Source organism: Collinsella sp. OM06-18AC (genome assembly GCF_003438785.1).
Taxonomy (GTDB): domain Bacteria; phylum Actinomycetota; class Coriobacteriia; order Coriobacteriales; family Coriobacteriaceae; genus Collinsella.
In genome coordinates this window covers 114,698-156,762 of sequence record NZ_QSTX01000001.1, presented here as the reverse complement: position 1 = coordinate 156,762, position 42,065 = coordinate 114,698, and the positions used below count along the sequence as shown (strand labels likewise).

Genomic DNA, 42,065 nt, shown 5'->3' with positions numbered 1-42,065 from the left:
GGATGTCGCCCGGGGGAAGTCCCCGCAGCACCCGGTCCCCGGGGTCGCACCCGCGTACCTTGAGAGCCGCATAGCGATAGGAGAGAGATGGAAGATCATTCTTCCAGACTCGATTCTTTTCTGCGATTTAAAGACAGAATGATAGCAATCATTCATCCGATCCAAACAAGAAGAATTCACTTATATATGAGTGAGGAGCATCTGATCGCGAGCACAGTCAACTACTGTGCCGCGGTATGAGATACCCGAATTGCGACATACGAGCGCTATTCATGATATCGATTAATTGACTTAATTAGCGACACGTGGATATCCCGCGGGCCCGAGAGCGGTCCCGCAAGATACCACGGGCGCACGGCGGATGCCTTGGCACAGGGAGCCGATGAAGGACGCGGCAAGCTGCGATAATCCCCGGCGAGGAGCACACATCCTTCGACCCGGGGGTCTCCGAATGGGCGAACCCATCCGTAGAGGTACGGATATCCCCACCCCGAACACATAGGGGTGGGGAGGACAACCCGGGGAACTGAAACATCTAAGTACCCGGAGGAGAGGAAATCAATCTCGAGACTCCCCGAGTAGCGGCGAGCGAAAGGGGACCGATGGCCAAACCGTCGAGCGGGCATACCCGGCAGGGGTTCCGCCGGCGGGGTTGCAGGGCCGCGCATCCGGGGGCTGCCGCCCCCGGGCGCAGGTCCGGCTGGGGAGCGGAACGGCATGGGAGGGCCGGCCGCAGCGGGTGACAGCCCCGTACGCGAACCCAGACCGGACGGCGCGACGCGGTCCCTGAGTAGGGCCGGGCACGTGAAACCCGGTCCGAACCTGGGTGGACCACCATCCAAGCCTGAGTACTACCCTGTGACCGATAGCGCACCAGTACCGTGAGGGAAAGGTGAAAAGCACCCCGGGAGGGGAGTGAAACAGTACCTGAAACCGTGCGCCCACGAGCAGTCGGAGCACCCTTGTGGTGTGACGGCGTGCCTTTTGTAGAATGAGCCAGCGAGTCGCTGGCGCGGGGCGAGGTTAACCGAAAGGGAGCCGGAGCGAAAGCGAGCCTTAACAGGGCGACTTGAGTCCCGCGCCGCGGACGCGAAGCCGGGTGAGCTATCCGTGGGCAGGCTGAAGCGGGGGTAAGACCCCGTGGAGGGCCGAACGCACGTCGGTTGAAAACGGCGGCGATGACCTGCGGATAGGGGTGAAAGGCCAATCAAACCCGGAGATATCTCGTTCTCCCCGAAATAGCTTTAGGGCTAGCGTCGCGCGTTCACCGCCGGAGGTAGAGCACCGGATGGACTAGGGGGCTTCGCCGCCTACCGAATCCAACCGAACTCCGAATGCCGGCGGCCCAGAGCGCGGCAGTCAGAGCATGTGGGCTAAGCTGTGTGCTCGAGAGGGAAACAGCCCGGACCGCCCGCTAAGGTCCCCAAGTTCCAGCCGAGTGGCAAAGGATGTGCGTCCGCCCAGACAACCAGGATGTTGGCTTAGAAGCAGCCATGCATTCAAAGAGTGCGTAACAGCTCACTGGTCGAGTGGACATGCGCCGACAATACACGGGGCTAAGCTGGACACCGAAGCGGCGGGATTTTATCTATATAGAATCGGTAGGGGAGCTTCCCATGGGCGGTGAAGCCGCCGGGCGACCGGCGGTGGAGCGCATGGGAGTGAGAATGCTGGCATGAGTAGCGAGAGACGAGAGAGTAACTCGTCCGCCGTGAACCCGAGGTTTCCTGGGCAAGGCTAATCCTCCCAGGGTCAGTCGGGGGCTAAGGCGAGGCCGGGAGGCGTAGCCGACGCGCAGCAGGCAGACATTCCTGCACCGCGCACGCGGCGCTACGACCGACGGGGCGACGGATGGGGGTGGCTCGGCGGGGTTCTGGACGTCCCCGTGATGGAGCGCGGCCCGCGGACCAGGGAAATCCGGTCCGCACGAGGGCGAGGCTCCGGACGAAGCGATCAAGCGAAGCGAGTGAGCCCGAGGTCCCTAGAAAAACCCCTAGGCAGGCGCGTGCGCGCCCGTACCGCAAACCGACACAGGTGGGTGGGTAGAACATACCGAGGCGATCGGGTCAACCATGGTCAAGGAACTCGGCACAATGGCCCCGTAACTTCGGGAGAAGGGGTGCCCGCGCGTACGTGAACGGACTTGCTCCGGGAGCGGAGGCGGGCCGCAGTGGAGAGGCCCAAGCGACTGTTTACCAAAAACACAGGACTCTGCAGAAGCCGCAAGGCGACGTATAGGGTCTGACGCCTGCCCGGTGCCGGAAGGTCACGCGGAGGAGTTAGCGCATCGCGCGAAGCCCCGAAGCCAAGCCCCGGTAAACGGCGGCCGTAACTATAACGGTCCTAAGGTAGCGAAATTCCTTGTCGGGTAAGTTCCGACCTGCACGAAAGGCGCAACGACTTGGGCGCTGTCTCGACCATGGACCCGGTGAAATTGCACTGGTCGTGAAGATGCGACTTACCCGCGGAAGGACGGAAAGACCCCGTGAACCTTCACTGCAGCTTGGCATTGGCCGCTGGTCCCGCGTGTAGAGGATAGGCAGGAGGCATCGATCCGGAGGCGCCAGCCCCCGGGGAGCCGCCCTTGGAATACTGCCCTCGCGCGACCGGCGTCCTAACCCGAGGCCGTCAACCGGCTCGGGGACCGTGCCAGGCGGGCAGTTTGACTGGGGCGGTCGCCTCCTAAAGGGTAACGGAGGCGCGCGAAGGTCCGCTCGGGACGGTCGGCAACCGTCCTTTTGAATGCAAGAGTACAAGCGGGCTTGACTGCGAGGCCCACAAGCCGAGCAGGTGCGAAAGCAGGCTCTAGTGATCCGGCGGCCCCGAGTGGGTGGGCCGTCGCTCAACGGATAAAAGGTACTCCGGGGATAACAGGCTGATCTTGCCCAAGAGTCCACATCGACGGCAAGGTTTGGCACCTCGATGTCGGCTCATCGCATCCTGGGGCTGGAGCAGGTCCCAAGGGTACGGCTGTTCGCCGTTTAAAGCGGTACGCGAGCTGGGTTCAGAACGTCGTGAGACAGTTCGGTCCCTATCCTCCGTGGGCGCAGGAGAATCGATGGAGGCTGCCCCCAGTACGAGAGGACCGGGGTGGACGCACCTCCGGTGAACCGGTTGTCGACCAACGGCACGGCCGGGTAGCCGCGTGCGGCGCGGATAACCGCTGAAGGCATCTAAGCGGGAAGCCGTTCCAGGGATTAGTTCTCCTTCCGGTAAGGGCCCAGGTAGACTACCTGGTCGATAGACGGCAGGTGCAAGGGCGGCGACGTCCTCAGCCGAGCCGCACTAATCGCCCGAGCTCTTCCGGAACCGCACCTCGCGGCCCGCGGGACCCAGCGCCCATGCGCGCGGTCCGGGCACGAGGATGCCCCCGAGTCGTCTCCCCTATGCGCCATGCGGCCCCCAGGGCACGTAGATGAGACCCAGGACACCGTAACGGTGGGCGCCGCCCACCGGTCAGCGGCCAGAGCATGGGGGGCACGCCCGGTCCCGTTCCGAACCCGGAAGCTAAGCCCCATCGCGCCGAGAGTACTGCGGGGCCAGCCCGTGGGAGGCCAGGGCGCCGCTGACCGGTGGACGGCACCGAGCCGTCGGATGACTTGAAGAAGGGGGAGGCCTCGCGGCCTCCCCCTTTTTTACGTTTGATGGAGAGCCGTAATACAAGCACTCGCCTTCGTTTGGCTTGTCTTACTGTTTGGCTGTATTTTGAGTCCTTCTTTTGTATTTGCGCGATAATAACTCCCATTGGCGTTAGGGAGGACTTGATGTTTACCGTTTTTGTCTTGGGCAATATTGCTTCGGGTAAGTCGACTGCCTGCCGCTATCTCGAATCTCATGGCGCCATGCTTATCGATCTGGACGAGCTTGCCAAATCGCTGTATGTGCCAGGCTCCGATATCGTCAATGCCCTCGCGGAAGAATTTGGCTGGGATATTTTGGACGAGGAGGGCGGCGTTCGCCGTAACATCCTCGCTTCTCGAGCTTTCGCTTCTCCTGATTCGGTCGCACGGCTCAATGGCCTTGTGCACCCCGTTCTCATTGAACAGCTTTCGCTTAGGATTCTCGATCCGGTTTGTTGTACGGTTTCGTCCCCCCGTTATCCCTTTGCGGTTGTCGAGGTTTCTGCCCCGACTGGTTTTGAGGATGCTTTTGGCCTGGCTGATGAAATTCTGGTTATCAGTGCTCCTTTGGCAGTTCGTCGCGAGCGTGCCATTCATCGTGGTATGGAGTCCTCTGATTTTGATGCTCGCTCTGCATGCCAACCTGATGAGGCTTCGCTTTGCAATCTCGCTACGACGGTAATCGATAATGCGGGAGGCGATAATTCGCTCTTTGAACAACTGGACGCATGGCTTGTGCGCCATGGCTTCGGGGATGTAACGGATAAGGAGGAGGCCGATGCCTAAGACACGTTTCTTTACGTGGTATCGCGTTGCGCCACTTGCCGTTGTGCTCGTCTTCGGCTTTATTTCGCTCGTCTACTCGTATGCTCCTGCCGCCTTCTTTAAGCCTTTGTATCCAATTGACTACGAGGCGTATGTAAAGCAATCGAGCATTTCGCACAATCTTGATCCATATCTGGTGTGTGCTGTCATAAAGTCGGAATCGAATTGGGATCCCGAGGCTGAGTCGAATCAAGGCGCTCGGGGATTGATGCAGCTGATGCCCGAGACTGCCCAGGATATGATTGCCAAGGGTCTTGTCGATGGTAGCGAGTATTCCGCCGACAACCTTAACGATCCCGCTACGAACATCGAGTTTGGCTGTGCGTATCTTTCGTATCTTCTAACGTATTTTAACGGGTCGACTGACAGCGCCATTGCCGCCTATAACGCCGGCATGGGCAATGTCGACGGATGGGCGCAGCAGAGCACGTCGCTTCATAATGCAATCACCTTTCCCGAGACGCAGGCGTATCTGATTCGTGTCAATAATGCCTGGGTTCGCTACAAGACCCTCTATCCCGATCGGTTCGTATAGGACTATGCCTGCCGCCTGCGTATACTGCAGATATATGAGTTAGGAGTATCCATGGCGGAATTTGAAGTTGAGCGTGTTGGAGGAGAGCTCAAACGTTTTGGCGTTGAGGGCTCTGAGGTGCCGTTTGAGGTCGTGTCTCCATACGAGCCCGCTGGTTCCCAGCCTAAGGCCATTGAGTCGCTTGTGCAGGGTGTGAGGGACGGAGATCGCTATCAGGTTTTGCTGGGCGTGACTGGTTCGGGCAAGACCTTCACGATGGCTAAGACTATTGAGGCCCTGGGGAAGCCGACGCTGGTCATGGCTCCCAATAAAACGCTCGCCGCTCAGCTTGCGAGCGAGCTCAAAGAGTTCTTTCCCAACAACGCTGTGGTCTACTTTGTCTCGTACTACGACTACTATCAGCCCGAGGCGTATGTGCCGCAAAGCGATACATATATCGAGAAAGACTCCTCGATTAACGAAGAGGTCGAGATGCTGCGCCATCAGGCGACCGCGTCACTGCTCTCTCGACGCGATGTGATCGTTGTCGCATCGGTCTCGTGTATCTATGGCATTGGCTCTCCTGAGGACTATGCGGGTCTGGCTCCAAACGTCGACAAGAAGGTGCCGCTCGAGCGCGATGACTTTATCCATGCACTTATCGACATTCAATATGATCGCAATGACTATGACCTGGCGCGCGGCACGTTCCGCGTGCGCGGCGATGTTGTCGACGTGTATCCGCCTTATGCCGAGCATCCGTTGCGGTTTGAGTTCTTTGGCGACGAGGTCGAGCTGATTGCCGAGATCGATGAGGTTACCGGTGATATGCTTCGTGAGTACGAGGCCATCCCCGTATGGCCGGCATCGCACTACGTGACCGAGAAGCCGAAGGTCAAGGCGGCTCTGAAATCGATCAGCGAAGAGTGCGAGAAGCGCGTGGCGGAGCTCAAGGCGACTGATAAGTTGCTCGAGGCGCAGCGTCTGCAGCAGCGCACCGATTATGATCTTGAGATGCTCGAGACGATGGGTTTTTGCAACGGCATCGAGAACTACTCGCGTCATCTGGACGGTCGCAAGCCGGGTGAGCCGCCGTTTACCCTAATCGATTACTTTCCCAAGGATATGCTCTGCATCATCGATGAGAGCCATGTGACGGTGCCGCAGATTCGCGGCATGCACGAAGGTGACCGCTCGCGTAAGGTGACGCTGGTGGAGCATGGTTTTCGCCTGCCCTCGGCACTCGATAACCGCCCGCTTCGTTTCGATGAGTTTGAGGCAAGGATACCCCAGTTTATCTATGTTTCGGCCACACCGGGCGACTACGAGCTGCGGGTGAGCCAAAACGACGTTGAGCAGATTATTCGTCCAACCGGTCTGCTCGACCCCAAGATCGATGTGCGTCCGGTTCGTGGGCAGATTGACGATCTTGAGGACGAGATTCGCGAGCGCGTTGCCCGCAAGGAGCGCGTGCTGGTGACCACGCTCACCAAGCGCATGGCCGAGGACCTGACCGACCATCTGCTTGATGCCGGCATTAAGGTCAATTACATGCACTCCGATACAGCGACGATGGACCGTGTCGAGATCCTGCGAACGCTGCGCGAGGGCAAGATCGATGTTCTCGTTGGCATCAACCTGCTTCGCGAGGGCCTAGACCTTCCCGAGGTCTCACTGGTGGCAATTCTCGATGCCGATAAGGAAGGCTTCTTGCGCAACCGCCGCTCGCTGATTCAGACGATTGGCCGCGCGGCCCGTAACGCCGATGGCGAAGTCATCATGTATGCGGACGTTGTGACCGATTCGATGAAAGAGGCCATCGAGGAGACGCAGCGCCGTCGCGAGATTCAGATGGCATATAACGAAGAGCATGGCATTGTGCCCAAGACGGTGCGCAAGGCCATCAACGACATCTCAAGTTTTATTGCCGAGGCCGAAAAAACCGTGGGTTCCAAGGGGCGCTCGAAGGGCGACTCTCTTGGACATGGCGCATTCTATACGCCCGATGAGTCGGGCGAGGGTGGCGTGCCGGAAACGGTGGCGCCCGAGCAGACACTTGCGGAGCAGTTGGAAGAACTGCCGCATGACGAGCTTGTGCGGATCGTCGAAACCATGGAAGAGGATATGCGTAACGCTTCTGCCGCCATGGACTTTGAGGAGGCGGCGCGCCTGCGCGATGCCGTCGTTCAGATTCGGGCGATGCTCGAGGGTGCGTCTGAGGACGAGACGATTGAGCGCTTACGTTCGCAGGCCCGCAAGGGTTCCACGTTCGCATCGGGCAGAAGACGCCAGGGTGCACGGTTTAAGAAATAGTGAACAGGCCCCGAGTTCCCTGTGGAGCTTGGGGCCTGTGTCTTTTGCGCGCTGGAATTCGTGCGTTAGAGGTCTGCGATCAGGGCTTCGGCACAACGGATGCCGTCGGTGGCCGCGCTCATGATGCCGCCGGCATATCCAGCTCCCTCACCACAAGGATAGAGGCCCGGGGTCGACACGGCATGGCACGTTCGGTCTCGGGTGACAGTGACCGGTGAGCTCGAACGAGTCTCCACGCCGGTAAGAACGGCGTCGGGGCGGTCGTAGCCTCGTAGCTTTTTTCCGAGTAGGGGAATTCCCAAACGAAGCGATTCGACGATATGCTGCGGGAGGGCATCGTCGATCGCCGTCCAGGTCACGCCAAGTGGATAGGTTGGTTTTACCTTTCCGGGTGCCGTGCTGGCGCGTCTAGCAAGGAAATCTCCGACGAGCTGAGCCGGCGCGTTCCAGTTGGAGCCGCCCAGGCGATAGGCGGCTCGCTCGCAGGCGCGCTGGAGTTCAATGCCTGCGAGCGGGTCATCGCCGGGAAGGTCGTCAGGTGTGACGTTAACGAGTAGGGCGGCATTCGCGTTGTGCCCGTCGCGGGCATTGAGGCTGGCGCCGTTGACGCACAGATGGCCCTGCTCGGAAGAAGCCGCGACAACCTGTCCGCCGGGGCACATGCAAAACGAGAACACGCTGCGGCCGTTGGGGAGATGGGCGACAAGCTTGTAGGGGGCTGCTCCGAGTGCCGGGTGCCCCGCCGAAGGGCCATATTGGGCACGGTCGATGTCGCGCTGTGGATGCTCGATGCGCACACCCATGGCAAAGGTCTTTTGCGCGAGGGCAACGTTATGTTCCTTGAGAAGCTCGAATACGTCGCGGGCGGAATGGCCGCAGGCGAGAATGAGGCGCTTTGTGGCGATTGTCTCGCTTGCGGTTTCTTGGGGCGGTTGGACATCTACGCCGGTGATGGCGCCAGATCCATCGGTTCGAATATTGACGAGCTTTGTTCGATAGCGGACGGTTCCGCCGAGTTGCTCGATGCGCCGAGAAATGTTGGTGACGACGGTGGGGAGGATGTCGGAGCCAATGTGCGGCTTGGCATCCCACAGGATGTCGCGAGGTGAGCCCGCTTCGACGAAGGTCTCAAGAATCAGTCGATGGGCGGGATTCTTGGTTCCCGTGTTGAGCTTGCCGTCCGAGAAGGTCCCTGCGCCGCCCAGGCCAAATTGAATATTGCATTCGGGGTCGAGGGTGCGCTCCTTAAGAAAGAGGTCAATCGCTTCCGAGCGGCGAAGTGCGGGGTCGCCGCGCTCGATGAGCAAGGGCTTCAGACCCGCTTCGGCAAGGGTGAGTGCGGCGAAAAGGCCAGCGCATCCGGCGCCGACGACAACAGGGCGCTCTTTGGGTGCGCCGGAAACGGGGGAGGGGAATGAAGGCTCACTGTCGTCTATCGTGCGCACGCGTGAGCGGTCGCGCTCGGCCACGCTGCCGAGCACTGTCTGCTCGATGTCTGGGCTCGTCAGCTCAACACGAAAGCTCAGGATGAAATGAACGTCTCGTTTTTTGCGGGCATCGATGGACTTGCGGTGGAGCTCGATGGACTTGATCTCGGAGTCTTTGCAACGTAGGACGCGTTTGACGACTCGCTTGCCAACGATGAGGCAAGCTTTTTCATCGCCGGCCTCATCGAGCGACGCAGTGACTTGGGTGATTTCGATCATCGAGGTCTCCTTAGATGCAAGAAAGAGGCCGCCCGGTATCCCAGACGGCCCGAATGCGTTTTGATTATAGACTGCGCGGCTATAGGCTGCTTGCAGCGCGAATGCCCGAGATCCAGGCCCACGCAAGGTTAAAGCCTCCGCAATCGGCGTCGATGTCGAGCGCTTCACCGCAGACGTAAAGCGGGGCGTCGACAACGCTGCGCGCGCGTAGGCTGGGTGTTGAGATGCTCTCGACAGATACGCCACCACGCGTGACCTGCGCTGAGCGCTCCTCGGCTGTTCCCTTGACGAGCAACTTAAAGTGCTTGAGGATCGAGACCAGGTGGATGACATCGTTGGAGCCTGGATGGCACTGCTCGAACGCTGTGCAGACGACGCGGGAGAGTTGCGGGGCGAGCATGCCGTCGAGCCAACGGGGATCGCGGGGCGAAAAGCCGCCGAGCAGCTCAACGCGCCGGTTGAGCGTATCGAGCAACTCGTCTTTGGAGAGGTCGGGGAAAACGTCGAGCAGGATCGTATCGCCGTGCTGGATACGACGAGAGAGGTTGAAGACAGCGACGCCCGAGATACCGAAGGTTCGAAACAGCACTTCACCGTCTTCGTGCCAGAGCTCATTATGATTGCGGGCGAGCGTCAAGCGGGCGCGGACGCGCAGGCCATCCAACGTCTTGAGCGCCGCCCGATCGCCAAAGACCGTTGCCGATACGGGGCAGAGGATGGGGCGCAGCGAAGTGAGGGGGAGGCGAAACGTATCGGCGATACCGGTGGGGTTGCCGCCCGTGGCGATAATTACGGCATGTGCCTGCAGGGCCACGTTCTTGCGAGGGACATCAGCGAGCGCTTTCCGAAGCGAGCGGAGCTCCGATTTTCGGTCGTCGTGCTTTTTTGCCTTGAGCGCCCGCGCTGGACGGTCTATTTGGAGTGCCCAGCCTTCGGAAGCTTTGTGCGCCGAGGCAACGTAGGCTCCGCAGATTAAGGTGATACCTAGGCGGTCGCAAACGTTGAGAAGCGCGTCGCGCACCGATTCGGCGCGAAGGGAGCGCGGGTACAGCCGGCCTTCCTCGGAGGTTGTCATGATACCCAGCGAGGAGAAGAAACCCATAAGCTCTTGTTCGGGCTGGGGGCCCATGACGGATGTGACGAATGCTGGGTGGTTATACCGCTGAGGATCGATCGATTCGTTGGAGAGGTTGCAGCGGCCGTTACCGGTCGCAAGGAGCTTGAGGCCGCAGGCGACATCGCGCTCAACGATGCAGACGCTTTTGCCAACGCGTGCGGCCGTAATGGCGGCGGCGAGGCCTGAAGCCCCGCCGCCGATTACCAGGACGTCATAGAAGGCGCTCGCGTTCACTTAGGCCTCGTCGGTCTCGTGCGGGGTAATAGCCTCGACGGCAGAGACTGCCTTGGGCAACATGCCATCGGGCAGCGCGGTCTCGACCTCGCCCTTATCGCAGGCCTCGGCGAGTGCCGGATTAATGGGAAGCTGCCCCAAGATGTCGAGGTTATAGCGCTCTGCGACCTCGGGGAGCTTGCTCTTGCCAAAGACCTCGATCTTCTTGCCGCAGTCGGGGCACTCAATATAGCTCATGTTCTCGACAATGCCCAGAATGGGGACGTTCATCTTCTCGGCCATGTTGACCGCCTTGGCGACGATCATCGAGACCAGATCCTGCGGGCTCGTGACGATGACGATGCCGTCGACGGGCAGCGACTGGAAGACGGTGAGCGCGACGTCGCCTGTTCCCGGAGGCATGTCGACCAGCAGGTAGTCGATGGGGCCCCACGAGGTCTCGCTCCAGAACTGCCTAATGGCGCCTGCGATGACCGGACCGCGCCAAAGGACGGGGTCGGTCTCGTTTTGGAGCAGCAGGTTGGAGCTCATGACCTTGACGCCGTGCTCGGAGATTTCGGGCAGCATAAGGTTGCCAAGGGCATGGACGTGGCAACCACTCATACCGAACATCTTGGGGATAGAGGGACCGGTGATGTCGGCATCGAGGACGCCGACCTTGTGGCCGTGACGGGCAAGCTCGGTGGCGATGGCACCGGTGACAAATGACTTGCCGACACCGCCCTTGTCGGAAAGCACGGCGATGACGCGCTTGACCTCGGACAGCGTGTTCTCCTCAAATTGCGACGGCGACGTTTGTCCGCCGGCGGCCTGTGCGTGTTCGCAACCCATGTATGACTCCTTTGTATATGCTGGGGCCGGGGCCCCGCGATGTGACACGAGCGTCATTGTACCCTCGTTTGCGAGCGGGAGTCATTTGCGATGCGTTTGGGCCGAGCGTGCTTGCAATACGATGGGCCCAAGCGAATGGGCGGGCTTACTGAACTTTGCTGGCGAACTCGAGGTATTGCATGCGCTGCAGCTTGTCGATCGTCGAGGCGTAGGGGCTGTCTTCCGATTCCAAGTCGTAGCGCAGCCCGTCGGCACCGAGATAGCCGGCGACATTGATGGTGGGCACATCTGACCTTGTCGCAAGCAGGGCCTTTTGGTAATTGGTGAGCGGGGCGCCGATCTTATTAAGGGTAATGGCTGCAATCTCGTTTGCCCCGACGGTGTCGTAGACGTTGAGCTCGGTATTGCCGGCGATCTCATAGTTAGCCCAGACGAGATATGTCGACTGATAGATACGGAAAGCGTGGCTTGCCGTATCTTCCTGAGGGTACAGCTCGTCGTTGAGAGTCGTTGCGGCGCTCGGCTGATGGTCGCCAAAAAAGACAAGAACAACCGGTCTGCCGATGTTGCGGAGCTCGTTGATAAAGTACTCGAGGTCCCGGTCGGATGCGTTGATGCAGGTGAGATAGGTGTTGAGCGCGCTGTTGGCGCCTTCGCTGGCTCCCTCGACCCAATAGTTTGTCAGCTCTTCGGCGGGAACGGTGCCATAGTCGTAGCCGCCGTGATTTTGCATCGTGACGTCAAAGATGAACTGCGGCGCTTCGTCGGTTCTAAGCAGGTCGAGTATCTTGTCGTAGGTGGCGTAGTCGCATACGCCGGCATGGTAATAGGGCGCACCTTCGAAATCGCCGATTGAAAGAAAGTCTCCAAAGCCCAGCTGCTGATAGATTTTATCTCGATGGTAGTTGACGGGGTTTTGCGGGTGCATAGCGGTAGTGGTATACCCAAGCTCTTTAAGGTCCTTTGCCAGGCTGTTTACGCCATTCATCTGATACAGCTGATAGGGGATCTTGCCTAATCCGACAAAGGCCGTTGTCGCTCCGGTCAAAAATTCGAATTCGGAGTTCGCCGTTCCGCCACCGGCGACCGAAGCGAGCATGGTGCCGCGAACAAGTGTGTCGGGAAGCGAGTTGTAGAATGCGGGGCCGGAGTACCCGGCCGCCTGGAGCTGCTCAAAGCACGAAAGGTCGCTAAAACTCTCGTTCATGATGGCAACAATCGTCGGCTTGATTTCATTGAACTGGGCAACGGCCGCCGCGCGCTGTTCGCTCGAGCCATATGTGCTGTCGTAGACGGCGGCGAGCTCCTGCTCGATGCTCTGCGCCTCATCGGGCGTATAGTCTTCGGGCTTCTCAATGGGCAACTCGTTGACCATTTCGGTGAACGAAGTGATAAAACCCTGAGACGCATACGTGGTGATGGGCTGCCAACGGTCAAATCCAAAATCCAGCGCCTGCTCCAAGTCGATGTTGGAAAAGCCTGAGAGCCCCACAACGGTCACTAGCAGAAAAGCACAGAGGTTAGCGGCGATAGCGGGGAAGACATGGGTGGGCGTACGGAGCTTTCGCGGTCGGATGAGCGAAAGAAGCCCCAGGGAAATCTCCAGCAGGGCGAGAGAGGTTACGATTCCGGCGGTAAAGGTAAACTCGTATCCCTCGCTCACTTCCATTGCGGTGCCAAGGGCCAAGATATCGCTTGGCAGGATGGCTTCGCCTTTAAACGTTATGACGAAGTGCTCGGCAATGCCAAGGACGCAACAGACGACGGGCACGAGGACCATGACGCCTCCATGACGCTGTCCCAGCAAATAAAGGGAGAGCAGAACCGTCGCGAGCAACCCGACGGAAAACCCGAATGAGTTGGCGGGAATGCGATAGAACGTTTCGTTGCAGGCAATTTCGATTGAAACGAACGAGAGCGCTGAAACAGCGGCGATGACAAGGATGTCGCGGCAAATACAGGCAACCGTTCCCGTCGCAAGGTCGGTTTGGTCGATAAGTCCCGAAACCAAGGGCTCGACAAGAAGCATGACGGCGGCAGCACCGAGCGCCGAATAAGAAAGGACCCATAGGGAGCTGCCCTCATTTACGAGCGATTGATTCGTAATCCATGCAGCTACCACGCCGAGCGGGATGAGGAGCGTCGCGCACCAAAAGACGCGGGCAATGGGTGGCTTTTCGTTGCGTTTGATTGAAAAATACACGCGCACGACGACGGCGGCCACGATAAGGACGGCGATGAATATGGGCAGATTGGCCATGTCGCTCGAAGTGATTTCAAGGGGGATATCTTCGGTCATGGACGTTCCTCTGGTACAGCAAATTAAGTTCAGTATTAGATTACTGTAACCTTTCCACGGCATTTCGAGAAACAAAGCGCCCGATACGCAAAGCTAAAGGTCTGCGAATCTTGTATTACGAACATCTGTGCGCGTCGAGTGCGCTAAACTCATCGGCAGTATGATTCGATGCAATAGGAGGCAAGGAGCTTCCATGTCTGATTCCTCTATCGTTATTCGCGGCGCTCGTGAGCACAACCTCCGTGATATCGATGTTTCCATTCCGCGTGACCAACTCGTGGTCATTACCGGTCTTTCTGGCTCGGGCAAGAGTTCGCTGGCATTCGACACTATCTATGCCGAGGGCCAGCGTCGATACGTCGAGAGCCTTTCGAGTTATGCGCGCCAGTTCTTGGGCCAGATGGACAAACCCGACTTGGATTCAATCGACGGCCTTTCGCCGGCGGTGTCGATCGACCAAAAGACGACATCTAAAAACCCTCGCTCGACGGTTGGCACCGTAACCGAGATTTATGACTATCTGCGTCTGCTGTTCGCCCGTGTGGGCACCCCGCACTGTCCCGAATGCGGCCGCGTCATTGAGCGCCAGACGACCGACCAGGTCGCCGATAAGGTCCTGGCGGCGGGGGAGGGCCGCCGCGCGTTTGTGCTGGCACCGGTGGTGCGCGGGCGAAAAGGCGAGTACACCAAGCTGTTTGAGGACCTTCGCGCCGAGGGCTTTAGCCGCGTGCGTGTCGACGGCGAGGTTCGCTCGCTTGATGACCCTATCGATTTGGATAAGAAATTCAAGCACGATATCGAGGTCGTGGTCGACCGCATCGTGATTCGCGAGAACTCGCTGGGCCGTATTGCCGAGTCCGTTGAACAGGCGACTGCGCTGGCGCACGGCAATGTGAACGTATACTTGCTGCCCGACCGCGACGCTCCCGAGGGGACCGAAGGCGAGTTGCTGGAGTATTCGCTGGCGTTAGCGTGCCCGGAGCATGGACACTCCATCGATGACCTGCAGCCGCGTGATTTCTCGTTCAACGCGCCCTATGGCGCGTGCCCCGAGTGCGATGGCCTGGGCTTTAAGAAGACGGTCGATGCCGAGGCCCTAATCGAAGACCCCTCGAAGTCGATCGCCGACGGGGTCTTTGGCAGCCTGTTTGGCAACTCTAACTACTATCCGCAGATTTTCGCTGCGGTCTGCAAACACTTTAAGGTGAGCGTCGATACGCCGTGGGAGGATCTGCCTCCGCGGGTGTGTCGTGCGTTTTTAGACGGCATGGGCGACCAGAAGATTTCGGTCGACTATCAAAAGCTCGATGGGCGCCGCAGCCAGTGGGACACCAAGTTCTCGGGTGTGCGCAATATCCTGTACGAGCGCTATACCGAGACGACGAATGAGAACACCAAGGCGCGCTTGGAGAAGTACATCCGCGAGGAGCCGTGCTCGAGCTGCCACGGCGCTCGTTTGCGCCCCGAGATGCTCGCCGTCACCGTGGGCGGCAAGTCCATTTACGAGGTCTGTTGTCTGTCGTGCCGTGAGTCGCTCGAGTTTTTTGAGGGCCTGGAACTCACCGAGCGCCAACAGTTTATCGGCGGACGCATCGTCAAGGAAATCCTGGAGCGCCTGCGTTTTCTGGTCGATGTCGGACTCGACTATCTGACCCTCGATCGTGCCTCGGCGACGCTTTCCGGAGGCGAGGCCCAGCGTATTCGCCTGGCAACGCAGATCGGCGCCGGCCTCATGGGTGTCCTGTACATTTTGGACGAGCCATCGATTGGCCTCCATCAGCGCGATAACGAGCGCCTGATCAAGACGCTTGAGCGCCTACGCGATATCGGCAATACCGTCATCGTCGTCGAGCATGATGAGGATACGATTCGTGCTGCCGACTATGTGATCGACATGGGCCCCGGCGCGGGCGTGAACGGCGGACACGTAGTCGCGGCGGGAACGCCTGCCGATATCATGGCGTGTCCCGAGTCGATGACGGGCGCTTATCTGACCGGCAAACGAATGATCCGGGTTCCCGATGAGCGCCGCAAGCCCGGTCGCGGCTGCCTTAAGATCACGGGCGCCCGCGCCAACAACCTCAAAAACGTTACCGCCAAGATCGAGTTTGGTACGCTTACGGTCGTTACCGGCGTGTCGGGATCGGGTAAGAGCTCCCTGGTTACCGACACTATCGCACCTGCCCTTACGAATGCCATTCACCGTTCGACGCGCCCTGTGGGTCCGTATAAGAAAATCGAGGGCATCGAGTGTATCGATAAGGTTATCGATATCGACCAGTCGCCGATTGGCCGCACGCCGCGTTCCAACCCTGCTACGTACATTGGCCTGTGGGATGATCTTCGCGCGCTGTTTGCGAGTACGCCGGAGTCGAAGGCGCGCGGCTACTCGCCGGGACGTTTCTCCTTTAACGTGAGCGGCGGTCGCTGCGAAGCATGCAAGGGCGACGGACAAATTAAGATCGAGATGCACTTCCTTCCCGATATCTATGTCCCCTGTGAGGTCTGCGGCGGCAAACGCTATAACCGCGAGACGCTTGAGGTCACCTACCGTGGTAAGACCATCTCGGACGTGCTCGACATGAGCGTCACCGAGGCACTGGCCTTCTTTGGGAATATCCCGCAGATTAAGCGCAAGCTCCAGACGCTGTACGATGTAGGCTTGGGCTACGTGAGCCTGGGCCAGCCCGCTACGACGCTCTCGGGCGGCGAGGCGCAGCGTGTGAAGCTCGCCAAGGAGCTTCATCGACGCCAGACGGGCAAGACGTTCTATATTTTGGATGAGCCGACGACCGGCCTTCATTTTGAGGACGTCCGCCAGCTGCTCGATGTGCTGCAGCGCTTGGTCGATGCGGGCAACACGGTGCTGGTGATTGAACACAACCTTGATGTCATCAAGGTTGCCGACCGCCTGATCGATATGGGCCCCGAGGGCGGTAACGGCGGCGGAACCGTCGTGGTTTCGGGCACACCGGAGCAGGTTGCGGACTGTCCGCAGAGTTATACGGGCAAGTTTTTGGCGCCGTTGCTCAGGCGTGACCGGGAGCGTCAGGCTCAACTTGATGCTCAATAAATAGGCGATTCAGTTTATGGGCGCCATCGACTCCTTGTGATTCGATGGCGCTTGCTGTGTCGAAGTGACGTATGCAGCCGAATTGGACATATACTTAATCCTTGCGTCCGAATGCGAGGGAAAGGATATGCCATGGCAAAGGCTGTAAAGACGCCAAAAACCAATGCGATGCGCGAGCTGGAAAGCGCCGGCATTTCCTATGTTCTACATACGTACGAAGACGATGGTGATGAGTCGGCGGGCCTGGGGGTCGCGATTTCGGAGCAGCTTGGCGAGGAGCCCGGACAAGGATTTAAGACCTTGGTCTGCGTGACGCCGTCCAACGACCACGTCGTGTGCTGCATCCCTGTTGCCGACGAGCTCGATCTAAAGTCCGCCGCGCGTGCCGCGGGGGAGAAGTCCTTGGCCATGATGCATGTGAAGGATTTGCTTGCGGCGACTGGCTACGTTCGCGGCGGCTGCAGTCCGGTCGGTATGAAAAAACGCTACCGGACGCTCATTGATGAGACATGTGTCCTTTGGGATACCATTTTTATTTCGGGAGGCAAGCGTGGTTATCAGCTTGAGCTTGCACCCGATGATTTAATTGCATTTTGCGGGGCGACGGTCGCCCCGATTACGAGAGAGGACTGAGCGATGCCGCAGGAAGAATTGAAGTGCGGAGCTCATTTTGCAAAAGAATCTGCGCCTCAGACACCCTCATCCGAAGCTTCTTCGTCGCGAGACGACACTGACGACATGGGCTCGTCGGACTACTCCACGGTTGGTCGTTCCGCCGGGCTTATGACCATCCTGACCATCGTGTCTCGCGTCACCGGTTTTATCCGCACGTGGGCAATGGCGGCCGCTATCGGCATGTCACTGCTCTCGTCTTCCTATCAGGTCGCCAACAACCTGCCCAATATGCTCTACGAACTCGTGATGGGCGGCATGCTCGTGACGGCGTTTTTGCCCGTGTACATGGGCGTGAGGCGTGAGCAGGGTCGCGAGGCCTCTAACGAGTACGTGGGCAACCTGCTCGGTATTCTGCTATTGGTGCTGGGTGGCATTTCGTTGCTGGGGACCGTGTTCGCCCCGGGCTTTATCTGGACGCAATCGTTCCTTTCGGGTGACGGCGGCAGCATGGATACCGCTGCGTTCATGTTCCGTTTCTTTGCCATCCAGATTCTGTTTTATGGTTTGGGCTCGGTGTTTTCGGGCGTCCTCAACGCACACCGCGACTACTTCTGGTCGACGTTTGCCCCGGTCCTCAACAATGTGATCGTCATTGCGAGCTTTATGGGCTTTGCGCCCGTGTCCGCACAGTTTGGCGAACGTGCCGGCATCATCTTGATTGCGGCCGGTACGACCCTCGGTGTCTTTGTTCAGATGGCATGTCAGATCCCCGCGCTTGGCAAGCACGGCGTGCATCCCCATATCCATATCGACTTTAAGGACCCCGCACTGCGCCAGACGATTGCGCTCGGTATCCCGACGCTGCTCGCCACGGTGTGCATGTTTGTCTCGACTTCTATCACCAACGCTGCTGCGCTGGTGGTCCAGCCCGAGACCGGTCCTTCCGTCATCGCCTATGCGCGCCTGTGGTACACGCTGCCCTACGCGCTGATTGCCGCCTCGCTTTCGACGGCGCTCTATACCGAGCTCTCTCACGACGCACAGGAGAAGGATTACGACAGCGTCCGCACGGGCATTTCGCGTGGCGTCGCCCAGATGCTGTTCTTCCTGATTCCATTCGCGCTGTACTTGATTGTCTTCGCGCGTCCGCTCAACATGATCTACTGCGCTGGCAAGTTCGATGAGTCCGGTGTGGCGCTGGTGTCGGAGTTCCTTATCTACCTGGCACTTTCCCTGCCGCTCTACGGCGTGGTCGTGCTGATGCAGAAGAGCTTCTCTGCCTTGCTCGACATGAAGCCCTATAGCCGCTATTGTCTGTATTCCGCCATCGGCCAGGCCGGCTCGGTTCTGCTGTTTGGCGTTGTGCTGGGCTTCGGTATGCCCGCAATCGCGCTTTCGTATGTCGTCGACTACGTGATCTTGGTCGGTTGCTCGCTGTGGTGGCTGCGTCGTCGTCTGCGTGGTCTTCAGGTTAAATCTATCCTGCATGGCGGTTTCTTTGGCCTTTTGCTCGGTGGCCTGGGTGCTGCCGCAGGCGCCGGCGTCATGTGGGCGCTTGAGCACTTTGTCGGGGCACTTGGCGGCTCGATTCTGATTACTCTTGGCTACGTTTGCGTTGCGGGTGTCGTCTCGCTTGCTGTTACCTTTGGCCTTGCCGTCGTCCTTAAGATGCCCGAGGTCTCGGCGCTGATTCGTCGCAAGTAGGTGCGCGTGACCGGTCACGACAACATTCCAACGCTTGCCGAGCAGGTTTCGCGCGTTCCCACGCAGCCCGGCTGCTACCTTTGGAAAGACGCCAAGGGCGATGTCATCTACGTGGGCAAGGCGAAAAACCTGCGCGCCCGTATGCGTCAGTACGTGACGCTGCAGGACGAGCGCCAGAAGATCCCGCTGATGATGCAGCTGGTGGCGAGTTTTGACTATATCGTGGTGGAGACCGAGCACGAGGCGTTGGTGCTCGAGCGCAATTTGATTGGTCAGTACCATCCGTACTTTAACGTCGACCTCAAGGATGACAAGAGCTACCCCTTTATCGCCATTACAAAGGGCGACCTGTATCCCGCTATCAAATACACGCGTGAGCGTCATAAGCCGGGAACGCGCTATTTTGGACCTTATACCGATAGCCGCGCGGCACGTGAGACGATAGATACGCTGCGCAAGGTTATCCCCATCTGCTCCGCATCCTGTGCGGAGTGGCGTCGTTGTCGCCGTATCGTCGAGTCCCACAAGGGCGAGGAAGACATCGTCAATATGATTTGCGCGCAAAACGGGCGCCCCTGCTTCGACTATCATGTCGGGCGCGGCCCGGGTGCGTGTGTCGGCGCGATTTCCCCGGCAGACTATGCCAAGAACGTCAAGCGTGTCGAACGTTTTTTGTCGGGCCATCGCAAGGACGTCGTCGACGAGCTGACATCCGAGATGACGGAGGCCGCCGAGGCGCTCGATTTTGAGCGCGCCGCCCGCGTCAAACGTCGTTTGGAGGTCATCAGGGGTCTGGACGATCGTCAGCAAGTCGTTTTTCCCTCCAGTGTCGATATCGATGTCATCGGTTTCTATCGCGAGGAGACCATCTCCGCCGCTTGCGTCTTCGTCGTTCGCGAGGGCCGAACAGTTCGCACCTGCGAGTTCATTCTCGACAAGGGTCTTGATGTTGACGAGGAAGAGCTCCAGTCGGGCTTTCTTAAGCGCTATTACGACGAGACGGCTGATATTCCAGCTGAGGTCAACCTTTCCGTCGAGCTTGAGGATGCGGAGGCGCTGGGGGAGTGGCTTGCGGGCAAGCGTGAGCGTTCCTGCCATCTCCATAGGCCGCAGCGTGGCGAAAAGCACCGTCTGCTCGATATGGCATCCAAAAATGCGCGCCATGCCCTCATGCGCTACATGATGCGAACGGGGTACGCTGACGACCGCACCAATCAAGCGCTCCTGGAGCTCGAAAGTGCGTTGGCGCTGCCATCGCCGCCGTTGCGTATCGAGTGCTTCGATATCTCGACGCTGCATGGCACCTTTACGGTCGCCTCGATGGTGGTGTTTACCAACGGGCGCGCCGACAAGAGCCAGTATCGTCGTTTTAAAATCCAGGCCGAATTGGACGAGGCAAACGACTTCGTGTCGATGTCCGAGGTTTTGGGACGACGCTATGCTCCCGAGCGCATGGCCGACGAGCGCTTTGGCTCGCGCCCCGATTTGCTCGTTGTCGATGGCGGTAAGCCGCAATTGACCGCTGCGATCAAGCAACTTGAGGCTCTTGGGCTCGATATACCAGTTTGTGGCTTGGCGAAGGCCGATGAGGAAGTTTTTGTGCCTTGGGACGAGACTCCCGTCGTGCTGCCGACCGGGTCCGCGTCGCTCTATCTAATTAAACAGGTGCGCGATGAATCGCACCGTTTTGCCATCACGTTCCATCGCGAATTGCGCGATAAAGCCATGACGGTTTCGGTACTCGATGACGTTCCAGGCGTGGGACCCACCAGAAAACGTGCCCTTATGCGCCATTTTGGCTCGATGAAGCGTTTGCGCGCGGCGAGCGAGCAAGAGATCGCGGAAGTTCGAGGCATTCCTGCCGATGTCGCCAAAGCGGTTCACGAGGCGCTCGTTGCATGGAATGCCGAGCGCGCCGAGGCGGCGGCAAAGCAATCCGAAAACTAAACACGCCTCTAAACCACTGATATACATGATTGCGTGATTTTCAATCATGTATTTCGCGGCGATTACCTGCAGATTTCGGGTTTTATTAACGCTAAAACGTTTGACTAACCATGGTGAATAACACTGCTATCCTGCGGGTTGACGAAGACTGATATCTCACCTCGTCGATACATACTGTCTGTCGAATCGTTTGTCAATGAATTCGGCGAACGGTAGTAAATACCGTTCAAGCGGATGTATGTATCGGTCGCCGAGCGCGGCACCTCACTTGGGTTCGTCGGTAGGTAAGGTATATATCGTCCGCAAGTTGCGCGGGGGCACGTCTAGGTGCTCCCGGGTAAGATTCTCTATTGATAGGAGAAGACATGGCCATCATCAACAAGGGTATGTCCAGGCGTTCGTTCCTCGGCCTCACCGGCAGCGTCGCTGCTGTCGCAGGGCTTGGTCTCACCGGCTGCGGTGGCAGCTCTAGCGACGAGGGTTCCGCTTTCGGTTCCACCGATTCCGCCAACCGTGGCGGCGGCGTGATCACCGCTGGTTCCGCTTACGCTCCGTCCAGCTTCGATCCCGCCAGCACCGGCTCCGCTGTGGGCCTGGGTGCTAACTGGCACGTCGTCGAGGGCCTCTATGGCATCGATTACCACGACTACAGCACCTTCAACGAGCTCGCCACCGACGATCCCAAGTCTGTGGACGACACCACTTTCGAGGTCACCATCCGCAAGGGCGCCAAGTTCTCCGATGGCACCGAGGTCACCGCTGACGATGTCGTCGCTTCCTACACCGCTTGCGCCGCTTCTGCTACGTATGCTCCGTTCTTCCAGCCCTTCGAGTCCATCGAGGCCAAGGACGCCAGCACCGTGACGGTCAAGACCAAGGTCCCCAACTTCTCCCTGCTCAAGGATCGTCTGGCCATCGTCCGCGTTACCCCGGCCACCCAGACCGAGGAGGATCGCGCCAAGCAGCCGATCGGCTCCGGCCCCTGGATGTACGACTCTATCTCCGATACCGAGATCACCCTGGTTCCCAACCCCGAGTACAACGGTGAGTATGCTGCCGAGGATAAGAAGATCCAGTACAGCATCCTGACCGACCCCACCGCTCGCGTTACCGCTCAGCAGGAGGGCTCCACGCTCGTTATGGAGCTCGTTACCGCTGACGCCGTCGACCAGCTCGAGAGCGCCGGCTGCAAGATCGATAACGTTCAGGGTTTCGGCACCCGCTTCATCATGTTCAACGTCGCCAAGGGGCCTTGGAACAACGTCAAGGTCCGTCAGGCTGTCATGTATGCACTCGACACCGAGAAGATGGTCAGCAACACCTTCGCCGGCCTTGCCACCGCTGCCAGCTGCTACCTGCCCAAGAGCTTCACCAACTATCATGAGGCTTCCACGGTGTATAAGACCGACGCCAAGAAGGCCAAGAAGCTCATCGAGGAGTCTGGCATCACCCCGGGTGCCATCACCCTGCGCACCACCGACAACGAGCAGATCAAGGGCATGGCCGCCCAGGTCAAGAACGACCTCGACGCTCTCGGCTTCGATGTGACCATCCAGACCGATACCTCGCCGGCCACCTACGCTGCCATCGACGGCGGCGAGGCCTACGATATCCTCCTTGCCCCTGGCGATCCTTCCTGCTTCGGCGCCGACCCCGACCTGCTGCTTAACTGGTGGTACGGCGACAACGTCTGGATGCAGACCCGTTGCCCGTGGAAGGAGTCCGCTGAGTGGCAGAAGCTCCACAGTCTCATGGACGAGGCTCTTGCCGCCGAGGGCGACGAGCAGCAGAAGAAGTGGAACGAGTGCTTCGACATCATTGCCGACAACGCTGTTCTGTACCCCGTTGTCCACGTCAAGACCGTCTCCGCTTCCTGGGACGATCCGTCCACTGCGCCCAACGGCGAGGCCCTCGATGGCTTCAAGGGCATCGGCACGACGAGCATGTCCTTCAGGGGCGTCGCGACCGTCAAGGCGTAAGGCTCGCTTGAGTCTGTATGCAGGATGTCGGTCGTTGGGACCGTATCCTCATAGTTGAAACAAAGACCCGGGCGGCAACGATGTCGCTCGGGTCTTGTAATGAGTATCCGTACTCATATACCAGTTGGTCCTACCGACAAAAGAAAGGGGAGAGAACGTGAACAACTTGCTACGTTTGATTGGAAGGCGTCTCGTGGCGCTGCCGATCATGGCATTGGGCGTCACCGTCCTGGTGTTCTTCCTTATGTCGTTCTCCAAGACCGACCCCGCCTATACGGCGTTGGGTGACGGTGCCTCGCCCGAGGCGGTTGCCGAGTACCATGAGAAGTATGGTCTGGACGACCCCTGGCCCGTGCGCTACGTGCGCTACATGGGCGATCTGATCCATGGCGACATGGGCACCTATGGTGCTGCTCGCAACTCCGTTGCCAAGCGCATCTCCACTGCCCTGCCCGTCACGATGCAGCTGACCTTCATCGGTCTTGCCATCGGCGCGGTCGTTTCGTTTTTACTCGGCGTCATCGCGGCACTGTATCGCGACAGATGGCCGGACCAAGTGATCCGCGTCTTCTCCATCGCCGGCTTGGCAACCCCGTCGTTCTGGCTTGCCGTTCTGTTGATTCTGCTGTTCTCTTCCTACCTTAAGGTGCTTCCGGCGTCCGGTGCTCTGCCTCACTTCACCACCAACCCGGCTGGCTATCTGGGACGTATGATCATGCCCGCCATTGCTCTTGCCTTCCCGCTGACGGGTCAGATGACTCGTATCGTGCGTACGGCCATGGTCGAGGAGCTCGACAAGGACTATGTCCGTATGGCTCGCGGCGCCGGCGTTCCCGAGAAGGTCGTCGTCGGCATCAACGTACTTCGCAATGCGCTGATCACCCCGGTCACCACCCTCGGTCTTAAGATCGGTTACCTCATGGGCGGCGCCGTCGTCATCGAGGTTATCTTCAACCTCCCCGGCATGGGCACCGCGATCCTGCAGGGCGTTCAGGGCAACGAGGCGAACCTGGTTCAGGGCGTCGTCATCGTCGTTGCTCTTGCCTTCATCATCATCAACATCGTGGTTGACATGCTCTACCTGCTCATCAACCCGCGCATCAGGACGGTGTAGATTATGGTAAAGATTCGAGAGAAGCAAACCGAGCAGCTCGAGAAGGCTGCCTCCAAGGGGCTCAAGCTCGGTGGCTGGAAGAAGATGACGCTGTCTTCTAAGATTGCCGCCGTCGTGCTGGCGCTGGTCGCCCTGACCGCGATTCTGGCGCCCCTTCTTGCCCCCTATAGCCCGGTCGAGATCTTTACGGCTCGCCAGGCTCCCGGCAACGGATTTATCTTCGGTACCGACGATAAGGGTCGCGACATTCTGTCGCGCATGCTCTACGGTGGTCGTTACTCGCTGATTATCGGCTTTGGCGCCACTGCCATGGCTCTGGTCTGCGGCTCGGTCGTGGGCGCCCTTGCGGCGGTTTCGCGCAAGGCCGTTTCCGAGACGATCATGCGTATCCTGGACATCATCATGTCTATCCCGGGCATCGCCCTCGCGGCCGTCTTCGTCTCCATCCTGGGCAACTCCGTGCCGTCGATCATCTTCGCCATCGGCTTTATGTACACTCCGCAGATTGCCCGTATCGTGCGCGCCAACATCGTGTCCGAGTACGGAGAGGACTATGTCCGCGCGGTCATCGTTTCCGGCGCCAAGGCTCCGTGGATTTTGATCAAGCATGTTCTGCGTAACTGCATCGCCCCGATCATGGTCTTCACCGTTACCCTGGTCGCCGACGCCATCATCTTCGAGGCCTCGCTGACCTTCATCGGCGCTGGTATCCAGGAGCCCACCGCTACCTGGGGCAACATCCTCGCCGACGCCCGCGGCGGCGTGCTCGCCGGCCGTTGGTGGCAGGCACTGTTCCCGGGCCTGGCCATCATGATCACCTGCCTGGCGCTCAACATCCTCTCCGAGGGCATTACCGACGCCATGGCCGCTGCTCCCTCCGCCGCCCTGGATCCGACCGACTCCTCCAAGCGTCGCGAGGCCGACCTGCTGGTCTCCGACCCCGTTCGCGCCTACAAGGAGCAGGCCCAGTCCCTCTCCGCTCGCCTTGGCGCCCTGCGCGATGTCGAGCTCAAGCGTGACGATCGCCATGTGCCTGACGAGTCTGTCGAACCGATTCTCTCGGTCCGTGACTTCTGCATTCAGTTTGAGCACCACGGCGATATCAACGTCGTCGACCATGTCAACTTTGACGTCCGTCCTGGTCAGACCATGGGCCTGGTGGGCGAGTCCGGTTGCGGCAAGTCCATCACCACGCTGGCCATCATGGGCCTGACCGACGACGATGAGCACCTTTCCGGCGAGGTCCTCTGGGAGGGCCGAGACCTGCTCAAGATGAGCAAGAAGGAGTGGTTCGGCCTGCGCGGTACCGATATCGCTATGGTCTATCAGGACGCCCTGTCCTCGCTCAACCCCTCCATGCTCATCTCTGCCCAGATGAAGCAGCTCACCAAGCGCGGCGGCACCCGCAGCGCCGAGGAGCTCCTGGAGCTCGTGGGCCTCGACCCCAAGCGTACGCTCGAGAGCTACCCGCATGAGCTTTCTGGTGGCCAGCGTCAGCGTGTTCTGATTGCTATGGCCCTTACCCGCGACCCCAAGCTGGTCATCTGCGACGAGCCCACGACCGCTCTGGACGTTACCGTCCAGAAGCAGGTCATCAAGCTGCTCAACGACCTTCAGGCCAAGCTCGGCTTTGCCATGATCTTCGTCTCGCATGACCTGGCGCTGGTCGCCGAGGTCGCCCATAACATCACGGTTATGTACGCCGGTCAGGTCATCGAGCAGGCACCCACCAAGGAGCTGCTCACTAACCCGATCCACGAGTACACCCGCGGTCTTCTGGGCTCCGTTCTGTCCATCGAGAGCGGTTCGGGCCGTCTGCACCAGGTGCCCGGCGCCGTTCCGAGCCCGCGCGATTTCCCCAAGGGCGATCGCTTCGCGCCCCGCTCGAGCCATCCGCGCATTGGCCTGGACACCCGTCCGGTCTTCAAGCGCGTGCCCGGCACCGAGCACTTCTATTCCGAGCTCCCCGACGAGGTGCTCAAGGCAAATGGTTTGACCCCTCACGCGGAGGTGATGTAGATGAGCGAGACCGCAGTCAACGGCGTCGAGCCGATCATCTTCCTTGATGACGTCCACGTCACCTTTAGGACCCGTACCGGCTCGATTCTGCACCCCAACCTGGTTCACGCCGTCCAGGGTGTAACGATTAAGCTCATGCCCGGCCAGACGATCGGCATCGTTGGCGAGTCCGGTTGCGGTAAGTCCACCACCGCCAACGTCATGTGCGGCCTGCAGGCCCCCACGAGCGGCAAGGTCTACTTTAAGGGCAAGGACGTTACCAAACGTACCGCCGAGGACCGTCGCCACATGGGTCGCGTCATCTCGGTCGTGTTCCAGAACCCGGCCACGGCGCTCAACCCCCGCATGGTCGTTCGCGAGCAGCTGCTCGACCCCATGCGCGTCCACAACTTGGGCACCGAAGCCGAGCAGGAGAAGCGCGTCAAGGAACTCCTGGAGCTCACCGGTCTGCCCAGCTCCGCCGCCGAGGTTCTTCCCGGCCAGCTTTCGGGCGGCCAGCGCCAGCGCGTCGCAATTGCCCGTGCCCTGTCGCTGAACCCCGATGCCATCATCGCCGACGAGCCCACCTCGGCTCTGGACGTTTCGGTCCGCGCGCAGATTCTGAACCTGCTGACCGACCTTAAGAAGGAGCTCGGCCTGGCCATGGTGTTCATCAGCCATGACATCCAGACGGTCCGCTATATCTCTGACGACATCATCGTTATGAATGGCGGCAAGATCGTCGAGCAGGGCGAGGCCAAGCAGGTCTTCCAGCACCCCCAGGACCCCTACACCAAGATGCTGCTCGGCGCTGCGCCGTCGCTGCTGCATCCCAAGCTCGGCGAGTAGTCTCGCTTTCCCTCCCGTGCGCCCGGTTCCCTTGCCGGGCGCACCTCCGTTGCGATTTCGAAAGGTTGGGTTCACGAGCCATGCCAAGTGCTCAGGAGCTACAACATCAATTTGGTGAATATCGAGGCGCCATGCCCCGTCCATCAGATTTCGATCTCTTTTGGAAGGACCGCATGGCCGAGGCCGACGCCGTCGAGCTCGACTACGCGATTGAGGCGGCTTCGGTCACCGATGCTGTGACCTGCCAGCTTTTCGACCTCTGGTATACCGGCATGTGTGGCGCCCGCCTGCATGCCAAGTATCTCAAGCCGGTTTCGGACGAGCCCGTGCCATTGGTACTTCAGTTCCATGGATATCCGGGTGCAAGCCGCAGCTGGTTTGAGCAGGCGTCGTTTGCGGGCATGGGCATGGCACTCATCGCCCTCGACTGCCCCGGTCAAGGAGGTCCCTCCGAGGACATTGGTGGATTTGAGGGCACAACGGTCGCGGGCCATATCGTCGCCGGTATCGACGGCGACCCGGCCAACCTCTACTATGTCCGCTTGCACCAAGATATTCGCATCCTGTGCCGCATCGTTCGCGAGCTCGAGGGCATCGATCTTGCCCGTGTGTTTGTGAACGGCGCGTCGCAGGGCGGCGGTTTGGGCATTGCGACCTGTGCACTTAACAGCGAGCTTATCAATCGCGCCGCCATCCTCTATCCCTTCCTGTCAGATTTCCGCCTGGTCTGGGATTTGGATGCCGACGACATCGCCTACGAGGGCCTGCGCTATTGGTCTCGCTGGTTTGACGAGGACTCGACTCGTATTGACGAAGCCTATGCCAAGCTGGCGTACTTCGATTCCAAGAACTTTGCCCCCATGGTCAAATGCCCCGTGCTGTTTGGCACCGGCACAGCCGATACCGTCTGTCCGCCAGCGACGCAGTTTGCGGTCTATAACAACCTGACCTGTGAAAAGCGTCATGAGTTCTTTGAAGGCTTTGGCCACGAGGAGATTCAGGATTTTGACGATCTGATCATTCCGTTTTTCTGCAAGGGAGGGGAGGCTCATGTCTAAGTGCGAGAGCAATGTCGGCGAGCTGATTGTCTCCGACCTTGTGGGGATTCCCGGGACGGTTTCGTCAAGGCTCTCTGAATATCGGGACTGGCACGGTGATGTTCAGGCAGATGTTTCTGATTTGGAGACATGTGCTTCGAATCTTGAGATTCAAGGCCTGGCCATTACGGCGATTGACTTTGTTAACCCCTGCGCCCGTTACTCGGAGGTCTCCTTTGAGCTCGGTGACGATGCGATTCACGCTCGTTTGATCGAGCCTGTCGGTCGTGCCCGAGTTTCTGAGCGCGTGCCGCTGTGCCTGATGTTTCACGACATCGACCGACCCGTGCGGGGATGGCATCACATGACGAGGTTTGCGGCCATGGGATATGCCGTGCTTGCGCTGGACGATGAGGCGATTGGACCCAGCGATCTGCGGCAGGGGATTACCTCGCCTGCTTTTGTCAGGCGCGTCCGTTGGGGCTGCGCGTTGGCGGAGGTCGCGCGCAATCTTGATGGCATGGACCCCGACCGCATCTTTGCATGGGGCGAGGGTCTTGGCGGCGGAGTCGCGCTGGCGGTTTCTGCTCTGGACGAGCGGGGCCTCGCCCGCACGGCGGTTGCCAATCCGCTTCCTGGCGGCCTCGAGGTGCTGTCGTCTCGGGTGCGCGGATCGGTGCTCATGGGCACATCGCTTATGGATACCGTGAGCGATCCCAAGGATCAGTTTGCCGTATTCAACGGTCTTGAGTGTGACCGGAGGCATATCATCTATGCAAAATACGCTCACGAGCGCATCAATGCGTTCGAAAACGAAGTCGTAGACTTTTTTAACCAAACGTTCCACTCGTGTTCTTTGGCCTAGACGGCCTGGACACTGCCAACAAGAGTGGGTGGCATAGGGCCGCCCGCCAGACAACTAAGGAGATTCTTGTGGCAACTCAGAAATTCACCGGCGTTATCCCTCCCGTCGTTGTTCCCGATACCGAAGATCACCAGCTCGATGTTGCCTCCTTTGAGCGCAGCATCAACCGCATGATCGATGCCGGCGTCGATGGCCTGTTCTTCTTGGGCTCTTCGGGTGAGGTCGTTTTCTCCACCGACGAGCGTCGTCGCCAGATCATCGCCGAGGCCGTCCGCATCGTCGACCACCGCGTGCCTGTTCTGGTCGGCATCATCGATACCGAGACCGAGCGCATGATTGAGCACGGCAAGGTCGCTCAGGAGCTGGGCGCCGATGCCCTCGTCGCCACCTGCCCGTTCTATGCCCTGCAGGGCATGACCGAGGTCGAGGAGCACTTCCGCATCCTGCACGAGGAGCTTGACCTGCCCATCTTTGCCTATGACATCCCCGTCTGCGTTCACACCAAGCTCCCCTGGAAGCTCCTTGCCAAGCTCGGCGCCGAGGGCGTCCTTGCTGGCGTCAAGGATTCCTCGGGTGATGACATCTCGTTCCGCTACCTCGTTCAGGAGAACGAGAAGAACGGCCATCCGATGAGCATCCTCACCGGCCACGAGGTTGTTGTCGACGGCGCTTACCTCGGTGGCGCCGACGGCTCTGTCCCGGGTCTCGCCAACGTTGAGCCCGAGGGCTACGTTCGTCAGTGGAAGGCCGCTCAGGCTGGTGACTGGGCTACCGTCAAGGCCGAGCAGGATCGCCTCAATGAGATTTCGCACATCTGGGATGTCACCTCGGGCGTCCAGGGCTATGCCGGTGGCGTCGGCGCCTTCAAGACCGCTATGAACCTCATGGGTATCTTCGACAGCCCGACCATGCCGCGCCCGGTGAAGGCCATGACCGGCGAGAACGTCGAGGCTATTAGGAAGGTCCTCCAGGACAACGGCCTCCTGTAAAGCTTTCCCAGGCACCCGACCTCGCCGTTCAACCGTGTGGCCATGACTATTAGGTCAATGGCCACACGGTTTCTCGGCGATCTTGGGCACCAGGAAAACCTTTACTGCGCTGTGACGGCTAGCCTGACGGCGCATTTCCTATAGTTGTTTTTTATCTCCGAAGGAGAGCGACATGGAGAACAAGTACGTCTGTTCTGTCGATATCGGCGGAACTAAGATCGCGACTGCCATCATGGAGTACCCGGCTGACGGTAGTGTGCCCCATCCCGTTTTTGAGGCCGAGGTTCCCACCGAGGCCCAAGAGGGCGGCGAGGCCGTCTTCCAGCGTATCGAGGCGTCCATCAAGGCTGCTCTCGAGGCGAATCCCGATGTCGAGGTCCTTGGCGTCGGTATCGGTGCCGCCGGCGTCGTCGATCCCAAGACGGGCGCCATCGCGTATGCCAATGAGATCATGCCCGGCTGGTCCGGCGTTCAGTTGGGGCCGCGTCTGCGCGAGGATCTCGGTCTTCCCGTTGCCGTTGTAGGCGACGTGCAAGCTCATGCTCTGGGCGAGGCCCACTGGGGCGTCGGCAAGGGCAAGTTCTCCGTCTTGTGTCTTGGCATCGGTACGGGCATCGGCGGCGCATATGTCGAGAACGGCCGCGTAATGCAGGGCTTCCATGGTGCTGCTGGCCATATGGGCCACATCGAGTGCTCGGCTGCCGCCGGCATTCCCTGCGCCTGCGGGCGTTCCGGCCATCTTGAGTCTGTCGCTTCGGGCACTTCCATTGGTCGTATGTACGATGAGCGCTTTGGCCGTGTCGACCCCAGCCGTCCTTCGGTCGGTCGCGATGTGAACGACCTGTGCCGTGCAGGCGACGCAAAGGCGACCGAGGTCATCCATGATGCCGGCTTTGCGTTGGGTGCCAGCTTGGGCTCGCTCGCTAACATCCTGGACCCTGAGGTCATCGTGCTTTCGGGTGGCGTGATTCACCAAGGTCCCGATTGGCGTTCGCAGACGTGGAAGGATTCGGTGCACGAGGGCTATGCCAGCCAGGCGCTCGATCCGCTTCAGGACACGCCGATCCTCATCGGTTCTCTGGAGGGCGATGCTCCGCTCATCGGTGCCGCTGAGCATCTTCTTGCCTCGTTGAAGTAAACGTATCTGCTGTAGGAGCCTCCCGAGACAACACGCCTCGGGAGGCTGTTCTGAGAAAGGTTGCAGCCTTATGACCGTCGATCCTTTGATTCAATCCCTGAAGGGCAAGCTCGTCGTGAGCGTTCAGGCGTATATGGGCGAGCCGCTTCGTACGCCCGAGACCATGGCTCAAATGTCTCGCGCTTGCGAGCTTGGCGGCGCCGCCGCCATTCGCTGTCAGGGCCTTGCCGACATTGCCGCCATTAAGGGTCGCTGTGAGGTTCCTGTTATCGGCTTGTGGAAGGATGGGCACGAGGGCGTTTACATCACGCCGACGCTGCGTCACGCTCGCGCCTGCGTTGCCGCGGGTGCCGATATCGTGGCGATCGATGCCACCGATCGTCCGCGTCCCGATGGCAAGACCGTCGAGGACACCTTCCGTCCGCTGCACGAGGAGGGTGTGCTCCTGATGGCGGATTGTGCCACCATCGAGGACATTCGCCGTGCGGTTGATATGGGCTTCGACCTTGTATCCACCACGCTTTCTCATGGTGTCGCCGCCATCGACTGCACCATGGCCGATGGCCCCGATCTTCCGCTTCTGCGTCAGGCGACCGAGGAATTCCCCGGTCTTCCCATCATCTGCGAGGGCCGTGTGCACACGCCCGAGGAGGCTCGCGCCGCGATCGATGCTGGCGCTTGGGCCGTTGTCGTCGGCACCGCCATCACGCATCCCACGAGTATTACGAGTTGGTTCAAGGCTGCGCTTGAGGCGTAAGACAGGCCTCGTATCCGCTCGGGGCGGTATACTCAATATAGGCAATTGACCGCGCGGGATCCGGGTTGCTGGGTCCCGCGCTTGTTTTCGGGAGGCAACACATGCAAAAGGGAGATGCCATGGATGCGGCGGAGCGCTCGGAGCGCATCCCCGATATCGTCATCATCACCGGAATGTCCGGATCGGGCCGCACGCAGGCCATGCACGTGTTCGAGGACATGGGCTATTTTTGCATCGATAACCTGCCTCCGCGTCTGATCGCCCAGCTTGCCGAGCTCGTCGGCATCAATACGGGCGTGGGCAGGCATCTCGCCGTCACCTGCGATTTGCGTAGCCAGGGACTGTTTGACGAGTTGCTCGATGCGGTCGCCGCGCTCGAAGAACGCGAGATGAGCTGTGACATCGTGTTTCTCGAGGCCTCTGACGAGGTGCTGATCCGTCGTTATAGTGAAAACCGCCGCCGCCATCCCATTGCCAAGCCGGGGGAGACTACGGCCGATGCGATTCAGCGCGAGCGCCTGCAGCTGCAGGGCGTTCGCGACCGAGCTGACATGATTATCGATACGAGCCGCTTGCGCACCTCTGCTCTGCGCAACAAATTGCGCATGGCGTTCTCCGAGTTGTCCGACCAGCAGCTCATGGACGTTCACGTGTTCTCGTTTGGCTTTAAGCACGGTATGCCCGTCGAGGCGGACATTATGATCGACGTTCGCTTCCTGCCCAATCCGTTCTACGATCCCGAGATGCGCACGATGACCGGTCTCGATAAGAAAGTCTCTGACTTTGTTCTGGACCATCCCAAGACCCAGGAGTTCTGGAAGGCCTGGACGCAGCTGCTCGATACGGTCATGCCCGGCTATATCGCGGAGGGCAAGCCACAGCTTTCTATTGCCATCGGTTGCACGGGCGGTCAACACCGCAGCGTTGCCATCGCCGAGGCCACAGCACGTTATTTGGAAGGCGCCCAGTATCACGTGAGCATTTCTCATCGCGACCTGTCGCGCGCCAACACGAAAGCATAGGCCTGCATGTCGTTTACCGCCGAGGTGCGTGACGAGCTCGCGCGCTGCGAACCCGAATGTGAATACTGCGATTTGTCGACGCTTGCCGCCCTGACGCGTGTGAGCGGTACACTTTCGCTGGCCGGCTCCGGGCGGTATCGTTTGACGGTCGCGACCGAGACGGGTGCCGTCGCGCGCACGATGATCACACTGACGCATCGCATCCTTAAGCTCAAAACGGAATTCACCGTTCGTAAATCGGTCTTGCATAAGGTCCGTAACTATCTCATTACCCTGCCCGATCAACCCGATCTGGACAAGGCTCTGGTGCTGCTGGGCATCCTCGACCGCAGGGGAGGGCTCGTCGCTGGTGTTCCCCGGCACATCGTTGCCCGTCCCTGCTGCAGGCTTGCCTACATCCGCGGCGCGCTCATCGCCGGCGGTTTCGTGGCCGATCCCCGCGGCGACTTTCATTTGGAGATCGCGGTGCAGGGCGAGCAGTATGCCCGGGGACTTTGCGATCTATTGGAGCAGATTGGGGTCCATGCGCGCGTTAACGCGCGGCGCGGGTCCTTTGCCGTCTACATTAAGAGCGCCGAGGAGATCGAGCAGCTTCTAAAGCTGGTCGGCGCCAAGCGCAGCGTTGCCGAGATCGAGGAAGCGCGCGCGGTCAAATTGGTTAAGAACGACGTAAACCGTCGCGTGAATGCCGAGCTGGCCAATCAGACCAGAAGTGCGGGTGCCGCCCAGCATCAGCTTGCGTTGATCGATGAGCTCGAACAGCGGGGTTTACGCGACACGCTTCCGGACGCCTTAGCAGTCTTTTGCGACCTGCGCGAGCGCTATCCCGATCTGTCACTGCGCGATCTGGGGGAGATGGCTGACCCTCCCTTGTCGAAGTCGGCCCTCTACCATCGAGTTTTGAGGCTTGAAAAGCTCATTGAAGCAAACAGGTAGTTGAGCGAAACTGCTTATATAGGGATTGAACTGCTGTTTTACTCTTTAAAACGTTTTAACGTAAATTTGATTTTCAATTTCGAGCATTCTCGTGAAATTCAAGTCAAAAAAAAGGTATATTAGGCGAGTGGTTAGTTTGTGGGCCTCAACGGCGGGCGCTGTAGCTCGCGGGGGCCTTACGAAAGGAGACACAATGGCAGTAAAGGTTGCTATTAACGGCTTCGGTCGCATCGGTCGTCTGGCTTTCCGTCAGATGTTCGGTCATGAGGGCTCCGAGATCGTCGCTATCAACGACCTCACCTCTCCCGATATGCTCGCTTACCTGCTGAAGTACGACTCCACGCAGGGCAACTACGCTCGCGATCACGAGGTCGTTGCTGGCGAGGATTCCATCACCGTTGACGGCAAGGAGATCAAGATCTACAAGGAGGCCGACGCCAACAACCTGCCTTGGGGCGACCTCGACGTCGACGTCGTTCTCGAGTGCACCGGCTTCTACACCAGCAAGGCTAAGGCTCAGGCCCACATCAACGCTGGCGCCAAGAAGGTCGTTATCTCCGCTCCGGCCGGCAGCGATCTGCCCACCATCGTGTACAACGTCAACCACGAGACGCTGACCGCTGAGGACAACATCATCTCCGCTGCTTCCTGCACCACCAACTGCCTTGCCCCGATGGCCAAGGGTCTGAACGACTTCGCTCCCATCGTGTCCGGCATCATGACCACCATTCACGCCTGGACCGGCGACCAGATGCCGCTCGACGGCCCGCAGCGCAAGGGCAACAAGCGTCGTAGCCGCGCCTGCGCCGTCAACATCGTCCCCAACACCACCGGTGCTGCCAAGGCTATCGGCCTGGTTCTCCCCGAGCTCAACGGTAAGCTCATCGGTGCCGCCCAGCGCGTCCCGACGCCGACCGGCTCCATCACCAACCTCTACGCTGTCGTTGACAAGAAGGTCACCGTCGACGAGGTCAACGCCGCTATGAAGGCCTACGCTTCCACCATCTCCGAGACCTTCGGTTACAACGAGGACGACATCGTCTCCACCGACATCATCGGCGAGACCCACGGCTCCATCTTCGACGCCACTCAGACCATGTGCTCTGACCTCGGCAACGGCCAGACCCTCGTTCAGGTCACCTCTTGGTACGACAACGAGAACTCCTACACCTCTCAGATGGTCCGCACCATCAAGTACTTCGAGAAGTTCGTTGCTTAATTTAGCTTTTAGCGAATAGCTCGTTGAGCGTCTAAAGAAGGGCGCGGCCTCATAGGGCTTACACCCTAGGGTCGTGCCCTTTTTATAGGAAATCGTCTGCCGTAATGGGAGGCAGACACGTACGAAAGGTAGAAGCAAACATGGCCTTTACCAAGAAGACCGTCCGCGACATCGATGTCGACGGCAAGCGCGTTCTCGTCCGCGTTGACTTCAACGTGCCTATCAAGGATGGCGTCGTTGGCGACACCACCCGCATCAAGGCTGCCCTGCCCACCATCAACTACCTCGTTGAGCACAACGCTCGCGTCATCCTCATGAGCCACCTCGGCCGTCCCGATGGCACCGGCTTCCAGCCCGAGCTCTCCCTTGAGCCTGTCGCCAAGAAGCTCGCTGAGCTCTCTGGTCTCGATGTTGCCTTTGTCGCCGACACCTACGGCGAGAAGGCCGCCGAGGCTGTTGCCGCCGTCGAGCCGGGCAAGGTCCTCGTTCTCGAGAACGTCCGTTTCGACAAGCGTGAGAAGAAGAACGATCCCGAGATCGCCAAGAAGCTCGCTTCCTATGGTGACGTCTTCGTTCTCGATGCTTTCGGCACCGCTCACCGCGCCCAGGGTTCCGTCGTGGGCCCCGCCGCTTACCTGCCTGCCGTCGCCGGCTTCCTGCTCGAGAAGGAGGTCGACACGCTGACCGGCATCTTCGCCGAGCCCGAGCGCCCCTTCGTCGCTATCGTCGGCGGTTCCAAGGTTTCCTCCAAGATCGGCGTTCTCGATCACCTCATCGACTCCGCTGATACCCTGATCATCGGTGGCGGCATGGCCTACACCTTCTTCCTGGCTCAGGGCCTGACCGTCGGTCAGTCCCTCAAGGAAGAGGACTGGGTCGAGCGTGCCGGCGAGATGCTCAAGAAGGCCGAGGAGAAGGGCGTCAAGATCCTGCTCCCCATCGACAACCGCGTTGCCGATCACTTTGGCGAGGACGCTGTCCCCGAGGTTGTCGCTTCCGACGCTATCCCCGACGATCGTGAGGGCATGGATATCGGCCCCAAGACCGAGGAGCTCTACGCCGAGGCTGTCAAGGGCGCCAAGACCGTGTTCTGGAACGGCCCCATGGGCGTCTTCGAGTTCGATAACTTCGCTCACGGCACCCAGGCTATCGCCGAGGCCGTCGCCGAGGCCGACTGCACCTCGATCATCGGCGGTGGCGACTCTGTCGCAGCTGTCAACAAGTTCAACCTGGCCGACAAGATGAGCTGGATCTCCACCGGTGGTGGCGCTTCCATGGAGCTCGTCGAGGGTAAGGCCCTGCCCGGAGTGGAGGCGCTTCTCGATGCCTAATCGCACCCTTCTTATCGCTGGTAACTGGAAGATGAACAACGACGTCGCCGAGGCCGCCAAGCTCGCCGACGAGCTGGCTCAGGCTCTGCCCGAGGTTCCGGCTGGCGTCGAGGTGCTCGTCTGCCCTCCGACCATCGACATCACCACGGTTCATGACCGCATTCAGGCTGCCCCCATCGCCCTCGGTGCACAGAACGTGTACTGGGAGGCCAAGGGTGCCTTCACCGGTGAGTCCTCTTGCGACATGCTCAAGTCCGCTGGCTGCACCTACTGCATCATCGGTCACTCCGAGCGTCGCGACTACTTCCACGAGACCGACGAGGATCAGAACAAGAAGGCCAAGGCTCTCGTTGCCGCCGGTCTTGTTCCCGTCTTCTGCTGCGGCGAGTCTCTCGAGGTCCGCGAGGCTGGCACCTATGTCGAGCACGTCGTGAACCAGGTCAAGGCTGGCCTTGCTGGTCTTGAGATCACCTGCCCCAAGCAGGTCGTCGTCGCCTACGAGCCCATCTGGGCCATCGGCACCGGCAAGACCGCTACCGCCGAGGACGCTCAGGAGGTCTGCGGCGCTATCCGTGAGACCCTCAAGGAGATGTTCGGCGAGGAGCTCGCTAACGGCATCCGCGTTCTCTATGGTGGCTCTGCCAAGCCCGGCAACATCGCTGAGCTCGTCGCCAAGCCCGACGTTGACGGCGCCCTCGTGGGCGGCGCTTCGCTCAAGGCTGCCGACTTCGCCTCTATGGTCGTCAAGGCAGGCGAGTAGGACATATGGCACAGCGTCATCTTCCTGCACTCCTGATCATCATGGACGGCTGTGGCCTGGCTCCGGCCGATGGCGAGAACGCCGTCGCCGCTGCCAAGACGCCCTTCCTTGATAGCCTGTACGAGAAATACCCCCACACCACGCTCGGCGCTTCGGGCGAGGACGTGGGCCTTCCCGATGGCCAGATGGGCAACTCCGAGGTGGGTCACCTCAATATCGGTGCCGGCCGCATCGTCTTCCAGGAGCTTTCGCGCATCAACAATGCCATCAAGGACGGCTCCATCGCCAAGAACGAGGTCTTCGTCAAGGCTATGGACGATGTCAAGGCCGAAGGCAAGACCCTTCACCTCATGGGCCTTATGAGCCCCGGCGGCGTTCATTCTCACATGAACCATGTCGAGGCCCTGGTCAAGATGGCTGCCCAGCATGGCGTCAAGACCGTTCGCGTCCACGCCTTTATGGATGGCCGCGACGTTGACCCGCAGTCCGGTGCTGGCTACATGAGCGAGTTCTGCGCTTTCTTGGCCAAGATTTCCGAGGAGACCGGTTGCGACGCTCGCGTTGCCACCGTCTCGGGTCGTTATTGGGCCATGGACCGCGATAACCGTTGGGAGCGCATCCAGCGTGCCTACGATGTCATGGTCAACGCGTCCGATGCCGATACCGACCCCGTGGCCGGTATCAAGGCCTACTACGAGAAGGATCCGCGCGGCGATGAGTTCGTCGAGCCCTTCGCTGCCCACAATGAGGGCATCCACGAGGGCGACGCGGCCATCTTCTTCAACTTCCGTCCCGACCGCGCTCGTCAGATGACCCGCGTGTTCACGGACAAGGAGTTCGACGGCTTTGAGCGCGAGCAGATCAAGCTGTCGCACTTTGTGACGATGACCGAGTACGATCCGACGTTTGACGTCGAGGTTGCCTTCCCCAAGACGTTCCCCGAGAACGTTCTGGCCGACGTTATCGCTGCCAATGGCCTGAAGCAGCTGCACACCGCCGAGACCGAGAAGTACGCCCACGTGACGTTCTTCCTCAACGGCGGCATCGAGGAGCCCAAGGAGGGCGAGGAGCGCGTGCTCGTCGCTTCCCCCAAGGTCGCTACCTACGATCTGCAGCCCGAGATGAGCGCTCCCGAGGTTACCGAGAAGCTCGTCGCCGCAATCAACGAGGATCGCGCTGATTTCTACATCGTGAACTTCGCGAACTGCGACATGGTTGGTCACACCGGTGTCTTCGACGCCGCCGTTAAGGCCGTCGAGGCTGTTGACGATGCTCTGTCCAAGGTTGTCCCGGCGATTCTCGCCAAGGGCGGCTTTGCGCTGATTACCGCCGACCATGGCAACGCCGACCACATGTTTGACGTCGCTTCCGACGGTTCCAAGCATCCGTTTACGGCTCACACCACCAACCGTGTGCCGTTCATCATCGTTGATGAGAAGGCCCAGCTCACCGGTATCGAGGACGGCCGTCTTTCCGATATCGCTCCGACCATGCTCACCATGGCTGGTATTGAGCCTTCCGCCGAGATGACGGGTCGCGTGCTCGCCACCGAGGCCTAATAGAAAACAAATACCGTTTTCTAGTAAGGGGGTTGTCCACAACCGGACGACCCCCTTTTTGGTATTTCTGCCATTTCTACCCCGTCCCTAAATGGCAGGTGGGGGAGTGTTGGAGGTTGTGGTACAGTACTGGAGTTTGAATTGTTCTATTAAGGAGCTTATCTATGGGTCCGTTTCAGATTCTTCTGTTTGTCGTTTGGGCTGTTTCTGCCGTGGCGCTGACGATTCTCGTCCTGATGCACTCCGGTAAGGGCACCGGCGTTTCGGATATGATCGCTAGCTCGCTGTATAACTCCAGCTCTGCCACAGGCGTTATGGAGCAGAACCTTGACCGCCTGACCGTTATCATGGCTGTCGTGTTTGCCGTGTGCGTCGTGCTGTGCATGTTCTTCTTCCCGCAGGGCATCGTCGGCTACTAAGCATCGGCGTATATGCGTTTGTAAAGGGTCCCGCATGTGCGGGGCCCTTTTTGTTTACATATTTGTAACAGAGTCAAAATATCCCCACATACTTCGCCCAACTAAAGAAATTCTCGACCGTTAACCGGAATCAGCGCCAAATTGTGCATAAAATGCGCTACTGTATTGCGAAACGTTGGCCCGCATTGCATAACCAGCCATAACAGCGGACCGCGTTTGAATGGTTCGATTGGGCTGTCTCGACGTTGCCCGGCCGAATTCACTTTGTCCTATCTCATAAGGAGGATGGCATGGCTGATTCTATGTTCCACCAGCCCGTTATGGGTCGTCGCGCCTTTGTTGGCGGCACCCTCGCTGCGAGCTCCATGGCTTTTCTTGCCGCATGCGGCAAGAAGGGCGGCGACGCTTCCGGTTCTGAGTCCGGTTCGACGCTGAACTTCTACATCAACAACCCGGTCTGCATCGACCCCTACAACGTCCAGGAGGATCAGGGCACTCAGGTCGAGTATCAGCTCTTCGACGCTCTGACGGAGTACGATAACGAGAAGGGCGAGATCGTTCCGCTGGCTTGCGAGTCCTTTGAGGCTAACGACGACGCCACCGAGTTCACCTTCAAGATCAAGAAGGCCAAGTTCCACAACGGTGACGACGTTACCTCCAAGTCCTTCAAGCTCGGCTGGGAGCGCCTGGTCAACACTAAGTCGGCCATCGCTACCGAGTATGGTCCTTCCGAGGTCTCCTACCACCTTTCCATGGTCGAGGGCTATGACGATCTGCTTGCCGGTAATGCTACCGAGCTGTCCGGCGTTACCTGCCCGGATGACGAGACCCTCGTCGTCAAGCTGACTTCCGCCTACGCCGACTTCCCGTTCGTCGCCTCTCACCCGGCTCTGTCCCCGGTTCCCGAGTGCGCCGAGTCCGATGTCAAGAGCTTCTACCTTGCCCCGGTCGGTAACGGCCCGTTCATGATGGACGGCAAGTGGGAGGATGGTCAGGAGATCAACCTCAAGAAGTTTGACGATTACTATGGCGACAAGGCCAAGATCGACGCCATCCACTTCCAGGTCATCAAGGACGTGGAGACCGCTTACAAGGAGTTCCAGGCCGGCAACCTCGATGTCTGCGACGTTCCCGTTGCTCAGATCGACGCCGCCAAGAAGGACCGCGGCGAGTCCAAGGATGGCTACACCATGGGTGACGGCGAGCGCATGCTGCTCGGCTCCGAGCCTTCCACGTACTATCTGACGTGCAACACCACGGCCGAGCCGTTCAACAACGCTGACCTGCGCAGGGGCATCTCCTTGGCTATCAACCGTGAGGCCATCTGCAAGACCATCTTCAAGGGCACCCGTACCCCCGCTGACGGCATCGTTCCTCCGGGAATCGCCGGCTACAAGGAGGGCGCATGGGAGTTCTGCGCCTATGACGTCGACAAGGCTAACGAGTACCTCGACAAGGTCGCTCCCGCTGGCGCTAACGGCGATCGTGGCATCAATGTGACCCTGTCCTACAACCAGGACGGTGGCCACAAGGAGATCATGGAGTCCATCATCGGCGACCTCGCCAAGGTGGGCGTCACCGCCGTCTCCGATACTCCCGAGTGGTCTGCCCTGCTCGAGCAGTATCAGAACTTCAACTATCAGTTCGGCCGTCTGGGCTGGATCGCCGATTACCCGATCATGGACAACTTCCTGTACCCGCTGTTCCACTCCGACTCCCTCGGTGGCGACAACCGCTCTGGTTACAACAACTCCGAGTTCGATGCCAAGGTCGATGAGGCCCGTGCCACGGTTGACGACGACGAGCGCATCGCCAAGATGCAGGAGGCTGACGCTATGGTCGCCGCTGACTGCCCGGTTATCCCGGTGATGTTCTACACGCACACCATCGTCGGCTCCGATCGCGTCAAGTACCTCTATGTCGATCCGCAGAAGCACGCCGATCTGGGTACCGCTGAGCTCGCCTAAGAGTTTTGCAGCTTCCATGAGGGTCAAGTATTTACGTAGACCTCATGGGAAACATACAGTTCTCCCTAACCTGGGGTAAACTGGCTGATGGTAATTTTGGGATGCCGGTCTGGCGATCGGCATCCCATTTAGGTTAATCCCTAGATAGGGGAGTGGTATGGGTAAGTACATCGTTAAACGTGTGCTTCAGTTCATCCCGGTATTTTTGGGCGTTACGTTGATTCTGTTCGCCCTCCAGAATATTGTGCCGGGAGACCCGATCAAGCTGATCGGTGGAGACAAGGCTCTGTCCCCCGAGGTAGAGCTTCAACTTCGCGTGCGCTATCACCTGGTCCAGGCGGACGAGGACGGCAACGCGATCCTTGACGAGAACGGCGATCCCGTTCCAACGTCGCTTGTGGACCAATACTTGAATTACATGAATGGTCTGCTTCATGGCGATCTGGGCAATTCGTATCAGCGCAAGCTGCCGGTTGCGGAAATCTTTGCCCAGAAGTATCCGTATACGGTTAAACTCGCCGCGTGCGCCATTGTGCTCGAGGCAATCATGGGTATCGGTGCGGGTATCATTTCGGCGGTAAAGCGCTATTCCTTCTGGGATATTTTGGTAACGCTCACCACGTCGATCCTCGTTGCTGTTCCTGCCTTCTGGCTCGGCATGCTGCTGCAGCTGTTCTTTGGCGTCATCCTTAAGGATGCCACCGGCGGCGCTTTCTCCATGCCGATTTCGGGTGCCGGCGGCTCCAGCTCTCAGTATCAGGATTGGATGCACTATGTGCTTCCGACCATCACGCTGGCTTCGGTTTCGACCGCCTATGCTGCCCGCATCATGCGCTCGCAGCTACTCGACGTCATGAATCAGGATTACATCCGCACGGCAAAGGCCAAGGGTCTCTCCAATCGCGCGATCATCGTCAAGCATGCGCTTAAGAATGCACTCATCCCCGTTGTTACCTATATTGGTGTCGACTTCGGCGGCATGCTTTCGGGCGCCATCCTGACCGAGACGGTCTTTAACTGGCCCGGTATCGGCTCTGAGGTCTACCGCGCCATTAGCATGCGCGACTGGCCCATCGTTATGGGCGGCGTTACGCTCATCGTTGTCGTCGTTATGGTGATCAACCTTCTCGTCGACATTAGCTATGCATTCCTCGACCCGCGTATCCGCCTCGGCGGTCCGTCGGATAAGGCCTAAGGGAGGTACGTCTCATGCAGGAAACTGATTCTCAGTCTCAGGAGCAGGCTACCGCCACCAAGGCCGCATCTGCTCCCGCCAAGTCCCGCACGCTGTGGGGCGACGCTTTCAAGCGTCTTCGCAAGAATAAGCT

Annotated in this window: 30 protein-coding genes and 2 rRNA genes (1 of these 32 cut by a window edge); 28 read left to right on the top strand and 4 right to left on the bottom strand. The window is 59.5% G+C overall.

Annotated elements, in window-relative coordinates:
* Nucleotides 1-334 precede the first annotated feature (334 nt).
* The 5 genes from DXB86_RS00715 to uvrB all read left to right on the top strand — a co-directional run bounded on the left by DXB86_RS00715 (nucleotide 335) and on the right by uvrB (nucleotide 7,272).
* Nucleotides 335-3,309 (top strand): 23S ribosomal RNA (locus DXB86_RS00715).
* Between the two features lie 146 nt (nucleotides 3,310-3,455).
* Nucleotides 3,456-3,571: ribosomal RNA gene (gene rrf, locus DXB86_RS00710) — 5S ribosomal RNA — on the top strand.
* A 1-nt stretch (nucleotide 3,572) separates the two neighbouring features.
* Complete coding sequence (coaE, locus tag DXB86_RS00705) at nucleotides 3,573-4,406, top strand: dephospho-CoA kinase (protein WP_233504100.1); 834 nt, start codon at nucleotides 3,573-3,575, stop codon at nucleotides 4,404-4,406.
* Nucleotides 4,399-4,980, top strand: coding sequence for a lytic transglycosylase domain-containing protein (locus tag DXB86_RS00700; RefSeq protein WP_089573603.1), 582 nt, complete (start codon nucleotides 4,399-4,401; stop codon nucleotides 4,978-4,980). Before coaE ends, DXB86_RS00700 begins: the two co-directional genes overlap by 8 nt.
* Nucleotides 4,981-5,031: 51 nt before the next feature.
* Nucleotides 5,032-7,272, top strand: a complete 2,241-nt coding sequence (uvrB, locus tag DXB86_RS00695) for an excinuclease ABC subunit UvrB (protein WP_117735812.1) — start codon at nucleotides 5,032-5,034, stop codon at nucleotides 7,270-7,272.
* A 65-nt stretch (nucleotides 7,273-7,337) separates the two neighbouring features.
* Here the strand turns inward: uvrB and DXB86_RS00690 are convergent, their stop codons facing one another.
* From DXB86_RS00690 to DXB86_RS00675, 4 genes are all read right to left on the bottom strand, one after another.
* Nucleotides 7,338-8,978, bottom strand: coding sequence for an NAD(P)/FAD-dependent oxidoreductase (locus DXB86_RS00690; RefSeq protein WP_117735811.1), 1,641 nt, complete (start codon nucleotides 8,976-8,978; stop codon nucleotides 7,338-7,340).
* Between the two features lie 79 nt (nucleotides 8,979-9,057).
* A complete protein-coding gene (locus tag DXB86_RS00685; RefSeq protein ID WP_117564881.1) occupies nucleotides 9,058-10,329 on the bottom strand; it encodes an NAD(P)/FAD-dependent oxidoreductase in 1,272 nt (423 codons plus the stop codon).
* The gene (locus tag DXB86_RS00680) at nucleotides 10,330-11,160 is read right to left on the bottom strand and encodes an Mrp/NBP35 family ATP-binding protein (RefSeq protein WP_117735810.1); all 831 of its coding nucleotides are present in this window, start codon (nucleotides 11,158-11,160) and stop codon (nucleotides 10,330-10,332) included.
* Between the two features lie 145 nt (nucleotides 11,161-11,305).
* Nucleotides 11,306-13,459: an LTA synthase family protein gene (locus tag DXB86_RS00675; protein ID WP_158555245.1), complete on the bottom strand. Its 2,154-nt coding sequence runs from the start codon at nucleotides 13,457-13,459 to the stop codon at nucleotides 11,306-11,308.
* Between the two features lie 193 nt (nucleotides 13,460-13,652).
* Here DXB86_RS00675 and uvrA point away from each other — a divergent pair, with 193 nt between their 5' ends.
* From uvrA to DXB86_RS00560, 23 genes are all read left to right on the top strand, one after another.
* Nucleotides 13,653-16,532 (top strand): excinuclease ABC subunit UvrA, encoded by a 2,880-nt coding sequence (gene uvrA / locus DXB86_RS00670; protein WP_117635941.1) that lies wholly within the window; start codon nucleotides 13,653-13,655, stop codon nucleotides 16,530-16,532.
* 132 nt (nucleotides 16,533-16,664) lie between these two features.
* The gene (gene ybaK, locus DXB86_RS00665; RefSeq protein ID WP_089573609.1) at nucleotides 16,665-17,165 is read left to right on the top strand and encodes a Cys-tRNA(Pro) deacylase; all 501 of its coding nucleotides are present in this window, start codon (nucleotides 16,665-16,667) and stop codon (nucleotides 17,163-17,165) included.
* A gap of 105 nt (nucleotides 17,166-17,270) precedes the next feature.
* Nucleotides 17,271-18,851 (top strand): murein biosynthesis integral membrane protein MurJ, encoded by a 1,581-nt coding sequence (gene murJ / locus DXB86_RS00660; protein ID WP_117564878.1) that lies wholly within the window; start codon nucleotides 17,271-17,273, stop codon nucleotides 18,849-18,851.
* 6 nt (nucleotides 18,852-18,857) lie between these two features.
* Nucleotides 18,858-20,798 (top strand): excinuclease ABC subunit UvrC, encoded by a 1,941-nt coding sequence (gene uvrC, locus DXB86_RS00655; RefSeq protein ID WP_117735898.1) that lies wholly within the window; start codon nucleotides 18,858-18,860, stop codon nucleotides 20,796-20,798.
* 365 nt (nucleotides 20,799-21,163) lie between these two features.
* Nucleotides 21,164-22,777 (top strand): ABC transporter substrate-binding protein, encoded by a 1,614-nt coding sequence (locus tag DXB86_RS00650; protein WP_117735808.1) that lies wholly within the window; start codon nucleotides 21,164-21,166, stop codon nucleotides 22,775-22,777.
* Nucleotides 22,778-22,934: 157 nt separating this feature from the next.
* Nucleotides 22,935-23,891 carry an ABC transporter permease gene (locus DXB86_RS00645; protein WP_117735807.1) on the top strand — a complete coding sequence of 319 codons (957 nt, stop codon included), beginning with the start codon at nucleotides 22,935-22,937 and terminating at the stop codon, nucleotides 23,889-23,891.
* A gap of 3 nt (nucleotides 23,892-23,894) precedes the next feature.
* Nucleotides 23,895-25,910, top strand: a complete 2,016-nt coding sequence (locus DXB86_RS00640; RefSeq protein WP_117735806.1) for a dipeptide/oligopeptide/nickel ABC transporter permease/ATP-binding protein — start codon at nucleotides 23,895-23,897, stop codon at nucleotides 25,908-25,910.
* A complete protein-coding gene (locus tag DXB86_RS00635) occupies nucleotides 25,911-26,738 on the top strand; it encodes an ABC transporter ATP-binding protein (protein ID WP_006236159.1) in 828 nt (275 codons plus the stop codon).
* An 80-nt stretch (nucleotides 26,739-26,818) separates the two neighbouring features.
* On the top strand, nucleotides 26,819-27,796 hold the full coding sequence (locus DXB86_RS00630) for an acetylxylan esterase (protein WP_117735805.1): 978 nt from the start codon (nucleotides 26,819-26,821) through the stop codon (nucleotides 27,794-27,796).
* Complete coding sequence (locus tag DXB86_RS00625) at nucleotides 27,789-28,640, top strand: acetylxylan esterase (protein ID WP_117735804.1); 852 nt, start codon at nucleotides 27,789-27,791, stop codon at nucleotides 28,638-28,640. The genes DXB86_RS00630 and DXB86_RS00625 overlap by 8 nt, the downstream gene beginning before the upstream one ends.
* A 68-nt stretch (nucleotides 28,641-28,708) precedes the next feature.
* Nucleotides 28,709-29,629 (top strand): dihydrodipicolinate synthase family protein, encoded by a 921-nt coding sequence (locus tag DXB86_RS00620; protein WP_089573615.1) that lies wholly within the window; start codon nucleotides 28,709-28,711, stop codon nucleotides 29,627-29,629.
* A gap of 172 nt (nucleotides 29,630-29,801) precedes the next feature.
* Complete coding sequence (locus tag DXB86_RS00615; protein WP_022094876.1) at nucleotides 29,802-30,767, top strand: ROK family protein; 966 nt, start codon at nucleotides 29,802-29,804, stop codon at nucleotides 30,765-30,767.
* A gap of 70 nt (nucleotides 30,768-30,837) precedes the next feature.
* On the top strand, nucleotides 30,838-31,524 hold the full coding sequence (locus tag DXB86_RS00610) for an N-acetylmannosamine-6-phosphate 2-epimerase (RefSeq protein WP_022094877.1): 687 nt from the start codon (nucleotides 30,838-30,840) through the stop codon (nucleotides 31,522-31,524).
* 101 nt (nucleotides 31,525-31,625) lie between these two features.
* Nucleotides 31,626-32,546: an RNase adapter RapZ gene (gene rapZ / locus DXB86_RS00605; RefSeq protein WP_022094878.1), complete on the top strand. Its 921-nt coding sequence runs from the start codon at nucleotides 31,626-31,628 to the stop codon at nucleotides 32,544-32,546.
* A 6-nt stretch (nucleotides 32,547-32,552) separates the two neighbouring features.
* Nucleotides 32,553-33,482 carry a DNA-binding protein WhiA gene (whiA, locus tag DXB86_RS00600; protein WP_035138886.1) on the top strand — a complete coding sequence of 310 codons (930 nt, stop codon included), beginning with the start codon at nucleotides 32,553-32,555 and terminating at the stop codon, nucleotides 33,480-33,482.
* Nucleotides 33,483-33,675: 193 nt separating this feature from the next.
* Nucleotides 33,676-34,701: a type I glyceraldehyde-3-phosphate dehydrogenase gene (gap, locus tag DXB86_RS00595; protein WP_099431436.1), complete on the top strand. Its 1,026-nt coding sequence runs from the start codon at nucleotides 33,676-33,678 to the stop codon at nucleotides 34,699-34,701.
* Between the two features lie 140 nt (nucleotides 34,702-34,841).
* Nucleotides 34,842-36,032, top strand: a complete 1,191-nt coding sequence (gene pgk / locus DXB86_RS00590) for a phosphoglycerate kinase (protein WP_117564871.1) — start codon at nucleotides 34,842-34,844, stop codon at nucleotides 36,030-36,032.
* On the top strand, nucleotides 36,025-36,792 hold the full coding sequence (gene tpiA / locus DXB86_RS00585) for a triose-phosphate isomerase (protein WP_022094882.1): 768 nt from the start codon (nucleotides 36,025-36,027) through the stop codon (nucleotides 36,790-36,792). Before pgk ends, tpiA begins: the two co-directional genes overlap by 8 nt.
* A 5-nt stretch (nucleotides 36,793-36,797) precedes the next feature.
* On the top strand, nucleotides 36,798-38,351 hold the full coding sequence (gpmI, locus tag DXB86_RS00580; protein ID WP_117735803.1) for a 2,3-bisphosphoglycerate-independent phosphoglycerate mutase: 1,554 nt from the start codon (nucleotides 36,798-36,800) through the stop codon (nucleotides 38,349-38,351).
* Nucleotides 38,352-38,515: 164 nt separating this feature from the next.
* On the top strand, nucleotides 38,516-38,770 hold the full coding sequence (secG, locus tag DXB86_RS00575; RefSeq protein WP_006236144.1) for a preprotein translocase subunit SecG: 255 nt from the start codon (nucleotides 38,516-38,518) through the stop codon (nucleotides 38,768-38,770).
* 290 nt (nucleotides 38,771-39,060) lie between these two features.
* Nucleotides 39,061-40,737, top strand: a complete 1,677-nt coding sequence (locus tag DXB86_RS00570; protein WP_117635932.1) for an ABC transporter substrate-binding protein — start codon at nucleotides 39,061-39,063, stop codon at nucleotides 40,735-40,737.
* Between the two features lie 157 nt (nucleotides 40,738-40,894).
* Nucleotides 40,895-41,932 carry an ABC transporter permease gene (locus DXB86_RS00565; RefSeq protein ID WP_117635931.1) on the top strand — a complete coding sequence of 346 codons (1,038 nt, stop codon included), beginning with the start codon at nucleotides 40,895-40,897 and terminating at the stop codon, nucleotides 41,930-41,932.
* A gap of 14 nt (nucleotides 41,933-41,946) precedes the next feature.
* On the top strand, nucleotides 41,947-42,065 hold the beginning of the coding sequence (locus tag DXB86_RS00560) for an ABC transporter permease (RefSeq protein ID WP_117635930.1). Its footprint extends 817 nt past the window's final position; the window shows 119 of its 936 coding nt (coding positions 1-119); it begins with the start codon at nucleotides 41,947-41,949; the stop codon falls past the right edge of the window.

Coding starts and splice junctions, on each gene's coding strand:
- DXB86_RS00700 (WP_089573603.1), top strand. CDS start 4,399: ATGCCTAAGACACGTTTCTTTACGTGGTATCGCGTTGCGCCACTTGCC.
- uvrB (WP_117735812.1), top strand. CDS start 5,032: ATGGCGGAATTTGAAGTTGAGCGTGTTGGAGGAGAGCTCAAACGTTTT.
- DXB86_RS00690 (WP_117735811.1), bottom strand. CDS start 8,978: ATGATCGAAATCACCCAAGTCACTGCGTCGCTCGATGAGGCCGGCGAT.
- DXB86_RS00680 (WP_117735810.1), bottom strand. CDS start 11,160: ATGGGTTGCGAACACGCACAGGCCGCCGGCGGACAAACGTCGCCGTCG.
- DXB86_RS00675 (WP_158555245.1), bottom strand. CDS start 13,459: ATGACCGAAGATATCCCCCTTGAAATCACTTCGAGCGACATGGCCAAT.
- uvrA (WP_117635941.1), top strand. CDS start 13,653: ATGTCTGATTCCTCTATCGTTATTCGCGGCGCTCGTGAGCACAACCTC.
- ybaK (WP_089573609.1), top strand. CDS start 16,665: ATGGCAAAGGCTGTAAAGACGCCAAAAACCAATGCGATGCGCGAGCTG.
- murJ (WP_117564878.1), top strand. CDS start 17,271: ATGGGCTCGTCGGACTACTCCACGGTTGGTCGTTCCGCCGGGCTTATG.
- DXB86_RS00650 (WP_117735808.1), top strand. CDS start 21,164: ATGGCCATCATCAACAAGGGTATGTCCAGGCGTTCGTTCCTCGGCCTC.
- DXB86_RS00640 (WP_117735806.1), top strand. CDS start 23,895: ATGGTAAAGATTCGAGAGAAGCAAACCGAGCAGCTCGAGAAGGCTGCC.
- DXB86_RS00635 (WP_006236159.1), top strand. CDS start 25,911: ATGAGCGAGACCGCAGTCAACGGCGTCGAGCCGATCATCTTCCTTGAT.
- DXB86_RS00630 (WP_117735805.1), top strand. CDS start 26,819: ATGCCAAGTGCTCAGGAGCTACAACATCAATTTGGTGAATATCGAGGC.
- DXB86_RS00625 (WP_117735804.1), top strand. CDS start 27,789: ATGTCTAAGTGCGAGAGCAATGTCGGCGAGCTGATTGTCTCCGACCTT.
- DXB86_RS00615 (WP_022094876.1), top strand. CDS start 29,802: ATGGAGAACAAGTACGTCTGTTCTGTCGATATCGGCGGAACTAAGATC.
- DXB86_RS00610 (WP_022094877.1), top strand. CDS start 30,838: ATGACCGTCGATCCTTTGATTCAATCCCTGAAGGGCAAGCTCGTCGTG.
- rapZ (WP_022094878.1), top strand. CDS start 31,626: ATGCAAAAGGGAGATGCCATGGATGCGGCGGAGCGCTCGGAGCGCATC.
- whiA (WP_035138886.1), top strand. CDS start 32,553: ATGTCGTTTACCGCCGAGGTGCGTGACGAGCTCGCGCGCTGCGAACCC.
- gap (WP_099431436.1), top strand. CDS start 33,676: ATGGCAGTAAAGGTTGCTATTAACGGCTTCGGTCGCATCGGTCGTCTG.
- pgk (WP_117564871.1), top strand. CDS start 34,842: ATGGCCTTTACCAAGAAGACCGTCCGCGACATCGATGTCGACGGCAAG.
- tpiA (WP_022094882.1), top strand. CDS start 36,025: ATGCCTAATCGCACCCTTCTTATCGCTGGTAACTGGAAGATGAACAAC.
- gpmI (WP_117735803.1), top strand. CDS start 36,798: ATGGCACAGCGTCATCTTCCTGCACTCCTGATCATCATGGACGGCTGT.
- secG (WP_006236144.1), top strand. CDS start 38,516: ATGGGTCCGTTTCAGATTCTTCTGTTTGTCGTTTGGGCTGTTTCTGCC.
- DXB86_RS00570 (WP_117635932.1), top strand. CDS start 39,061: ATGGCTGATTCTATGTTCCACCAGCCCGTTATGGGTCGTCGCGCCTTT.
- DXB86_RS00565 (WP_117635931.1), top strand. CDS start 40,895: ATGGGTAAGTACATCGTTAAACGTGTGCTTCAGTTCATCCCGGTATTT.